This is a genomic window from Thiocapsa bogorovii, from assembly GCF_021228795.1.
Taxonomy (GTDB): domain Bacteria; phylum Pseudomonadota; class Gammaproteobacteria; order Chromatiales; family Chromatiaceae; genus Thiocapsa; species Thiocapsa bogorovii.
The window spans coordinates 403,700-460,829 of the sequence record NZ_CP089309.1; the positions used below are offsets into that span (position 1 = coordinate 403,700).

Genomic DNA, 57,130 nt, shown 5'->3' on the forward strand with positions numbered 1-57,130 from the left:
GGGAGATCGCCAACACACCGAAGAAGGTCGAGAAGCTCATCGGCCAGCTGAGCGAGCACTATGATGGCGGGTTGCTGTTGTTTTGCTACGAGGCCGGGCCGTGCGGCTACGGGCTCTACCGCCAACTCATCGGCAGCGGTCACGACTGCCAGGTGATTGCGCCGTCGCAGATCCCGAAGAAGGCGGGCGATCGTATCAAGACCGACCGGCGGGATGCGCTGAAGCTCGCGCGGTTGCTGCGCAGCGGCGATCTCACCGCGGTGTGGGTGCCCGACCGGGAACAAGAGCGCATGCGCGATCTGAGCCGTGCTCGCGATGATCTCAAGGCACAGGAGTGCAAGGCGCGCCAGCAGCTCAACGCCTTCCTGCTGCGTCACGGCCAGCACTGGCCCAAGGGCAAGAGCCGCTGGACACCGGCACACGAGAACTGGCTGGCGGGGTTGAAGATGGACGACCCTTGGGAGCAGATCGTGTTGCAGACCTATATCGACGCCGAGCGTGCCGCCGGCGAGCGTGTTGCCCAGCTCACCGATCAGCTCATGCGCGCGCTGCCCGAGTGGTCGCTGGCGCCGGTGGTCGGCTCCCTGGTGGCGCTGCGCGGCATCGACAAGCTCGCCGCCATCGTGCTGCTGGCCGAGCTCGGCGACATCAGCCGCTTTGAGTCGCCCAAGCAGCTGATGGCCTTCCTCGGGCTGGTGCCCAGCGAGCATTCCTCGGGCGGGCGGCGACGCCAAGGTGCGATCACGCTCACCGGCAACAACCATGCCCGGCGCATGCTGGTGGAGTCGGCCTGGAGCTATCGTTTCCCCGCGCGCCAGACCAAGCATCTCAAGTCCAAAGCGGTGAATGCCTCGCCGCAGGCCAAAGGCATCGCCTGGAAGGCCCAGGTGCGCCTGTGCGGGCGCTATCGCAGCATGACGCGCGCCGGCAAGAACACCAAACTGGTGTGCGTGGCCATCGCCCGCGAACTCGTCGGCTTCCTCTGGGACATCGTGCGCGGGGAGATGCCTCGGCTGACCCAAGTGCAGGCGGCGGGGATGAACGCATGAGGGGTTGTGCTTCTTGGACCGCCTCGCGTAGCGGTGATGACCCCCAACCGATCGGGCGATGAGACCGACAACAGACACATTGACTCAGGGCATCCGCGGCCGGTGTGGAGAACCCTTGTTCCGGCTATACCGGTGGCGCACGGGAGAATCCCTGCACGGGCATTCCGCGCGCCGATCCCTGCTTTTAGAGAAAGGCCAGCTCCGCGACGCAGTGAAGTCCGGTGGTACCCAATCCACGTATATCAGCATGATCCACCGTCGCAGTCTGCCGCCGGGTGTCCTGAGCCAATGTGTTTGCACCGACGATACCGTCGGCCTATGGATATGTGGACGAGTCCGCATCCCTGCGGACCGGCCCGAGCTAAAGCCGTATGGACAACCCATGGACCGCGCCGAGGCCTCGGCGCAAGACGCCAGCATCGCGCAGGCGCGGCCCACAGGTTGCCCACACTCTCGGGCCTCTCGCCCACATACCCACAGGCCCTGCAACAGATTGCTGAACAGTAGAAAGAAGAGGTGCACTACGAGAAACCAGTGCCGATAGTTGACAGGTCAAAACATATGAGCTGGTTGATTTTGGATAAGGTGCAAACTGCCACGTGAAAGGCGAAGGTTGCGAGGATCGCCGTATGCGGGTGATCGACTCCGGTCGCCCGCCAGCACACGGGAAGCGCGATGGCTCGAACTTTTGCGTGTCGAGTCGCCGCTAAAGCACCTTTTTAGAGCCTTGGCCTCGATCCACGGACGATCCGCTCTTCGCTGCCCGCCTTTCACCTTATTTCCGACAAAGAATTCAGGAGTAGACGCATGAAAGTCATGGTGACCGGCAGCGCCGGTTTTATCGGCTCGGCCCTGTCCCTACGCCTCCTCGACCGCGGCGACGCGGTGATCGGAATCGATAATCTGAACGACTACTACGACGTCGCGCTGAAGGAGGCACGACTTGCCCGCACGCTCTCCTTCGAAGGCTTCCGCGACGAGCGCGTCGACATCGAGGACGGTGCACGCATGCGCGAGCTCTTTGCCATGCACCGCCCGAACCGGGTCGTGCACCTCGCCGCGCAGGCCGGCGTGCGCTACTCCATCGAAAACCCGATGGCCTACGTCAACACCAACCTGGTCGGCTTCGGGCACATCCTGGAAGGCTGTCGAGATGTCGGCGTCGAGCATCTGGTCTATGCCTCGAGCAGCTCGGTCTACGGCGCCAACACCTCCATGCCCTTCTCGATCCATCACAACGTCGATCACCCCTTGAGCCTCTATGCCGCCAGCAAGAAGGCCAACGAGCTCATGGCCCACACCTACAGCCACCTGTATCGGATCCCCACCACCGGCCTGCGCTTCTTCACCGTCTATGGTCCCTGGGGACGGCCCGACATGGCGCTCTTCAAGTTCACCCGCGCCATCCTCGCCGGCGAGCCGATCGACGTCTTCAACTACGGCAAACACCGTCGTGACTTCACCTTCGTCGACGACATCGTGGAAGGGGTCATCCGCGTCCTGGACCGAGTGCCGAGCGGCGATCCGAGCTGGTCCGGCGCACAGCCCGATCCCGCCACGAGTCAGGCGCCCTATCGCATTTACAACATCGGCAACAACAAGCCGGTTGAGCTGATGGACTACATCGGCTTCCTCGAGGAGGCACTCGGCCGCAAGGCCCAGCTCAACCTGCTGCCCCTGCAACCCGGCGATGTTCCCGACACCTATGCCGACGTGACGGATCTGGTGCACGACACCGGCTATTGCCCGGATACGCCGGTCGCGGAGGGCGTGGCGCGGTTCGTGGAGTGGTATCGGGGGTTCTACCGGATCTAAACCGCGTCCAGAGCGAGATGCTCACTTTCGCGTGAATTCGACGTTGGGTGCATCCACGGCTCTTAGCGGAGACGCGGTTTAGAATTTTATATTTTTTAATACCTTGAACCGCGCCGACTCCGACACTTATCGGAGCCGGCGCGGCCAAGCCAATTCAACACACTACGCAAACCGCGCTGGGCGCGGTTTACGTGATTCTTTTTTGTTCGGGCACGGCGCCGGGAAGGCCGCCTGGCGTCACCCTGGATTCTACGAGAGAAGACAGCCACGCAGGACCTCCGCAGACACTGCCGCGCCGACAGGCTCGATTCGAGGATCCAACCCATGCCCCGTGTGCCCAAGATCGACATGGCCGAGGTCACCCGCCTCACCCGTGAAGGGCGGCTTCAAGAGGCGATGGGGTTGCTGCGCGGTGCAACGCTCGATGCGCCCGGATCGGACGGCGGGCGCACAGGCTCGGCGCCCGATTCCGATCGCGACCCGAGCGCCGAAGAGCATTCGGCCGAGCATCGGAGTATCCCCGGAATGCCGGAGATCCCGCCGGCGCTGCGCGGACTGCTGGATCGAATGAAGCAACGTGTCGGCGAGCACATCCCCGGGCGGATCGCCCGACCGCCGATCGCACCCGAGCCGGCGGCTCTTCCGGAGGGGGCCCGATTCGAGGAGCATCTCTATTCCGACGCGGCGGGCACGCTCGTCTACAAGCTCTACATCCCGAGCGGCTACCACAAGCAACCGTTGCCTTTGGTGGTGATGCTGCACGGATGCAACCAGTCGCCCGACGACTTTGCCGCGGGAACCCGCATGAACAGCCTGGCCGAGCAGGAGTTGTTCCTGGTCGCCTATCCGGCGCAATCACTCTCGACCAGCGCAACCAAATGCTGGAGCTGGTTCAACCCCGAAGACCAGCAGCGCGGTCGCGGCGAGCCTGCGCTGATCGCGGGCATCACCCGCGAGATCATGCGCGATTACGCTGTGGATCCCGATCGCGTCTACATCGCCGGACTCTCCGCAGGGGGTGCTGCCGCATCGATCATGGGGGCCACTTACCCGGACCTCTACGCCGCCATCGGAGTGCACTCAGGACTGGCTTACGGCGCGGCCGACGACATGGCATCGGCACTCGCGGCGATGCATCAGGGCGGAATGCCCACATCCTTCGCGGATCAGCGATACCGCGGATCCGACGGCACGGCGCCCTTGGTCCCGACCATCGTCTTCCACGGTGATTCCGACAGCACGGTCAACCCGGTCAACGCCGATCAGGTCATCGCCGCTTCTCCGGGGGTCGCGCAGTTACGTGAATCGCGCATTCCGGGTGAATCGGCCGGGGGAATCCGCTACACCCGCAGCCTCTACACCGACGAGAACGGTCGCGCGCCGCTGGAGCAGTGGATCCTGCACGGCGCAGGCCATGCTTGGTCGGGGGGCAGCCCCGACGGCTCCTATACCGAGCCCCGAGGATCAGACGCAAGCCGGGAAATGCTGCGGTTCTTCATGCAGCACGCCCGCAGCGCCGCAGCCTGAGCGCAACCGCGCTCAGGCTGCGGCGCTGCGGGCGATTGGAATAGACCTTTTGCGGCACGAACCGGACCAGCTTATGCCGCCGGTGATCAGCGGTCGGTTTTCGGCGATCGGAAGGAACGAATTCCCTTGCCCCGGACTGTGCTTCTGCCGAGCCGTGCGAGGCACAAAGTGCTCTTCCTAAACCGCGTTCCCGCTGAGCGCCGTGGATGCACCAAACGTCGAACTCACGCCAAAGTGAGCATCTGGCTCTGGACGCGGTTTAGGTTCACTCGACCCACGGCGGCGGCTCCGCCGACGAAGGTGCGCTCACCGCGGGCGCCGTTTCGGTCTGCGGAACCGGAGCCGGCGTGCCCCCTGCATCCTCGTCGCCGACGAGGCCGAAGATCGCGTCCAGCCGTGCGATCAACTCGCGCAGTTGCAGTGAGAGGATGGCGAGCTCGGCGTCCATGCGCGCCGCGGGCTCGAGGTCGCCGTCGTCGAGCTCGTTGAGCAGGGCATCGCCCACGCGCAGGCGTTTCAGCGACATGTCCTCGGCCAAGACGAAATCGAGCCGCTCGTCCCAGCTCAGAGCCAGCTTCAGCACCTGCTTGCCGACACGCAGATGGGCGAGGATCTCTTCGCTGCCGAGATCCTGTCCGCGACAGCGGATCAGGCTCGCCGTGTCGCTGACGTCGCGTAGCTCGCAGGCATCCCCGATCTGAAAATCACTCGGCGCATCGCCGTTCAGCAACCAACCGGTCATCACCTTAGGCGGCTCCATCCGAGGAGCAGGGGGACGGGCCGGAAGGGTCTCGATGGTCTCGCGCAACAGCGAGATCACCTCCTCGGCCTGCCGATCGCTCCCGGAGTCCACCACGAGCCAACCCGCCTCGGTGTCGACATAAAGTAGCGTGCGGCGTGAGCGTGTAAAGGCCCGCGGGAGCATTTCGGCCATGATCTGCTCGCGCAATCGACGTCGTTCGGCACGGCCCACGTCGCGAGCCTCCGCCGTCTCGAGATCGTTCACACGCTCCTCGAGGGCCTCGGCGACCGCGGCCGAGGGGAGCAGGCGCTCCTGCTTGCGCGCGCAGATCAGGAAACAGCCCGAGACCGCATGAACCAAGGCCGTCGAGCCATCGCCGAGCGGCGCAGACCAGCCCATCGTCGCAGTCTCGAGGGGACCGCAGGGCCGAAAACGACGCTCGTCGAGACGGGTCTCGAGTGCGTCGGCATCCAGACCGAACGGGCGTCCCAGTCGATACAGTCGTACATTCTTGAACATTTTCAGCCCCGGTCAAAAAGGCCGGGATTATGACCGAGCCTCGCCGAACTGCAAGCGCCGGGGCGTGCTGTCGGCGCAACGGGTCGCCAATCCGCGCAAGCGACCGGGATGGCGATGGAGGTCGGAATGCGGGTGCACACCGACCCGAAAACACGGATTCACAACGCGCCCGGCATGCCGTGTTGAAGCCGGTATACTGTGTCCCAGATCGACCCATCGCCAAGCTCGGAATCCAAGGTGGATGAACTCTCGTTACCCGGCCTGTTTCTCGCGTTGCTCCTGTTGCTCATGCTCTCGGGCTTCTTCTCCGGATCGGAGACGGCCCTGCTCACCATCAACCGCTACAAGCTCAAACACCTGGCGGACGGCGGTCACCGGGGCGCCCGCATGGCGCGCGCGCTGTTGGAGAGACCCGACCGCTTGATCGGGCTCATCCTGCTCGGGAACAACTTCGTCAACATCATGGCATCCTCCCTGGCGACCATCATCGCCTTGCGTCTCGGTGGCGAGGCAGCGATCGGAATCGCCGCCGGGCTCTTGACCCTGGTCATCCTGATCTTCGCCGAGGTCGCGCCCAAGACCTATGCCACGCTGCATCCGGAGCGCCTCGCCTTTCCGGCGGCCTACGTCTACAAGCCGCTCCTCAAGCTGCTCTATCCGATCGTCTGGTTCGTCAATCTCTTCACCAACGGTCTGCTCCGGCTGATGGGGATCACGCCGGAAGGCGCACCGGGCACGGCGCTGAGCCGCGAGGAGCTACGGACCGTGGTCAGCGAAGCCGGTGCCATGATCCCCGAGCGCAGCCGCTCCATGCTGCTCGGCATCTTGGATCTCGAGCGCGCCACGGTCGAGGACATCATGATCCCGCGCAACGAGGTGGAAGGGATCGACATCCAGGACAGCGAAGACGAGATCCTGCACGCCATCGGCAACTCCAGCTACACGCGGATGCCGCTCTTCGACGGCAGCATCGACAATGTGATCGGCGTCTTCCACGCCAAGCATGCCCTGCATGCACTCCTCGAGCAGGGCCTGGGCAAGGAGCATCTGCGTGCGATCGCGCGCGAGCCCTACTATGTCCCCGAAGGCACGCCGCTCTACCAGCAGCTACTCAATTTCCAGCGCGGGAAGCGGCGCGTCGGTCTGGTGGTCGACGAATACGGCGATTTTCTCGGACTCATCACACTGACCGATCTGCTCGAAGAGATCGTCGGGGAGTTCACGACCGACCCGGCGGACAGCATCCCGGAGATCCATCGCGCCGAAGACGGCAGCCTCTTGGTCGACGGCAGCATCACCGTGCGCGATCTCAACCGGGCGCTGCGCTGGACACTTCCCACCGACGGCCCCCGAACGTTGAACGGGCTGATCCTCGAATACCTCGAGACCATCCCCGAGCCCGGTACCAGTCTCAAGCTGCACGATCACCCGATCGAGATCCTGCAAACGGCGGACAACGGGGTGAAGACCGTGAAGGTCGTCACCCGTCCGGCCCGCAAGGCGCGGACGCTCGTTTAAACCGCGTCCAGAGCGAGATGCTCACTGTCGAGTGAGCTCAAGTTACGGTGCATCCACTGCCCTTAGCGGGGACGCGGTTTAATCGCCTCAGACCCCGTCGAGGGCCTCGGCGAGGGTCTTCACGGCCGTGATCTCCAACCCATCCACACCCTCTTTGGGAACATTCCCGACCGGTACGATGGCCCGACGCACACCGTGCTTGGCTGCCTCGCGTAACCGATCCGGACCATTCGGGACCGGACGCACCTCGCCCGAGAGGCCGACCTCGCCGAAGACCGCGAGGTCCAACGGAAGCGGCCGGTCCCGATAGCTCGACAGCACCGCCATCACGAGCGGCAGATCGACGGCGGTCTCGGTGATCCGCACCCCGCCGACCACGTTGACGAAGACATCCTGGTTGAACATGGCCACCCCGCCGTGACGGTGCAGCACCGCCAGCAGCATCGACAGGCGGTTGCCGTCGAGCCCCAAGGCCACCCGTCGCGGATTGGCGAGCGGGCTCTCGTCCACCAGCGCCTGCACCTCGACCAAGAGCGGGCGCGTCCCCTCGCGGGTCACCATGACCAGACTGCCCGGGACCGCCTCGTCGTGGCGAGAAAGAAAGATCGCGGAGGGGTTCTTCACCTCGCGCAGGCCGCGGTCGCCCATCGCGAAGACCCCGAGCTCATGCACCGCGCCGAAGCGATTCTTCACCGAGCGCACCAGGCGAAAGGCGCCGCCGGGCTCGCCCTCGAAATAGAGCACGGTGTCGACCATGTGCTCCAACACTCGCGGTCCGGCGAGCGTGCCGTCCTTGGTCACATGGCCGACGAGGAAGACCACCGTATCCCGCTGCTTGGCGAATCGGACCAGCTGCGCCGCCGCCTCGCGCACCTGCGAGACAGAGCCGGGGGCAGACTGCAGCGCATCGGTATAGAGGGTCTGGATGGAATCGACGACCAGCACCCGCGGCCGTTCCTGCGACGCGGCCGCGAGGATCGACTCGACGTTGGTCTCGGCAAGCAGACGGATGCCCTCGCCCGCCAGTCCGAGCCGATGGGCGCGTAGCCCGATCTGCTGGGGCGACTCCTCGCCGCTGACATAGAGCACCGGCAGGTGGCGTGCAAGCGAGGCACTCGCCTGCAGCAAGAGGGTCGACTTGCCGATCCCCGGATCCCCGCCGATCAAGACCACCGAGCCCGTCACCAGGCCGCCGCCCAACACGCGATCGAGCTCGCCGATCCCGCTCTGGATGCGCACCCGATCTTCGGGGCTGACCTCGGCCAAGCTCTCCACGCGCGGTGACTCGGCCGCGCCCGCGTAGCCGCCGCGCACGGCGGGACGTGCGATCTCCGCGGTCTCCACCATGCTGTTCCAGGCCCCGCAGTCCGGGCACTGACCCGCCCACTTCGGCTGACGCGCACCGCAGGCGTTGCAGACATAGCTGCTGCGGGTCTTTCGGTTGCTCATCTGAGAGGTCCGTTCGGATCAATGCACACGCGCCATTGTAGGCCGATTCGGCTCGGCGAAGCCGTAGACGGGTTGACCGTCCGGCGCGCTCGGGGTGAAACGGCCCCGAGCCGATCTCACCTCCGCGCGCTGCGCCGTTCGGAAGCGCTCTTCGCGATCCTGTTCGCCCGGCACGACCCTTGACCGAAACCCTCCCGAACACTACTTTTTTCCACGTAAAGACTTTGAATTCCCCGTCCTTTACACGTCGGCGGCAACGCCCGACCAAGCGCGAGGATATGCAACATGAAGTCTGACAAGAACCCATTATCGAACGGCGCCGCATCGGTCGATCGGGGCACATGGACAGACACCGACAGCGTATGGCCGATAGAGACCTGGCTGTTCAATCGATTCATGCAGCTCATCGGGGAACCCGCCATCAGCGTCGTCTTCTGGGATGACCGGGAGCACTACCGGTGTCCTCGGGCCAACCCGGTCGCACGCATGCGCTTCGCCGACCGATCCACCTTTTGGCGACTCTTCGCCAATCCGAACCTGGAGTTCGGGGACGGCTACAGCTCGGGGCGCATACGCATCGAGGGGGACTTGGTCGCCTTCATCGAAGCGCTCTACGAGGCCAAGATCAAGCGGACCCGGCCCGGCATCCTCCAGCAGTTCGTCAAGCGGGGATTCGTCCGAGCGCGACGCAACAGCCTCACGGATTCGCGAGACAACATCCAACATCACTACGATCTGGGAAACGACTTCTATCGACTCTGGCTCGACGAAGAGATGGCCTACACCTGCGCCTATTTCGCCGATCCGAGCGTCACCCTCGAGCAGGCCCAGGCCGCGAAGCTCGACCATATCGCGCGCAAGTTACAGCTGCGACCCGGCGAGGAGGTGGTCGAGGCCGGCTGCGGTTGGGGCGGCCTTGCACGGCACTTTGCGCGTCGTTACGGCGTTAGAGTCCGGGCCTACAACATCTCGCCCTCGCAGATCGCCTATGCGCGCGAACGGGCGAAGGCCGAGGGGCTGGCCGACCGGATCGACTATATCGAGGACGACTACCGCAATATCCAAGGGACCTACGATGCCTTCGTCTCGGTCGGCATGCTCGAGCATGTCGGTGCCGAGCACTACGCGACCTTGGGCCAGGTTGTCGATCGCGTCCTCAAGGACGACGGACGCGGCCTGATCCATTCGATCGGCCAAATCCGCCCCGAGCCGCCCAGCGCCTGGAACGAACGGCGTATCTTCCCCGGGGCCAACCCTCCGACGCTGCGCCGGATGATGGACATCTTCGAGGGTCCGGGTCTCTCGGTGGTCGACGTGGAGAACATCCGACTCCACTACGCCAAGACGATCGAGCATTGGCTGGCCCGTTACGAGGCCCATGAGGCGGAGGTCCGCGAGATGTTCGACGACTTCTTCGTCCGGGCGTGGCGGCTCTATCTGGCAGCGTCGATAGCCAGCTTCCGCGCCGGCGCTTTGGAGCTCTATCAGGTTCTATTCTCTCGCCCGGGAAAGAACGACATGGCCTGGACACGTGCTCACCTCTATCGGGATTAAACCGCGTCCAGAGCGGCACGCGTCGTTTTCGCTGTGCGTTTGGCTTCGGAGATATTCTCGATCCCTGTGAGACGCGGTTTAAAATTTCAGATTTTGAATGCCTTAAACCGCGCCAACTCCGAGAGCCGTCGGAGCCGGTCCGGCCAAATCACTCCAACAAACGACGCATATCGCAATGGGCGCGGTTTAAGCGTCCGCGCATCCGGCAGGCGGCGACCGACCCGACAGAGGAGATCCTCGCGAGGACGGCTCATGATCAAGACGAACGTCATCATCGTCGGCGGCGGGCCCGCGGGCTCGTCGTGTGCCTGGCAGCTGCGCCGGCGCGGTCTCGATAGCCTGATCCTCGACAAGGCGGTCTTCCCGCGACCCAAGCTCTGCGCCGGTTGGATCACGCCGGAGGTCGTCGCGGATCTGGAGATGGACATCGCGGCCTATCCGCATCGCCTCCTGACCTTCGAGGTGACCCGTGCACACCTGTTCGGCATCGGTCTGACGATGCGATCGCCGCAACACTCGATTCGCCGCGTCGAGTTCGACCACTGGCTGCTCGAGCGTTCGGGGGCCGAGGTCATCAGGCACCAGGTCAAGCACGTCGAGCGCACGCCGAACGGCTACCGTATCGATGACCGCTTCGAATGCGTGGCACTCGTCGGGGCCGGCGGCACGGCATGCCCGGTGTATCGATCGCTGTTTCGCGAGATCAATCCGCGGGCAAGGGGGCTGCAAGTCGCCGCGCTGGAGCAGGAGCTGCCCTACACCTGGCAGGATCGCGACTGTCATCTGTGGTTCTTCGAGAAGGGCCTGCCGGGCTACAGTTGGTATGTCCCCAAACAGGACGGCTATCTGAATCTCGGCGTCGGGGGCATGACGCAGCGTATGCAGGATACAGGCGCGAGCATTCACCGACATTGGGAACACTTCGTCACCTCCTTGCGCCGGCGCAAGCTGATCGACGAGGGGTTGGCGCTCGAACCCTGGGGCTATTCCTATTACCTGCGCGACGGGGTACAGAAAATCCGGCACGAAAACGCCTTCCTGGTCGGCGATGCCGCCGGGCTCGCCACCCGCGACATGGCCGAAGGTATCGGTCCGGCGATCCGCAGCGGGATCCTGGCGGCCAACGCCATCGCCGACGGCGGCGAATACAGCCTGGAATCGGTCTCGCCCTACAGCTTGGGTGCAGGTCTGCCGCGCCGTGCGTTGGAATACGGGCTGTCGAGGCGGTGGGCCGCGAGTCCGGCCGCCAAGGTGCATGATCCAGGTTAGAATTCCCTCACCTCAACCCAAGCGACGAGATCCCATGGCCGGGGCCAGCCTGCTGACACTGCTCGACGATATCGCAACCGTCCTCGACGACATCTCGGTAATGACCAAGGTCGCCGCGCGCAAGACCGCGGGCGTGCTCGGCGACGATCTGGCGCTAAACGCCCAGCAGGTCCTCGGGATACGCGCCGAGCGCGAGCTGCCGGTGGTCTGGGCAGTGGCCCTCGGCTCGCTCAAAAACAAGCTGATCCTGATTCCGGCGGCGCTCCTCATCAGCGCCGTGGCACCCTGGGCCATCACGCCGCTCCTAATGCTCGGCGGGGCCTTTCTCTGCTACGAGGGCTTCGAGAAGCTGGCCCACGCCTTTCTGCATGCCGAAGAGGAGGATGACCGTCATGCGGAGCTGACGCGGACCCTCCTCGACCCGACCGTCGACATGGCGGCCTTCGAGAAAGACAGGATCCGTGGGGCAATCCGCACCGATTTCGTGCTCTCGGCCGAGATCATCGTCATTACGCTCGGGATCGTCGCCGGCGCCTCGTTCGGCGTGCAGGTCGCGGTCTTGACCGGCGTCGGTTTCCTGATGACCGTCGGCGTTTACGGCCTAGTCGCGGGCATCGTCAAGATGGACGACGCAGGGTTCTACCTGCAGCAACGCATGGGCGAGGATATCGGGACGCGAATCGCGCGTCGGTTCGGTGGTCTGCTTCTTGCCGCTGCACCGCGCCTGATGCGCATCCTTGCGGTCGTCGGGACCGCAGCCATGTTCCTCGTCGGAGGCGGGATCCTGGTCCACGGGACCCCGGGAACCCACGACATCCTGCATCTCTTGAGCCATGGCGCTGCCGCTGTTCCGGCGATCGGCCCATTCCTGGAGGTCCTGGCCGCACCGCTGTTCAATGCGCTGGTCGGCGTGCTTGCAGGCGCCGTCATCCTCGGAGGCATCACCGCGGGCTCACGCGTCGTCGGTGCTTTCCGAACCTGAGTCGGCGACCGTCCCATTCGGAGAACGCAGAGAGAAACCCGCGATGCTGTCGACACCCCTGATGCGCACTCGGCTTTTCGGATACCGCAGCCGCTGTCTCCTGTTTGCGGTCCTTTGGGGGATCCTCGGCTCGGCGGCGACCGCAGCGCAGGATGTGAAGGACGTGGATCTTGCCGCACACATGCGGAACGGCGGTGCGGTTCTGCTGCTGCGCCACGCCTCCGCGCCGGGGACGGGTGATCCGGAAGGATTTCGTCTTGACGACTGCGCGACCCAGCGCAACCTCAGCGACGCCGGGCGCGAGCAGGCAAGATCCATCGGGGCTTGGCTGCGCGCGCGCGGGATCGAGCAAGCGCGGGTCTACTCAAGCGAATGGTGCCGGTGTTTGGAGACCGCCGAACTGTTGGGGCTCGGGCCGGTCACGCGGCTACCGGCCCTCAACTCCTTCTTCGCGCGCCAAAAGGATCGCGAGCCAAATCTGGTCGCACTCGAGGCATTCCTCGAAGACCAACCCCCGAACGGCGAACCCATCGTGCTGGTGACGCATCAGGTGACGGTCACGGCGCTTACCGGCATCTATCCCGCCTCGGGAGAAGCGGTGCTGATGCGGCTGTCCGATCAGGATCCGGGCAAGCTCAAGACGCTCGGACGGATGAGCTTCGGTCCCTGACCCCGACACAACACGACCAGGGGCCAGTATTCATAAGAGCGGCCCGTCGGAATAAGCGCCCGGGGTGGACGAACGGTGTAGGGTGGACAAGCGCAGCGCAGTCCACCAGCGTCGGTGCAGGACCGCGTGGACTTCGCTCCCGCTCTTCCACCCTACGGGCGCTCGCCCACCCTAAACCGCGCGAGTCAGGCCGCAGCCGCCAGCCCGTCCGGACCCAGGCGCGCCTTCAGCTCCTTGATCCGCCTCGGGACGGACTCGGGGTGGCTCTGCGCGCCCTTGAGCTGCTCGGCGAAGAGCTCGGTCTCCGCCCGGCCAACCTGCGTGAGCAGTCGACCGAAGATCACGTTGACCTCGCCGGCCTCCAGCTCGTTCGTCACCTTGAATGCCTCTTCCAAGTTCATCTCGGGGACGCGGTGCTCGACCTCGCGCAACGCGTTCAGTGATTCGCGCATCTCTTGGTCGCGCACACTGGGCACGAACTCCACCTCGCGGTTCACGGCGACCTGGTGGAGACAGGCGAGCATCAGCCGCCCGTGCTCCATCTCCTCGTCACGCAGATCCAGGAAGAAACGGTGCACGTCGGGATTGGATTTGAAGCGCTCGGCCATGGCCGCGTAGATATGCGCCACTCGGAACTCGAAGAGTGCCGAAAGCTTGTAGGCGTTGCCGACGGCACCGGGCATGGGCACGCGCCGCGCCTGGTACTTCTCGGCGATACGCTGCAGCAGCGTCTTGTCCTTGCTCAACAGCATCCCGACGAAGACATCGAGTCCGAACAGTTGAATGATCTTGACGGGGTGTTTGAGGCAGAAGCCTCGGTCGATCACGGCTTGCATCTGGGATCTCCGGTCTCGGTTCCGATTCGCCCGTTCGGCGCGGTCTGTCCGGACGAGTCGACGGGCGGACAGCCGTCCGTGTCGGATTGGGTTGTCCTCGAATCAGGATAGCCGATTCGCGCAAGGCGCATGAGCCGAATCATTCCCGGCCGCCGGCCCGGTCGCCATCGAGCCGCAGCGGTGCCGGCAAGCCCTCCGCTCGATAGCGGCGATAATCCGCCAGCACCAGGGCGTGGTCGAAAGCCAAGACCGGGGGAAGCGCATCCGGTGAAAAGATCTGCAGGGCACGCGCATCGTCCAGCGCCCGCGGCTCGCCCCGCGCCTCGGCCACATAGACCGCGGTGACCGTATGGCTGCGCGGATCACGCGCCGGATCCGAATAGAGCCCGAGCAAGGCACGCAGGGTCACCGCGAGCCCGGTCTCTTCGGCGGCCTCTCGGATCGCCGCCGCCTCCATGCGCTCGCCGACATCCACGAAACCACCGGGTATGGCCCATCCGAAAGGCGGATTGAGACGCTCGATCAGCACGACGGGGCGGCCGGGTCGGTCGATCAGCTCGATGATGGCGTCGGCGGCAAGCAAGGGGGTGACGGGAGCAGACATCGGGGCTTTCCTGGCAATCGGGTCAATCGTGATGCGGCCACTGTAACGCGTGCCGCGACATCGTCCAACGACTGTGCCTGTCGGGGCGAGTCCGGTTTCTCCCCATTGAATACCCCACGCATCGTCACCCCTCTGCACCCGGGGCTTCCAACCCGAAGCCGGCCGCATCCACACCGGTCAAGGTTCGACCACCGCCGAGATCGGCTCCGCTCACCCGCGGCTTAGCCGATGCCCGCACAGCTTATCCACATGGGCAGACACAGGCCCCGGGGACAATCGGTGAAGGGTCCGATGCCGCTGCGTCTCGATACAACTGACACGGATCAATGCCGGAAGGCCCCGCAGCGGCTAGGGTCCGATCCCCGACACCTTGCGGAGATCCCGGTGAGCAACCCCTTCGACCTCGACGACGATCATGCCTATCAGCGCTGGAAAGAGCGCAAGCTCGCCGCCGCCCCGACCGCACTGAAGGACCTCGTTGTCGAGATCGGTGATCCGCGCGCGCTGAGCGACGCCGAGCATGCAGCCATTCTCGAGCGCTGTCGCCGAGCCAACATGGCCATCTACATCGGCACCACCGGCGACGACCCGGACAAGGCGATCCCGATCACGCTCGGCGCACGCTTCGGCTTGCACCGGCTCGACCACAACCGCGGGGCCGACGAGGATGCCGTCACCTCGCTCACCGTGCAGACCGACGCCGCGCACCGCAACTACATCCCCTACTCCAATCGCCCCATCGCCTGGCACACCGACGGCTACTACAACAGCCCGGAGCGGCAGATCTACGGCCTGCTCCTGCACTGCGTCCAACCCGCCGAGACGGGCGGCGAGAACGCCCTGCTCGACCACGAGATCGCCTATATCCTCATGCGTGATCGCAACCCGGAGCATCTCCGCACCCTGATGCACCCGGCCTGTATGACCATCCCCGCCAATGTCGTCGACGGTGTCGAGCTCCGTGCTCAGCAGACAGGACCCGTCTTCTCGATCCGCCCGGACGGACGTCTGCACATGCGCTACACGGACCGCAGCCGCAACATCTCCTGGCGTGACGATCCTGCGACCGGAGCTGCCGTGACCTGCCTCAAGGAGATCCTGCGGACGCAGTCGCCCTGGCACCTCGAAGGTCGACTCGAGTCCGGCTGGGGTCTGATCTCGAACAACGTTCTCCACACCCGCACCGGCTTCACCGACGGTCGGACGCCACGCCTGTTGTATCGCGCTCGCTATTACGACCGTCTCGCCGAGACGTGACGAACGCGCATAGCGGCAGAGTCGACTCCCGTTGACGCCTAGGCCGCGATGCGGCACCCTCGCCTATCCCCCGATAGGACGCCGTAACGGGGCCATAAAAAAACCTTGGGGTAATTACAATGGCGCAATCGGATCAGTCGCTCGATGGCCTGAACAGCGAGGAGCGCAAAAAGGTCCAGGAGTTGATGCAGAAGGATGCAAAGGCGGAGCGACGGGTCCGCGGACCCTGGCTCTGGCTGACATCGCTGTTGGGTGCGGCGATGGTGTTGATCTATTTCTACGGCGCCGGGTTTCAGGCGCTCGACACCCAATATCACTTGGGCGTCTATGTCCTCATCACCTTTGTCCTGGTGTTCCTGCTTTATCCTGCGGGCGGACGCTTTGCCGTCGGGACCATGTCCGTCTGGACCGCCGCGATGCTGGCGGTCTTGGTCAGCTGTTTCTGGGTCTTCGACTCCCCCACCGCCTTCTACGACCAAATCACCCTCTTTCGCGAGACCTGGGAATACGACGGCTTCGCGAAGGCGTGGGCCGATGACTTCGGCGCACTGCGGACCTCGCTGATCCTGGTCCTGCCGTTCGCCGTCGTCCTGTTGCCGCTCGATCAATGGCTGGCCCGACGCTTCCGGCAAAGCCCCACCGCGAGCGATGTCCTGATGGCGGCGATCGTCGCCGGCACCGTGGTCTATTGGATCAGCCAGTTCGAGGCGCTGAACTACCGTGCCGGTGCCGAGAATCAGGTCGACATGCTGGTGAGCATCATCGGGTTGATCTTATCGCTGGAGGTCTGCAGACGGGTGCTCGGTTGGTCGATCACCTTGATCGGCATCGCCATGATCGCCTTTGCACTGTTCGGACCTTACCTGCCCGAGCTCTTCGCGCATCGCGGCTTCCGTTTCGAACGACTGGCGACCTCGCTCTTTCTCACCACCAACGGGGTCTTCGGGGTGATGGCGAGCGTGCTCGCCACCTATGTGATCCTCTTCATCTTCTTCGGCGCCTTTCTGCAGAAGTCCGGAGCCGGCAAGTTCTTCATCGATCTGCCATTGGCGCTGACCGGACGCTCGACCGGCGGACCCGCAAAGGTCGCGGTCGTCTCCTCGGCGCTGTTCGGCTCGGTCTCCGGCAGTGCGATCGCGAACACCGTCTCCTCGGGCTCCTTCACGATCCCCATGATGAAGCGCGCGGGATTCAAGCCGCATGTCGCGGGGGCGATCGAGCCGGCTGCTTCCATCGGCGGCATGTTCCTGCCTCCGATCATGGGTGCGGGCGGCTTCCTGATGGCGGAGCTGACCGGGATGCCCTACTCGCAGATCATGCTCCTGTCGGTCGGCCCGGCCATCCTGTATTTCCTTTCGGTCTTCTTCATGGTCCATTTCGAGGCCAAGAAGCAGGGTCTGGTCGGTATCCCGGGCGAAACGATCCCGGACTGGAGGCCGGTGCTCAAGAGCGGCTGGTTCTACGCGCTGCCGTTGGTGATCATCACCGCCTTGATGCTGATGGGCCGCTCGCCCGGCAATGCCGCCTTCTGGGCCACACTGTCCTGCATCCTGGTGAGCTGGGTACACCCGAGCACGCGGATGGGGCCACGCGCGATCTGGGAGGCCATCCAGCTGGGTGCGCGCAACACGCTGATCATCGGTGCAACGCTGGGCGTGATCGGCATCATCGTCGGCGTCATCTCCCTGACGGGGATGGGGCTGAAGTTCTCGGATCTTGTGATCTCGATGGCCGGCGACAGCCTGTTCCTGGCCCTGGTGCTGATCGCGATCGCCTCCTTGGTGCTCGGCATGGGCGTGCCGGTGACCGCCGCCTACCTGATCGTCGCGGTGCTCGCGGTGCCGGCACTCGGGCATTTCGGCGTGGCGGCCATCGCGGCGCACATGATCGTCTACTGGCTGTCTCAGGACTCCAACATCACCCCTCCCGTGTGTGTCGCGGCCTATGCGGGGGCGGCCATTGCGGGGGCCGACCCCTGGAAAACCGGCTGGACGGCCTTCCGATTCGCCAAGATGCTCTACGTCATGCCGCTGTTGTTCGCCTACGTGCCAGCCATTCTCCTGGACGGAACGACCTGGGAGATCGTCAGTGCCTTCTTCTCGGCGACCTTGGGAACAATCGCGTTCGGTGCCTTCGCCATGGGCTTCCTGCGCCGCAGTACCACGCTCGTCGAATGGGTGGTGTTGGGGATCGCAACCTTCTTGCTCTATTGGCCGGGATTCGTCACGGACGCCGCCGGGTTGGCGCTGGTTGCACTGGTCTGGTGGCTGCAACGCGATGCCGCTTCAACACCTTTGAGCCCCGCCGTAAGGACCTAGATGAGCGGGAGAACTGCGCGCAAGACCAGAACACGGGGTCCTTCGCCGCGGAGGTCTTCGCCGGCATCGGCGGAGACACGTCGCGTTCCGAAGACCCGATCCGTTTTCTCCAACCGCAGGTGAATCCCGATGGCCGAGATCAAGACCCTACTCTTCGCAACCGATTTCTCGAAAGGCTCCGCCCGCGCATGCGATCTCGCACGCTCCTTGGCGGATACCTGCGGGGCGTCCCTGACGCTCCTGCATGTGATCAACGAGTTTTCCGATCGTAATGCACGCAAGGTCTCCGCCGAGGTCTACGAAAAGCTCGCGGCGGAAATCGAGAAACATGCCGTCGAGGACATGCAGGAGTTTCGTGACCGCTATTTCAAGGACATGCCGGTCACCACCGCGATCGCGGTCGGCAAGAGCCACGAGGAGATCATCCGACAGGCCAAGAAGATCGGCGCCGACTTGATCCTGATGGGAACCCAGGGCCGCGCGGGAATCGAGAAGATGCTGATGGGCTCGACGGCCGAGAGGGTAGTTCGCAGCTCGCCTATTCCGGTATTGACGGTCCGGGAATAAGATTGAGCGGCAGCACGAGTATCAATTCACACCAATGAGGAAGCGACGAATGAAAGAGACCAGAACCCAAACACGCAAGCTCAAGGCCTTCACGGGTGTCGCCGTCGCCGCAATGGCCGTCGTCATCGCAACCGCGCCGATCGCGCAGGCGACGGTTCAACGCCTGGCCTTCTCGGGCGGCCCTGACGGGGGCACCTTCCAATTCTTCTCCAACGGGATCGCGACGCTGCTGTCGCGCAACGTCGAGGGCGTCGACGTCTCCAATATGGCCTCGGCAGGCTCGGTCGAGAATCTGCGACGCGTCAACTCGCGCGATGCAGACTTCGGAATCGTCTACTCGGGCGACCTCTATCTCGGCCTGAAGGGTGAATTGACCAACGACACGACGAAATACCGCAACGCACGTGCGGTCTCCTTCCTCTACGGCGCCCCGGCCCATCTCATCGTTCTCGAGAGCTCGGGGATCACCGACGTCGCCCAACTCGAAGGCAAACAGGTCGCCGTCGGACCGGCCGGTTCGGGCGCCGCGGCATCCGCTCAGCGCTTCTTCGAGAGCCTGGGCCTTTGGGACAAAATCCGTCCGCAGTTCATCGGATACAACCAAGGCGCATCCGCCTTGGGCGACCGCCAAATCGACGCGCTCTGGGTCTTCGCCGGCTTTCCGAACGCCTCCGTCATTCAAGCGGCGACCAGCAACAAGATCCGCCTGCTTCAGGTCTGGGAGGCCGCCCAACAAGGCAGTCTGCCGCAGGATCATCCCTACTACGTAAAGGTCACCATTCCGGCCGAGACCTATTCGGGCGTGGACTACGACGTCGAAACCATCTCCGACGGTGCGCTCTGGGTCGCCGGCCGCCATGTCCCCGACGAGCTCGTGTACGAGGCGCTTGGCGAGGTTTACTCCGAGGACGGTCTCGCCTTCATGCACAGCGTCTCCAAGGCCGCGACCGCCATGACCCTAGAGAGCGGCTTGGAGGGCGTGGCCACACCCGTGCACGCCGGTGCGCAAAAATTCTGGACCGAGAAAGGCAAAACCCTGACCATCGCCCAGAAGTAAGCCGCACTGCTCGGTGCGCTGCCGCCTCAAGCGCGCACCGAGCAGGAGGTCTCGAGGACGGGTCATCCGAAGGGTTTCGCGCAAACCCTGCAAAGTGTATGGTTACGCCGCGTGACGACGTCACGACAGTGTCGAGTCGGTTCGCCCTCAAGCACCCAGGCGATCGGAGGGCGCATCGACATCGAATCCTCACAGACCATCACTGCAAGAGGTGCCTCGCATGGAATTAACCAAAAACATCGGTGAGAAAGACCGTAAGATTCGACTTGCCGCCGGCGTCCTGATCATGCTCTGGGGCGTGTTCGCCGGCACCTGGCTCGGCCTCCTCGGGCTGGTCCTGATGGGAACCGCATTCGTGCGGTCCTGCCCGGCCTACAGCATCATGACGATGAGCACCGTCGAGAAGCAATAGATCGCTCTCGTCTCGCGCGTCGCTTTCCCGCGGCGCCGCGCAGGGCCCGACTCCGCTCATCCGCCCGCCAATCCGAGCCAGTCCAATACAGAAGGCAGCAGCGCGGCAGTCAAAAAGGCCGACAGCGCCATCGCCAGACCCGAGAAGGCACCCATCGTCGGGCTGACCTGGAACGCCCGTGCGGTCCCGATACCGTGCGAGGCGACGCCCATGGCGACCCCTTTGACCGCATCGTCGCGAATCCGCAGCAGTCTCAGCACGCCGGTGCCGAAGACCGCGCCCACGATGCCGGTACTCACCACGAGAACCGCCGTGAGCGACGGGATCCCGCCGAGCTTCTCCGAGATGCCCATCGCCACCGGTGCCGTGACGGATTTGGGTGCCAGAGAGATCTGAGTGGCGGTGTCGGCACCGAGCCAGGCTGCAAGCCCGATTGCACTCAAGCTCGCGGTCAGCACCCCGACCAGCAGGGCCGCACCGATCGGCACGGCCAGGGCACCGAGCCGCTCGCGCTGTCGATACAGCGGGATGGCCAGCGAGACCGTCGCCGGACCGAGCAGGAAGTGGACGAATTGCGCGCCGTCGAAATAGACCGCGTAGGGCGTCCCGGTCAGCGTCAGGATCCCGATCAAGAGCGCGACCGCCACCGCAACCGGATTCAGGAGCGGATTGCTGCGCCCGAGCCGATACAGCCGGTCGGCCGCCAGATAGCAGACCAATGTCGCCGACAACCACAGCAGCGGCGAGGCCGCAAGATAGACCCAAATCTCGGTGAAGGGAGCGTCAGTCACCGACGGCACCGCGACGACGTCGGCTGACCGTCGCCAGGAGCCGCTGCGTGCCAGCCATCGTCAAGGCCGTGACGGCGAGCGTGACGAGTGTGCCGAGCAGCAGCGCCGCTGCGATTGCGGGCCACTGACCCTGAATACGCTCCCAGTGCAACATCACGCCAACCCCGGCGGGGACGAACAAGAGCGAGAAATGCGCGAGCAATGCATCGGCCGTGCGCCCGACCTCCTCCGAGACCCCGCCGCGCAGGAACAGCCACACCAGCAGAAGCAACATCCCGAGCACAGGCCCCGGGACGGGCAAACCGGTCAGCAGCACGACGGTCTCACCGGCGAGCTGGCAGAGTAGGATCAGGGTCAGGGCCTGCAGCATCGTCCTATCCGCGTCTCGACCGATCCGCGTCTCAACCGGGCTGAATCGGAAAGCCCGTGCGCGGACCCATCTCGAAGCGATCGCGGTTGAAGAGCGGCGGACCCTGCATATAGACGCTCACGAGCCGAGCGAGCGACTCCAGCGCATCGAAGTGGATGCGCTCGTACCCGTGCGAGGCATCGATACCGAAGGTCACGAGCGCGGTTCGCACGTCGTTGCCGGCGGTGAGGGCTGCGGCACTGTCGGAGCGATAGTATTTAAAGACGTCGCGCTGATGCGGAATCGCGAACTCCTGGCAGAGCTGGATGATGCGATGAGTCAGGTGATAATCGAAAGGGCCGACCTCGTCTGCCATGGCGATGGTCACGCCGAATTCGCTCGAATTCTGCCCCGGAGCCGTCGTACCGTTGTCGATGGTCAGCATCTCGGCCACGTCCTGCTGGAGCGCGGCCGACGCCCCGGACCCCACCTCCTCTGAGATGGTGAAGAGCGGATGACAGTCGACCGGGAGCTCAAGCCCCTCGCGCCGCACCGCCTCGATCGCCGCGAGCAGGACCGCGGTGCCGGCCTTGTCGTCGAGATGGCGTGAGTTGATGAAGCCGGTGTCGGTGATCTCGGGATTGGTGTCGATCGCCAGGAAATCGCCGACATGCACGCCCAGACGCAGGAGGTCGTCGATATTGCGCACCCGCGCATCGATGCGAAACTCCACGAAATCCCAGCCGCCGGGCTGATTGTCGATCTCGGGGGCGAAGGTGTGGCCCGACGCTTTGAGCGGCAGGATGGTCCCGCGCCACTGGCAGTTGTCGGTGAAGAGCGTTGCACGCGCGCCCTCGGCAAAGCGCGCATTCCAGTGCCCGACCGGCACCAGTTGCAGACGGCCGTTCTCCTTGAGCGACTTCACCATGGCGCCGAGCGTGTCGATATGGGCCACGATGGCGCGGTCGGGCTGGGAGACGTCGCCGCGCAGGGTCGCGCGGATGGCGCCCCGGCGGGTCAGCTCGAAGGGGACCTCCAAGCGCTCGAGCTCCTCGCACACCAGATGAACCACGCGGTCCGTATAGCCGGCGGGACTCGGCGTATGCAGTAGCTTGAGCAGGATCTCGACCAGGTATCGCGTATCGATGGCGGGCAACTTCAAGACTTTCACTCCCGGGCGGCGGTCTGAGGGAACAGTAGGTCGACGAAGCGCTCGGCGGTCGGTTGGGGCTCGTGATTGGCCAAGCCGGGCCGCTCGTTCGCTTCGATGATCACATAATCGGTCCCGCGCACCGAAGGCACAAGGAAGTCGAGACCCGTGACCGGGATCGCCAGCGCCCGGGCCGCGGCAACGGCGGCCTTGCCGAGAACGGGGTTGAGTTGTGCGGTGACGTCGTGGATGGTCCCGCCGGTGTGAAGATTCGCGGTCTTACGCACCGCCAGCACCTCGCCCTTCGGCAGGATCGCCTCCAGGTCGTAGCCGGCGGAGACGACGCATCGCTTGGTCTCGTCGTCCAGCGGGATGTTGCTCTCCCCGCCCGTTGCCGCGCGACGGCGTCGGCTTTGGGCCTGAATGAGGTCGCGTACGCTATGCTGACCGGTTCCGGTCACCTGCGCCGGTCGACGGATCGCGGCGGCAACGACCTTGTTGTCGATGACAACGATGCGCAGGTCGTCGCCCGCGACATATTCCTCCAGGATGACCTGATCACAGACCCGCCGCGCCGCGGCGATCGCACGCTCGAGGGTCTCGGGATCGCGCACGTCGACGCTGATCCCGGCACCCTGCTCGCCGCGCACGGGCTTGACCACCACGCGGCCGAGCTTGGAGAGAAACGCCTCGGCCTGATCCAACGCCTCGAAACGCGTCTGCTCCGGGACCCGCAGACCGGCGTTGCGCAACAGCCGATGGGTGACCGCCTTATCGTCGCAGCGACTCATGGCCACCGCGCTGGTCAGCTCGCTGAGACTCTCGCGACACACGATGCGGCGTCCACCGAGCACAAGGGCGAAATAGCCGCCCTCGGCATCCAGCACCTCGACCGCGATCCCCCGCCGTCGCGCCTCGTTGACGATGATGGTGGCGTAAGGATTGAGCTTGGTCTCCGGCTGCTGACCCATAAAGAGCGGCTCGTTGTATGCATTCTTGTTCTTCAACGCAAAGGCCGGAATCCGCTCGAAGCCGAGCTTGCGGTAGAGCCGGATCGCCCGGGTATTGTCGTGAATGACCGAAAGGTCCAGGAAGCCGCGACCGCGCGCCTGATAGTACTCGATCACTTGTCGCACCAAGGCGTCGCCCACGCCCGGGTATGGCGACTGCGCATCGACGGCAAGTGCCCAAAGGCTTGCACCGTTCTCCGGATCGGAAAAAGCCGCCACGTGATCGACGCCGTTCACCGCGCCCAGGATCCGGCCGTCTTGCTCATCCTCCGCCACCCAGTAGCTGAGGATCTTCGAGGTGCGTTCCGACCAAATGAAGTCCGCACTCGGCGACACCATGCGACGCATGATGTAGAGCCGATGAATCGCCTCGGCATCTTCACGGTGATTGAGCAACCGGACATGAAACCCTTTAGGCCGACGCGGCGAGCACTGATAGCGCTCGAACCAGAGCCGAAAGGTATGTGACGGATCGAGAAACAGGTCTTGAGGCGCGTAGGAGAGCACCACGTGCGGATCGCTCAAATAGAGCGCGACGTCGCGTTTGCCGCGATGCTCCTCCTGAAGCGCCTCAGCGATGGCCTTGGGGTCAGTGAAGGTCTGACCGAAGAGCAGACGCCCCCATCCGCAGTCGACGATTGCGGGCTGACCGAGCGCCTGATCCGCGCGCGGCCGGCGGTCCCAATTCTTGAGCGACGGAGCACGACTGCGCTCGAATCGATGACGCATCCGATCTCTGCTCATGAGTGTCAGACCCCTTGTTCCTGCAGCCACATCTCCAACAGCGCGACCTGCCACAACTTGGAGCCGCGCAGCGGGGTTAGATGATCGTCCGGCGCCGCCAACAGCTCCTCGATATAGGCCGGTTGGAAGAGACCGCGCTCGCGGGCGCGCGGGGAATGCAGCAGATCGCGCACGGTCTCCAAGACCTCACCGCGCAAGTACTTGAGCGCCGGCACCGGGAAATAGCCCTTGGGCCGGTCGATGACCGACGTCGGAATCAGACGTCGACCGATGGCCTTGAGCACGCCTTTGCCCTCGTCGCAGAGCTTGTGCTGATCGGGCATGCGCGCAGCCAGCTCGACCAGCTCATGGTCCAGGAAGGGCACACGGGCCTCCAGCCCCCACGCCATCGTCATGTTGTCGACACGCTTGACCGGGTCGTCGACCAACATGATCTGCTGGTCGATCCGCAGCGCCTTGTCGACCGGCGCATCCGCACCGGCGCAGGCGAAATGCGCGGCAATGAAGGCGCGGCTCGCGTCCTCGCCGTGAAAGCGCGGATCGACCGCGCGCCGATAGTCCTCATGCGTGCGATCGCAAAAGGCCTGCGCATAGTCGGCGACCGGATCCGTGCTGCCGAGCATCGGCGGATACCAGTGATAACCGGCGAAGACCTCGTCCGCACCCTGCCCGCTCTGCACCACCTTCACATGCTTGGCAACCTCTTGGGAGAGCAGATAGAAGCCGATGACGTCGTGGCTGACCATAGGCTCTGCCATGGCACGCACGCAGTTGGGCAGCTCGGGCAGGAGACGCGAGGCCGAGTCGACCCGGATCTTGTGGTGACGGGTCGCGAAGGTGTCGGCGATGATGTCCGAGTACTGGAACTCGTCGCCCACCTCGGAGCCGACGGTCTCGAAGCCGACCGAGAAGGTGTTGATGCCGCGCTGGCCTTGCTCGGCCAATAGGGCCACGATGAGGCTGGAATCCAACCCGCCGGAGAGCAACACGCCGACATCGACATCCGCCACCAGACGGCGCGCCACCGCGGTGCGCAGCGCCGACAGAGTGAGCTCTTGCCAATCCTCGAAGGACAGATCGCGTTCTTCGGGGCGCGGCACGAAGTGGATATCCCAGTAGCAACGGTCACGTTGGCGCCCGTCCCGCTCGATGGTCCGAATCGTCGCAGGCGCGAGCTTGCGCACGCCGCTCAGGATGGTATGCGGCGCCGGAACCACGGCGTGGAAATGCATGTAATGATGCAGGGCGACCGGGTCGATCTCGGTGGAGACGCCCCCGCCCGCAAGCACCGCCGGCAAGGTCGATGCAAAGCGCAGCCCGCCCGGCACCTCGGCGTAATAGAGCGGCTTGATCCCGAGGCGGTCGCGGACCAGGGTCAGTCGTCCGGAGTCCCGCTCGGCGACGGCGAAGGCGAACATGCCGTGGAAGCGATCCACGCAGGCATCGCCCCAGGCATGAAACGCCTTCAGGACCACCTCCGTGTCGCCATGCGAGAAGAACCGATAGCCTTTGCCTTCCAGCTCGGCACGCAGCTCTTTATAGTTGTAGATGCAGCCGTTGAAGGCGACCGAGAGCCCCAGCTCGCTGTCGACCATGGGTTGCGCCGCATGGTTGCTGAGGTCGATGATCGAGAGCCGGCGATGCGCAAGCGCGACCCGTCCCTGCTGCCAGAGGCCGTTGCCGTCCGGACCGCGCGGGATGATGGCCGCACTCATGGCGCTCAAGGCGCCGAGGTCGATCGGGTTGTCGTCAAAGCGGATCTCACCGCAAAGTCCACACATGAGGCTCTCCTGAAGGTCCGGAGTACAGGAGGCCATCGGCTGGAAGACGCGGGAGCACGCGGACGTGCGTCGGCGTCGCCCTGGCTCGGTCGCTGCACTCGGATGGCACGAAATCGATTCGGGTGGGGCGGTTTATGGGCGAGAGGCGCTTAGGGATCGAACCCGACGCAGGGATCGGAGACACAGGACCGGCGCCGTTTGAAGGCGATACTGAAGCGGGGTGGAAAGACCTGCGGAATCGGCATCGTCGTTTGTCCGCTGATCTGGAAATTCACGATGAACACGCATAGATGATACCGAATGCGGGCGCTTCTGGCCACCGCGCGACCACCAGGGAAGCGCCGGAACACCCGCCGAACGAACGCGGCGGATCGCCTCGTGCAGCACGGCAGATGTGCGGAGACCATTCGTAGTCGTTGTCGTCATCGTGGTCGCACCGATGGTCGATGACGACAGCGAGAATGACAATGATCTTGGACGGTCTCGGAGTCTCTTCACTGCTCCACGCGTTCCATTTGTCCGGCGCGGCCCCACCCTCTTGTCCAGAATCTGTTCAAGTCGACATCCGGCGAGCGCCGAGTCACATCACCAGGACCATTTAGGCAACACCATGGCAGAGAAACCCAAGCTCACTCAGGTTTTCACCAACAGCCATTACGCCGGAAGCTTCGAGGCGGAATCCGACGAGGAGGTCTACGACGCCCGCAAAGAGTCGCTCGTGAAAAGCATGCTCGGCGAGATCGGCGAAGACCCGAACCGCGAGGGTCTGCGCCGCACCCCCTTGAGGGTCGCCAAAGCCATGGACTTCCTCACCAGCGGCTACTCCATGTCCGCCGAGGAGATCATCAAGAAGGCCCTCTTCGAGGAAGACGTCAGGGAGATGGTGGTCGTGCGCGATATCGAGTTCTACTCGATGTGCGAGCACCACATGCTGCCGTTCTTCGGACACGCACATGTCGGCTATCTGCCCAACGGCAAGGTCGTCGGTCTGAGCAAGATCGCCCGCGTGGTCGACGTCTTCGCGCGACGGCTGCAGGTCCAAGAACGCCTGACCAGCCAGGTCGCCGATGCCCTCATGGAGCACCTCGAGGCGCACGGTGTCGCCGTCGTCATGGAAGCCAGTCACACCTGCATGATGATGCGCGGGGTACAGAAACAACGCAGTTCGACCGTCTCCAGTGCCATGCGCGGAACCTTCGAGACCGATCCGCGCACCCGCTCCGAGTTTATGTCGTTCATCAAGGGCTGATTGCGGTGCGTCGGACCTGAGTCCGACCCGGCCGGCGGCTGTCCTCGGCGACCCTTGTCGGGCTGAAGCCCGACCCACAGGCGGTTGCGGGGCAATCCCTGAGCCGGGGGATGCTCGAACCGATCGGGTGAATCGCGTAGCGTTCAGATCATGCGGCGCGACAAAACGGCGTCGGGCAGCGCTGCGTGCGCGTCGCGGATCATCCGCTCGGTCGTCGCCCAGTCGACACAGGCGTCGGTCACCGAGCAGCCGTATCGCAGCTGATCGAGATCCGGCGGGATCGACTGCTGCCCGGCCTCGATGAAGCTCTCCACCATCAGACCGACAATCGAGCGGTTTCCGCCGTAAATCTGATTCACGCAATCGTGCATCACCAGCGGCTGAAGCTCCGGTTGCTTGAAGCTGTTGGCATGAGAACAGTCGATCACGATGTTCGCGGGTAGACCCGCCTTGCTCAACGCCTGCTCGGCCATCGCGACACTGACGGTGTCGTAGTTGGGGCGATTGCCCCCGCCGCGCAGCACCAGATGTCCGTAGCGGTTGCCGCGGGTCCTGACGACGCTGGTCAAGCCTTGCGCATTGATGCCGAGAAAGCTGTGTGGCTGTGCCGCCGAGAGGATCGCGTTGATCGCGGTGTCGACCGAGCCATCGGTCCCGTTCTTGAATCCGACCGGCGTCGACAGCCCGGAGGACATCTCCCGATGGGTCTGCGACTCCGAGGTCCGCGCACCGATCGCCGTCCAACAGATCAGGTCCCACAGATATTGCGGGGCGATGGAATCGAGCGCCTCGGTCGCGGTGGGCAGACCAAGCTCGGTGACCTCGAGCAGGAATTGCCGCGCCTTTTCCATGCCCTCGGCGATGCTGAAGGTATCGTTCAGGTTCGGATCGTTGATGTAGCCCTTCCATCCCGTGGTCGTGCGCGGCTTCTGGAAATAGACCCGCATCACCAACACCAAACGGTCCGAGACCGCATCGGCCAAGGCCTTGAGCCGCCGCGCGTAATCCAGACCGGCGACCGGGTCATGGATCGAACAAGGCCCGACGACGACAAAGATCCGAGGATCACGCCGACCCAGGATCGCCTGCAGGGTCTCGCGACCTGCAAGCACGGTCGCCGATGCTGCATCGGAGATCGGCACGGCACGATGGATCTCCAGCGGAGAAGGCATCGGATCGAAGCCGCTGACGTTGAGATTTTCCGTTTTCTGCACGGGCATTCACCTTGGAATTCAAACGAAGGGCCGGGGTCTCGTCGACCCAACGGCCGGGCACGAGGATTCTCCGCGGTAGCGCGGATCCCTGTCCATGAGAAAACCGGCCTTTGACCCTCAAGCGCCGGGGCATTGCGCAATCCACCTCTCTGGCGGATCCTGATCGCCGCCGGAAAATGGCTATAAAGCCTCTTTCAGGGCCTCGCTCATTCAACCGAGCCCAGTACGGTATACGTCATGCGTTGGACGGGTTTGGCCGCGCCAGCTTCAGCAGGATGACCACCCAATCGTTCTCGCGCTGTAATCCTGTGTCGATCAATACGCGATCGGCTGAAAATCCGCCGGAACATCGAGCTCGAAAACCTGATCATGGATGCGGGCCACATAGAAGCCTTCGCGCAGCGCCCGCTCGCGCAGCTCGGCCGAAAGATCGACGGCGGCGAGGATGCCGTAGAGCCGTTTGTCGCCATGCTCGGGGAAAAATTGCCGAAAACGCGTCAGCAACGCCTTCATTTGGGCGATCGACTCCTCGCGCGCGTGGCTCTTCACCTCCACCACGTAAGCCGCATTGATCGGACCGTTGGCATAAGAAAGCACATCGATTTCAAGGTGCCGGCCGTCTTTGGTGACGCGCACGCTGGGGCTGACCACCTCCATGCCGAAGCGCGTGCGCAGGATGTTTTCCATCGAGGGCAAGGCCAGACCTTCGGTGGAGCTGCCGAATTTCTCGCCTAAGCCGCCAATCTGCTTGCCGAGCTCTCTGATCTGATGATCGGTGTCTTTCATGCGGCGATCGGTCTCCTGCTGCGATTGAGTCAACTCCCGCAACAAGCTCCAAACCTCCTCTGGCGTCGTCGCCATGATCAGTGCCCTCGCGTCGATGCGGCGATGAAAACTCGGAACTGCGCTCCGCGGACCTCGCCGCTTGGGGCGGCGCGGGAGGCGCGGGAGGCGCGGGAGGCGCGGCCCCGAGACCGCAACCCGCTGCGATCGTGGTCAAGACGAGTGCTCGAGCTCGCTTTCCGACTCCCGTCCATTGATATAGCCTAGCAGGATCAAACAAAGATCCCGATGCTCGCCGAACCCACGACGCAAATTAGCCAGGAATAAGGTGTTGTCGTCCTTGGCCATCAACAGCAGCAGTAAGTCCAGCATCGCGAGATCCTCTTCGGCGTCGATCCAAGCCCAAGCGCGCTCGGTCAGGGTGATGCCGGCACCATTGATCATCTCGATGAGCCTACGATGACGTTTTTGCACATCGGACTGCATCGCGTCATCCAACTGAGCACGCCATGACGCCCAGGTTGACGCAATCGCCGTCCCAAGTTGACTCAACATCGCCTCCTGCACGGTCGAGAGCACATCACCGGGCCGATATCGCACGAAGGACTCTCCGTCGCCGGTTTCCACGTCCCGCTCTGAAGCCCGGGTGGTCCGTTCGGCCCATTGCCCGAGTCCTCGCAGATCCTGCGCCAGTGCAGCAGTCTCACGGTCGATGACCTGCGCACAGGTTTCGGCATCATCGGGAAAGTGCTGCCGCAAACAGGCGATCACGGCATCCGCGCCCAAGCGGTATCGACAGTTGCGCGCACTCAGGCCGGCCATGTCCAGGAAGGCGTTCCCGAACTGCGAATAGACGCTGGACGAAACGGAGTCAGGCAGGTCCAGTCGATCGAGTCCGTCGATCGGTTCCGGCTCCCGCGTAAGACCCGTCGCCACCAAAGCGGATGCGAGTTGAGCGGGCGTCCACCGCGGCCCGGCATCATGGAGACAGGCCGCCTGGATCAATCCGTCGAGATCCTGCGTGCTGTCGATCCAGATTCTGAAGGTTCTTATCACGCCAAGCGTGACATTGCCGTCATACGCAGCGGCCTCACGCGCCAGCCATTCCACGAGGATGTCCAGTGCGAGCCGCTTGTGCAACACCCTCAGGGCATCCTCGGTGTCGATCACGGTGCCGAGGTAACGCCCGATCGACTCGACGCTTGGCTCCGGCTCGACCACGGCCGAGCAGAGGCGCTCCGCATCGAACAACAGGGGAAGCGAAGGTCGTATCCCGCAGTGCTCGGCCAGCATTGCGATGGACTCGACGCATTGGGCTGCGTTGATATCCCCGTTAACCAGGGCCCGTTCCGGGAATCGCCACTCGCACTTCACGCCCATGATGAAGCCGATGGTGAAGGTCGAGGCGGCCGTGCGGGCGCGCGGTGAAACGCTCGCCGCGTTTGCGAGCCGCATCGGTGTTCGAAGTCAGGACATCAACAACTGGAAGACACGCGGCATTCCCCGAACCAAGCAAAAGCGGGTCGCGGACGCGCTAGGCTGGACATTGGACGACCTCCTGTCCGAGGACGACACCCTGGTGCTCGAGCCGAGATCGTCGGCGAGTCCCACTCGCCACCCCGAGATCCGCGAAACCGCAACGGGCTATCCGGCGCCAGGCGGTCGATGGCTCCGTTTGCCGCAACGTCGGATGACCGTCGATCCGGAAACCGGATCGCTGTCGCTCGATGACACAAGCGCAGGGCCGACCTGTTCGGAGCCATGGGTCGCACGAGCAAAGGTGTGCACCGAGAATCTCGCGTTGCTCGAAGCCCACGGCGACACCATGGCGCCCCTGATCCGGGATGGCGATCTGCTCGTCGTCGATTTGAACGATCGCGAGATCGCAGAGGGCGCCGTCTTCGTCGTTCGTTATGGGGGAGCCTTACGATCTCGGCGGATTGACCTGCGCTACGACGGCTCGCTCATCCTGCGCTGCGAAGATCAGGCCCGCTATCCGGACGAGCTGGTCCCCCGCGCCGATCGCGACCGCCACGTTCAGGTCATCGGCCGTGTTCTGTGGCGCGCCGGCGCCATCTGAGCGCGAACGGCCAAACAAGTGTCGAATCCGTTAGAACCGCCGCCTTGCCGGCACGTACACCCGGTGGCATAGTCATGGCAAGCGGATCAACAAAATCATCCCATGAGCTCAAGTGTCGCCCTCTATGACGCCCTGACCAGCGCACCCGACGATCGCGCCCGCGCGCGCGTCATCGCCGAGGCGTTCGAACGTCTCGAAGAGCGTTATCCCCATCTCCCGGACCTCGCCACGCAGGGACATGTGCGCGAGTCTGAGTTGCGGCTGCAGAAGGAAATCGAGCAAGTGCGGGCCGGGCTACGCGAGACCGAGCTCCGCCTAAAGAAAGACATCGAGCAAGTACGCGCCGAACTCAAGGCGGACATCGAGCAAGTACGCGCCGAGCTCAAGGCGGACATCGAGCAAATCCGTGCCGATCTACAAACTACCGAGTTGCGTCTGCTCAAGGAGATCGAGCAGGTCCGTGGCGAAATCACCCGCACCAAGCTCGATCTGCTCAAGTGGATCGTGCCACTGATGCTTGCCCAGGTCGCGGCCATCGCCGCGCTCGTGAAATTACTCTGATCCGCGCCAAGGACGCGGGTCTCGCCGAGATCACGTACCTGAGAAGCCGGCTCAGGCCAGCGGTCAAAGCCAGTATCGCTGACCGAAACGCTCCCCGGCCCGGTGGTCGAGGTACAGATCCATCCTTGCTTTTCTTCTGGACAGGCCGCTTTTGGACCCGACCGAGACTCGGCGATCGCGATCCGATCGCCCGCGTCCCGGTCAGACACAATGTCGATGCTCGCGCAGCAGATCGCGGTCGCCACCCCCGTCGTGATCCTGCTCCGAAAGGCATCCCCTCGCGCCACCGATCGGCGGCGTCACGGCTCTTCCGATGTAGGGTGCGCCGAGGGAACCGCACCGATGTCCGGTCCGATCGTCGCACGGTGCGGTTCGTCCCTCGGCGCACCCTATGCGCTGATCTCGATCGCACCAGACCAGGCCCCGGCCGCGATTGGCGCTTGCGTCGGCTACCGAACCGGCGATACCTACCCTGAGACTCCGCACCCGTCGATCGGGCTGACCGGAAGAAACGCGACAACCGCCGGCGGTGCGTTGTGACCCGCACGAATCGGCGCGCCCTCCGGCTCTGAGGCAGTTGCCGGCTCGCGTCGAAGCCCGCAGCGCATCCTCTATACCCGGGCCGACATCTACAGCCAGCAACTGCACTGCGGCCAGGGCCTCGCCCGTAAGACCGGCCACCCGAAACATCATGCGCTCGTGACACCCGCTCTGCGGTGTCACGCATGCCCTTGGCGCTCTGCGCCACGTGCCACGATGGCACCGTCACAGGCATGCGGGACGATGCCGAGACCGGTCGGAGTGATGTCCGACCCCCGACCACATGGGGTGGACGCGTGGCTTGCCCGTGCTCAACCTCGCGGATTGCAAGACCGGATGGCGTCGGGAGCCTGCGTGATTAGAGCCTGGCGCCTTTTCTCACATGGCCTTTTTCCTCCGGTCCCAAGCGGATCGCTCGGCAGCTCGCGAGGCCGATTCGTCGCCGATCGCGATGACCGTGGTAGGAGAGTAAGCCATGAGCACCTTGACCGCCTTCTCCGAGAAAGACCGCGCCTATCACGCCTACCGGGCGCGTCAAGAATTCCTGCGCCAGCAGCTCTCCATCCAACAGGCGCTGGAGGAAGAACGGGCCGCCGAGGAGGCAGAACGCCAAGCCAAAGAGGCAGCACTTCAAGCCAAGGAGGCCGAGCGCCAAGCCAAGGAAGCCGCGCTCGCCGAGGTCGCGCGCCTGCAGGCGCTCCTGGACCAATCGCGCGACGCCTGACTGCCTGCGATCACGACGTCTGAAATGGGTCGGGCTTAGGTTGAGCGTTCTTTGAACCAGACCCCTTATCCCCGGCCGAACTTCGTCGGGACACCAGCATGCTATGCTTGTATAGCGCTTTAACTTAGGAGACTGATCATGCTGGCCATCCGACTCCCCGCCGACGTGGAGCAGCGGCTCGAAGCCTTGGCACGGGCCACGGGGCGCACCAAGACCTTCTATGCCCGCGAAGCCATCCTTGAGCATCTGGACGACCTTGAGGACGTGTACTTGGCCGAGCAGCGGCTGATCGACATTCGCGCGGGCAAGACTCAAACCGTGCCGCTGGATGAATTGATGACGCGCTATGGCCTGGACGATTGAGTTCGATCCGGCCGCCGAACGCGAGCTTGGCAAGCTCGATCCGCCCATCGCCCGCCGCATTCTGGCGTTTCTGCATGGGCGTGTCGCGCCGCTCGATGACCCGCGCCATCTCGGAGAAGCCCTCAAGGGGTCGAGATTGGGGGATTTATGGAAGTACCGGGTCGGTGATTATCGCCTTATCGTGAGTATCGAGGATGACACGGTGCGCCTCCTCGTGGTCCGCCTCGGTCACCGCCGGGACGTGTATCGGCGGTCAGTCACGCCACGCGCCTGGCAAATAAATCTTTCCCCTTTTGGCGCAAACCCCTGTGATGAGGCAAGCCATGAACACGGCATTTGATCGAATCACCATCAACCCCGGCTCGATGAACGGACAGCCCTGTAGCCGCGGTATGAGACTGACCGTTCGCCGCGTGGTTAAAGCCGTGGCCGCTTATCCGGACCGCGACGAGCTGAAACAGGACTATCCTGAAATCGACGACGAGGACATTCGACAAGCGTTGGAATTTGCGGCCATCAGCCTTGACGATCAAATCCTCACCTACCGCTGCAGCCCGTGAAGTCCAATCTCTGAGCCTGCAAATATCCGCACCCTGACCGCCTTCTCCGAGAAAGACCGCGCCTATCACGCCTACCAAGCGCGTCAAGAGTTCCTTCGCCAGCAGCGCTCCATCCAACAGGAGCTGGAGAACGAGCGCGCTGCCAAAGAAGCCGAGCGACAAGCCAAGGAGGAAGCACTTCAAGCCAAGGAGGCGGAGCGACTAGACAAAGAGGCAGAACGCCAAGCCAAGGAAGCCGCGCTCGCCGAAGTCGCGCGATTGCAGGCACTCCTGAACCAATCGCGCGACGCCTGACTGCCGGCGATCACGACGTCTGAAATGGGTCGGGCTTCAGCCCGACAACTCCGCCTCAGGCCATCCGGCGCTCGGCGTCGAGCGCAACACCCGCGCTGCGAGATGACGCCGAGAGCAGGTCGGACTGAATTCCGACCCACGGGGGCCGACCTTACGTTGAACGTTCTTCGAACCGGACCCCTTTTCCCCCACAGCGGTCTAGCTGTCACCCCGAAGGTGCTTAAAATAGGCACAGGGCACAAGTCATGACCTGACACCGATGTCTGCGAGGCTGTCGCAAAGGTTCTGCACGACGCAGCCTGAGCCGGCAACCGACTCGGATCGATGTTCTCGCGACACCCGCGCCGCGTTGTCACGCATGCCCCCGGCGCTCCGTGCCGGCCCGGCTTAGAGTGACGAACAGGGCCGACGTCGCCCTCGATGCGACATTCGACCTACTGATACTCCGCACCTATCGGATGGGCTCTCGGCATTGCCCACGTTGCTCGACGACCGTACACTCTTCGCATGCAACACAGCATCAATCCGAAAGTCGACTGTGTCTTCAAGGCCGTGCTGGGCTCGGAGGAGAACCGCGCGCTGCTCATCGACTTTCTAAACGCGATGCTGACCGAGACGCTCCCCAGTCCGGTGGTCGAGGTGCAGATCCTCAATCCCTACAACCCGCAGGAAACACTCAACGACAAGCTCACCATCGTCGACGTGAAAGCACGCGATGCCGCCGGTCAGGTCTTTCAGATCGAGATCCAGTTGTTGGTCTATGCGGAGCTGCGCGCGCGCATCCTCTACGGCTGGGCAGATCTGTACCGCCGGCAACTGCGCAGCGGTGAGGCCTACAGCGCACTCAAACCGACCTATGCGATCTGGCTGCTCGATCAAACCCTGCGCCACGACACACCGGCCTATGCACACCGCTACCGAATGCGCGATGATCGGGGACAGGACCTGATCGACCACGGCGGCATCTGGATCTTCGAGCTGAACAAAGCCGCCGTTCAGCAGGTCATAACCGAGCAAGACCGCTGGTTGAAATTCTTCAACGAGGCCGAGACCCTCGATGACGAGACACTCCCCGAGTGGATGCAAACCCCTGTCATGAGGCAAGCCATGAGCACCTTGACCGCCTTCTCCGAGAAAGACCGCGCCTATCACGCCTACCGGGCGCGTCAAGAATTCCTGCGCCAGCAGCTCTCCATCCAACAGGCGCTGGAGGAAGAACGGGCCGCCAAGGAGGCAGAACGCCAGGCCAAGGAGGTAGAACGCCAAGCCAAGGAGGCAGAACGCCAAGCCAAGGAGGCAGCACTTCAAGACAAGGAGGCAGCACTTCAAGCCAAGGAGGCAGAGCGCCAAGCCAAGGAAGCCGCGCTCGCCGAGGTCGCGCGCCTGCAGGCACTCCTGAATCAATCGCGCGACGCCTGACCGCCTGCGACAAACCGGCCCACCGCGGCACCTCACTCCCGAGACCGGCAAAGACGCGTCAAGCGCGAGCCCGAAATCGTCGAGTTGAACCCGACCCGCTGGCCGTCGGGCCAGAGTCGGATGGCGACTGCAAGTCGCCGATCCCAGGGCGAGACGCTCCTGCTCCCGATCATCCCATGGCGAACCCGTCGGTTGCGCTCACGATGGGAAGCGCAACACCCGCCGACGGTTCGTTACGCCTCCCAACGCTTGGAACAAGATACGGGGCACCGGATCCGCATCGCGGATGCAATCCGCAACCCGGCGATCGCGATCCGGTCGCACCGCCTCCCGGTCACGGCGCACACCAAACGTCGATACGCGCACACCGAATCGCGGCCACCACCGCCGCCCTCATCGTGCGCCGAAAGATATCTCCTCACGCCGACGCTCCGCGGTGTTACGGCTCCTTACATTCTCGGTGATGATCGCCTTATCGTGAGCATCGAGGATAAAACGGTGCGCTACCTCGGTCACCGCCGAGACGTGTATCGGCGGTAAGGCGCACCACGTGACTGGAGAATGAATCCCTCCCCTCGCGACGCCTCCCAGGCGCCTCCGGCGAACCGATGCGTGGATCTCCCTGGTGACCGAGTACTCGTCGCTGCTTCAGGCTCCCTTCTGATGGAGTTCGCTCCGAATGGCTTCGCGCACGACATCCGCGAGCGTCTGCCCTTCAACGAACTGGCGCAGTGCATCGTTCATCAGCGTTTGATAATTGCTGCCCATCATCTCGGCGCGCGCCTTGAACGCGGCCAAGATCCTGTTGTCCACCCGCATCGTGACCTGGGACTGGCTTCCTAGCTCGGCCTGCAGACGGGACAACGCCGGCACCTCGGAGACGGGCTTGGCATCGGTAAAATCAAGGTCGGCATAGTCGTCGAAAAGTGGATCAGAACTGTTGCTCATAACGTCGCCGTTGGGATTAGTTAGCTTTCCAGGCGGAAATCAAACGAACGCGATTCCCACGAAGCGTCCACACCGCCACGAGGACACGTCCCTATCCACCCATGCCGAGGGTTACGAACCGCTGTTCGCCGCTTGCGTCTACGTCCTCGCGTGTCAGCGCGAAGGGATCAAGCAGCACATGGCGTGCTTCATCGAAAGTCACACCGTCGTGGTTGACCGGATTGGCGGCGGCTTTGTCCGGGTCGAATTCGATCTCCATGGGGCGACGTGAGGCATGTCTGCACGGAATTTCAAGTCGTGGCGCCGAGATAGGGCCAATTTGTCACTTCTCACCTTCATTTTTCCGATCGTGATCCTAACCGAGACGCTCCCCGGTCCGGTGGTCGAGGTGCAGATCCTCGATCCGTATCACCCGCAGGAAACCCTCGACGACAAACTCACCATCGTCGACGTGAACGCCCGCGATGCCGCGGGCCAGGTTTTTAAGATCGAGATCCAGCGCGACGATTGGACCAGACATCGGTGCGGTTCGTACCTCACCGCACCAGACGCGCCTACACAGTCTCGGAGCTTGGGAGCGAATACCGGGGCTCCCGCGTGAGCGAGTCCACCGCTCCCCGGTCGCGCGCCCGGCACGACTGTGCGTCGGCGCCGGAATCGCATCAAGGATGCGCCGGCCCCAAGCGGTTCGCTCGGCAGCGCGCGGGGCCGATTCCTAGCCGATCGCGATGACCGTGGGACGTCCCCGGATTCTGCACTATGTCGACCTGATGGTCGATGTCGATGAACTGGGGTTCAAGAACGGAGGCGGGGCAGGTGATGCGGGCCAACCCGCTTACGATCCGGCCAACCTGCTCAAGCTCGACCTCTACGGCGATGAAATCGTCGGTGCATGCTAGGGTCCAATCAAGGCGCACAACATTCGGTAACCTCATGACTGACTACACTGAAAACTTGGTCCTGACCATCCTGAAGGATCTCCATTCTCGGATGAAACGGTTGGATGATCGCATCGCCAACCTTGAGCTGCGGATGACCGCCCAGGAGCAACACCTCGGCGCGCGTGTTCTCTGTCGCTGCCGTCGATCCACGACCTCCTCGATGTGTTGATCAGACGCGTGGAGCGTGTGAAGAGCCGATTGGAGTTCAAAAACGCGGACCCCAGCGGCGAGCTGGAGGTCGGTCTATTCCCCGACAACCCTCTCGAAGCGCTGTCTGGCGATCGTACTGGCCAGTATTCGGTTCGCATCAATGACCAATGGCGGATCTGTTTTCATTGGACTGACCAAGTTCCAAAAGATGTCGAGATGATCGACGACCACTGATGAAGCGCAACACTCGCCGGCGGTGCGTGATGCCTCGCACCGATCAAAACATCACGCGCTCGTGACACCCGCTCTGCGGTGTCACGCATGCCCCTGGCGCTCTGCGCCACGTGCCACGACGGACGGAGTATGCTCATCGGTATTCTCTGCGTGACGACCAGGGGCGCCGGCTCGTCGACCACGGCGCCATCCGGCTCTTCGGGTCGAGCACATTCCAGATCGCGCGGGTGGAAACAGGCGCCGAACGTTGGCCAAAAGTCCTCGAGGACGGTGAACATCTCGATCCCGAGCATCTCCCCGAGTGGATGCAGCATCCCATCATGACGCAGGCCATGAGCATCTTGAGCCGCTTTTACGAGAACGAGCGCGACGATCATCGCGAACGTTCCCGACAGGAGGCGCTGCGCGTGCATTGCACCATCCAGCGCTCGCTGGACCAAACATGCGTCGCCACGGAAACCGCACGCGCGAACGAACAAGCTGCACGCGCGGCCGCGGGCACCGAGCACATGGCTAGGGACGAGGCACGCGCGACCATGGAAGCCGAGCGCCGAGCCAAGGAAACCGCCTTCCAAGACAAAGAATCCGCGCTCGCCGAGGTCCTACGCATCAAGGCGTTCCTACAGCAGCACACCGACCGCTGAGCCCCTCTCAGATCCAGGCCGCCCCCTCATGGGGGTCGGGCTTCAGCCCGTCAAGCCCGCCGCGAACAACCGTACGGCCGAGCCGGACTCCAGTCCGACCCACAGCACGATCCGCAACCCGGCCGTCTTCATCCAATCCCCCGACCCGCCCGAGCGACAAGAACGGCCACCTCGAACCTGCCCCGTTTCGTCACCTTTTGACACAGCGGGTCCCAACCGAAGGCCCTGTCCCCGCGTCCGGCCGATTCGACGAGCCGTGTCGGGCGAATCTCGCACGACCCTTACCCTGCGGACTAACGGTTGTCGCGCGCCGGGGCCTTGGGTAAAGATTTGCGAAAAACCTTGCTACGGCAGGAAATTCAGGATCTTGGCTCGAGGCTCCGATCCGCTAAAGCGTGATGGCCGTCACGGCGTTCGACGGGGACTTCCTTTAGTCCCGTGCGCGGCGTCTCAGCGCATAAACCGAAAGGTCACTGTAGCCCGGCGATTGGCCCGAAAGGTGCTGGATCAACGTCGGGACACCCAGGGCCGCGACGCTAGAACACTGGCAGTACCCAACCGCCGGGATCGCCCGGACCATCACACAGCAACGAGAGTACAAACATGAAAAAGCAGCAATCCGGTTTTACACTTATCGAGCTGATGATCGTCGTGGCGATCATTGGTATCTTGGCGGCGATTGCGTTGCCGGCTTATCAGGACTATACGAATCGTGCTAAGGTATCGGAAATTGTGCTAGCTGCTAGCTCGGCGCGGACCTGCGTAACCGAGATCGTCCAATCCAACGGCTTCACGAACGGCAACCTTGTGAGCTGTGGCAGCGGCTTCGTACAGACGCAGTATGTCAGCGACTTGGATATTGCAGCCGGCACAGGAGTGATCACAGCCGACGGTAAAGGCTTCTCAGAAGCTGTAGAGATCATACTGACCCCCACGACTGCAACAGAGAACAGCATCGGCGGTTGGATTTGCACCGGCTCACCGCAAAAGTGGATGCCGGGTTCTTGCCGCTAAACTCTCAGGCAGTTGTTTAAATCGCCAGAATAGCCCCGCATGCGGGGCTATTCATTTGCTCTCGCTACGAAGCCGAGCACCCTCCGGACACACAGCTAAAAAACTCAGCAAACTCTCACGAGCCCCACCCTTCATCTTCAGTCCCTCACACTGGCACACCGTCCAGGGGAAACCTAGAGACCGCAACATCCCAAAAACCAAGAACAACTAATCTCCCTAAGCTTGCACCTATACCCGTCGACACCGTGACTACCCTGAGCGGATTTCTTCTCCGACACAAACTCCCTTTAGCATCCCTTTGCCTAGAATAACCAAACCCTAGCTTCAGTTCCGCTTTAGACTATCTGCACCCGCATCTAACAATCGTTTTCTTTAACTTACAATACTTTGCAAACCATTAGAACTCTAATCCGATTCCTGCGGACTCGTCGCAAAGCGGTCGAACGATCCTTTCTCATCCATTATAACTCGAAAGCTTTGTTAAAGCCGCAGAATATACCTGCGCCGAACCCAGGCCGGCACCTACAAGGCAATCTGTTAATGACTACTCACCAACGCCTTGCCTTCCTCTCGTCTACCCTGCTTGCACTTGTAGCGATCTTCGCGCTTTATCTACCGGGTACTTATGGAGCGCTTTACTACGACGACTACAACGCTTTGAATGGAATGTCTGCCGTCGAAAACTTCGACGATGCCAAACGTTTCATACTTGAGGGTACAGCTGGCCCGCTGGGCCGGCCGATTTCCCTCCTCACCTTTCTGGCGCATTCCAAAAAGTGGCCCGAGAATCGTCATGCCATTCTCAGAGTCAACGTAATTATTCATATCGCCAACGCCTTTCTACTTGGGGCTATCGCTGCGATGATCCTCCGGCTGCGCGGAGTCACGCCGATTAGGGCCTATTGGACCGCCTTCGGCGCAGCGACGCTCTGGGCGACGATGCCAATCCTTGCCTCATCTAGTCTTATCGCCATTCAACGCATGACAACACTTGCCGCCTTTTTCGGACTTCTTGGAATCGCTGGATTCGTGGTCGGATACTGGCTACGACTGAAACGACCGCATTTTGCGTTTGCACTGCAATTCGGCTCATTAGGCCTAGGTACATTATTAGGATTGTACAGCAAAGAAAGTGCGGCACTTATACCGGTTTTCGTCCTGTTGATCGATACGCTGCTCTTGGGAAATCGGCGTTTCCACGGCCATCTGCATTTCGCATCACGCACCCTGCTCTTTTCTGCACTCGCGCTTCTATTATGGTATCTTTCCCCATTACGACTTGACTGGTTCACAATCGTTGAACTCCGCGGTTGGTCGCCCTGGGAACGGCTTCAGTACCAAGTGGTTATGTTATGGGAATACCTTCGCCTAGCGATCGCACCATTGCCCACTGCGTTCGGACCATTCCACGACCACCGCAATGTCATTGATTTCTCGGCCCTCCAGTGCCTGATCGCCGCCACTGCTTGGGCGATCGTCACTGCGCTATCTGCTTGGATTTATGTTCGGTTGAAAAATCCGTGGCCGCTATTTGCACTCTTGTGGTTCTTCACAGGGCATCTTCTCGAATCCACCGTCTTGAGCCTCGAACTTGTATTCGAGCACCGTAACTATCTGGCCGTTTTCGGAATCGCGTTTGCATTATCAATCGCCACCACTCACGCACCTGGAAAACTCGCGCGCGTCGCGCCCATGTTATTCGTCTCATTACTTGCAATCAACGCGGCCTCCCTATTTGCAATGACAACTCTTTGGGGCGACCAGAGGCATGCCGCGGCGCAATGGGCCAACCGAAACCCTGAGTCGCCTCGCGCTGCCTTGCACGCAGCATTTATCGAGACGGGTGTATCTGACACTGGGATTGCCGACGCGAATAACAGGTTTATTCATGACGAGCGGAAACGCTATGCGATACAGATTCTCGACAGGACCTCACAAATGTGTGCAGATTGTGCAGATGTACGAATCCAAGCTCTGCTGCACGCATGCAAAGTCGAGGATGAAAGAGCGATTCGTGAGCGCTTCGAGAATTTACGCATCTCGCTAGAGAACACGGGTGAAGTAAATATATCGGTCGTAGATGGCGTTTTCGTGCTTGAGTCATTACTCGAACATCGTGCGTGCCCTCCGCTGCAGACCGACGACCTTCTGAAACTAATTGAGGCGATCAACTATCGAGAGGATCATATAGACACCAACTCTCAGACGCGCATGCTCTTCGTAGCGGCAAAAATATGCTACGCCAACAACCGACATATGGATGCTTTGGACATCCTTTCGCAAGCGGAGCGGATCGCGCCGCATGCGCTGCCGGTCCTGCAGTTTCAAGTTCACATTTATGATCTCCTCGGCGATACAAACTCTGCTCAAGCCTCGATTGCTCGGCGCCGGACAATTAACCGCTCAAATACGGCGATGACCGATCTCACGCTCGACATCCTGGAGCGCAAGGTGCAGGATAAAGGATTAAATCATTCTGAGACGGACAAAGAAATCTTTTCTACACCATAGCCCAGAGTCACCCAGATAATTAAAGAGCATTGAAGAAATGAACGCCCGCCCATCTCTCAGCACTGCGTCATTCTTTGAAAGCCTACCTTTTTTTTCCATCCTTTTATTTCTTATCCTAATACTGGGATTGATTGTCCGTCTTCTGTCCTGGCCGACATGGCCGTCTCTCGACGCTGGCTCGTTATTGACTTTGCGTCCCCTTCCCGGAAACGCGGATGGATATTTCTATCTTGGACTTGCCCGTGATCTGGTCGAGGGAATTTATCACAATACAGATTCCCTAAGGGTGTTCCCGGAGCGTCCTCCGCGCCCGAATCCGATTCCGATGCTGTCCTTGATGACAGCCTCGCTGGCACGCTTTACTGGTCTGCCGCTCGAACTCATCGCCGGTATTCTCCCGACCGTTTTAGGGACGCTTGTCGCACTACCTGCTGCCATCATAGGGCGAGAGCTTGGGGGCCGCTTGGTTGGGGTCGCTGCAGCGGCTTTTGCGGTGCTGATGCCCTACTTTGTGCAACGAAGTTCACTGGGTTGGTACGATACCGATACATTAAATGTAATTCCCCCTCTTTGCCTGGCAGCCGTCGCAACAGTGTTTTTGAATAAGACACTCCGTGCGCGCGCCGTCGTGTTTGGTTTCTTGATCTACTCTGGCTCGGTCGTAATGTTGTTTCACTGGTGGGACCAGGCGCCGAATGTAGTGGTACTGCTTTCCGTATACCCTGCCTTGCTCATGGTCGGATTTCGTTGGCCTAGTCGTCCTGTTCGCTATGCAAGCTTTGGCATACTGTTGCTCATTTTCGCAGTCATGCCCATTAGTTTCTCTGACATCTTCTCCAAAAGCCTTGGAAGCATTCGCTATGTGAACGATCAAGGTGGAGGCGTATTTTCACCGACTGCTATCGCAATTGGGGAGCAACAGGATCTCGGGTTTTTTCAGTCCGCAAGCTTAGTCGCAGGCAGTTGGCTGATGCTCGTATTGGCTTTTGTTGGATTAACATACATCGGGCGCAAGCGCCCGGCGCTAATTCTTCCGCTGGTGCCTTTAATTTTCATTGGCGGATTTGGACTCTTTCAAGCCGAGCGCTTCATAATCTTTCTAAACCCCACTGTCGCTATTGGTCTAGCTGGACTCCTCGCGCTGGCCCGTGGACAATTGTCGCGCACATCTGCATTCGTGATCATGACGTCTATGTCCTTCGCCTTCGTCCTTGTACTCTTCATGGCACGAGACTATAGGGCCGCAGCGCCAATTGTACCTATGGATGTGGTAAAGCACATGATGCAAATACCAATGAAACTACCGGCGGATGCTGTCCTGTGGAATTTATGTGACTACGGTTACGCTCTAGGTTATTGGGGGCGGCGGGCCACAGTATGTGACGGGTCATCCCATTCGAGCGCACTAAGGACGTTCACCGCGGCACCGTTATATGCCGATACACCGCTCCAGTCCGCCCGAATTGTGCATTTTTTTCTCGCGCATGGACAATCGGGGATGCAAAGGCTTCTGGATCGCAACGACCATGACTGGATGCGTAGCCAAGCTTTCTTGAACGAGATATATAGTATGACCCCGAAGGTTGCCCGCACTTGGCTTACGGAGCAATGGAGAGATTTACCCATCGAGACTCTCGACGGGTGGATCACGTTTTTGTTTCCATCAGAAACGTGCCCCGCCTACTTAGTACTCGACCGGCAAACGATGCGCAACACTCACTGGTGGTTTTGGTTTTCCAGCTGGAACGCCGAACGCGGCGCTGGCATCCACCCTAACTACATTTTGTTTCCTAAGATGCCGCTGGCGGGAGAACACGGAGGAATCGTCGATCCCGATGGTCTGTTCACTATCGATATGAACGAAGGGGTCGTTCAGTTTCAGGGCAATACGGTTATGCTAAAACGCCTTAATCTAATCAGCGAACGAAGTGAAGACGCCATCGATTTCGCACACGAAGGACACTGGATCATGGACATCAATACCACAGATCACTATGGAGTACTTCATGATCCATTCACCCACAACAAAGTGGGAAATCAACTCTACATGCAAACGATGCATGATCCATTGTTCGAGCGTGTTTATATTGCCGGCGCGGAATTCCAGCTCTGGCGCGTACATCATCCTGACGACATCGCAACTCACGCACCTTTTTCCGAGTAAAGGACCCGACCCGCACGGTTGAGGCGCTTCGGCACAACCAGGTGTCGGAGTTCCAGTGCATCGGGTAGAGTAGAGAGCAGTAAGCGTCCGGCGAAATACATCTACCCCGCGCACTGCGCGATCTGCAAGATGCCGCCATGTTCCACGCACGGAGGGGAAGAGCATGGCAGAGAAGCGGCGCAGTCGCGAGCAGTGGCGGGAGTTGGTCCGGGGCTGGCCGGGCAGTGGTCTGACGCAGGCACAGTACTGCGAACGTCACGGCATTTCGACCGGTAGCCTGTCGCGGTGGCGGGCCGTCTTCGGCCGGGAGCACCAAGAGTGCGGCGGGCCGGCGTGATCCCGCGCCGAGACGCCATTACGGTTGCTGCCGGTGCAGTTCGGGGGCATCGCGGTCAGGTCTTGACTTTTGACACTCCCCGTCAGTTGCCCATTGCAAACGTCTCGCGCAACTCTGGCCGTCGCGGCGACTTACCATGCGGCACCGACCGAGGCCTCGGCCTATGCTGCACCATGACAACACAAAGTCCACAGAACGGAAGACATCGGCGAGGCGATCTTGAGCAACTCTCTCTCTCCGGAATACCCGGCAGCCACCACGACACCCCTGTCGGTCATCCTACCGGCCAAGAACGAGGCCAAATCGCTCAAGGGCCTGCTGACTCGCTTGCGCGCGACGCTGCCTCAAGCCGAACTGATTCTGCTCGACGACGGCTCGACCGACCAAACGGCCGAGGTCGCCCGCGCTCACGGCGCCCACGTCGTCTCGCACCCCTACAGCCTCGGCAACGGCGCCGCCGTCAAATCCGGGGCGCGCGCGGCGAGCGGCGACGTCCTGATTTTTATGGATGCCGACGGCCAACACGATCCGGCAGACATCCCGCGCCTGCTCGCCAAGCTAGACGAGGGCTACGATATGGTGGTCGGCGCGCGCGGCGTCGGCTCCCAAGCCAGCGTCGGCCGATCGCTTGCCAACAGCTTCTACAATGGGTTCGCGACCCTGATCACGGGTCACACGATCCTCGACCTGACCTCCGGGTTCCGTGCCGTCCGCGCAGAGCGGTTCAAGCGCTTTCTATATCTGTTGCCGAACGGATTCTCTTACCCCACCACCATCACGATGGCGTTCTTTCGGTCCGGTTATCCGGTCGGCTATGTCCCCATCCATGCCGCCAAGCGCCAAGGCACCAGCCACTTACGCCCGTTTCGGGACGGCGTGCGCTTCCTGCTGATCATGTTCAAGGTTGCGACGCTCTACTCACCCCTGAAGGTCTTTTTTCCGGTCAGCGCGGCCTTCTTCGCGACCGGTATCGGCTACTATCTCTATACCTTTGTAACCCTAGGTCGCTTCACCAACATGAGCGCATTACTGCTCACCGCCGCGATCCTGGTCTTCATGATGGGTCTGATCTCGGAACAGATAACTGCGTTGAACTACCGAGAGGGAGATTGATGAACGCGGAGTCCAGGACGTCCGATGCCGATGCGCAGACAACGCGAAGGTCGACCAGCGATATGAATGGCTGCCCGCGATGCCCAGACCTAAGCCGCGCCTGCTGGTTCTGACATCGACCTTTCCGCGCTGGCGCGACGACGTCGAACCGCCGTTCGTCTTCGAGCTGAGCCGGCGCCTGACCGACGCCTTCGACATCACCGTGCTGACGCCGCGCTCGCCCGGCAGCTTGGAGCGCGAGACCCTGGACGGGCTGCGCGTCGTCCGCTTCCCTTACTTTCTCCGGAGCCGGGAGAACCTCGCCAGCCATGGGGGCGGTATCCTCAACCGCCTGCGCGCCAACCCGCTCAACTACCTGCTGGTGCCACCCTTCCTGATCGGCCAGTTGTGGGCGCTAGTCCGAGTGCTGCGAGATGACGAGTGGGATCTGATCCATGCCCATTGGCTGATCCCCCAGGGCCTGGTGGCACTGCTCGCACGCAAGTTGGCCCGTCGCCCGGTCGCGCTGGTCTGCACGTCGCATGGCGGGGATCTGTTCGCCTTGCGCGGCTCGGTATTTCGCGCCATAAAGCGTGCCGTTCTGCACGAAAGCACGCGAGTGAGCGTGGTGAGCGAGGCCATGCGCGACGCAGTGATCGCCCTCGGCATTGCTCCCGAGAAGATCGCGGTCATCCCCATGGGCGTCGATCTGCGCGAACGCTTCACCCCTGACCCGCGCATCCCTCGCGAGAAAAACCAGTTGCTGTTCGTGGGACGACTGGTCGAAAAGAAGGGTATGGGTTTACTGTTTACTGCTCTACCACGGGTGTTGCGCGCGTTTCCCGACACCCGACTCACTATCGCCGGCGGCGGTCCGCTGGAGTCCGAGCTGCGACAGCTTGCAGCGTCGCTGCGCATCAGCGACCACGTCGACTTTAAGGGTATGGTGCCGCAGTCCGATCTGCCCGCCCTCTACCGCCGCGCGATCCTCTTCGTCGCCCCTTTCCTGGTTGCAGACAGCGGCGATCAAGAGGGCTTCGGTCTCGTTCTGGTCGAAGCGATGGGTTGCGGTTGCCCGGTGATCTGCGGCGACGTGCCGGCAGTTCGGGATATTGTTCTGGATGAGAACACCGGGTTTCTGGTCAATCCCCGAAACCCCGTGGAGCTGGCCGACGCCATCGTGGAACTGCTCGCCGATCCGATCCGACGCGATCGCTACGCCGTAAATGCACGCGACCACTGCGCCGAGGCCTTCGATTGGGGGACAATCGCTCTGCGGTATGGCGTGTTATTGTCGGAACCGCTCAACGAAGATCCCGAAAAGACCTGACTTAGAAACAACACCGATCGATCCAACCCATGCGGCTGACCACCGACCAAGTTGAGACCATCCACGAGGCCGCCGAGAACGCATTCGGTCGGGGAACCCGCGTGGCCCTGTTCGGCTCCCGCGTCGACGACAAGAAGCGCGGAGGCGATATCGACCTTCTGATCACACCCGCAGCGGGCGATGATACTCTGCGCCGAAAGATCCGCTTTCTGGTGCTGTTGGAGCGCAGGCTCGGCGAACGACGGATCGATGTGCTGATCGCCCAGCCTGACGATCCGCGCGACATTGTCCGGATCGCCCGCGAAACGGGGGTTCTTCTATGTGCCTGGAAGCCGAGCGCCTGGCGTTGCAGCAGGCCCTGACGCTATGCCAGGCCCATCGCGCCGAACTCTCCGATGCGCTGGCAGACCTGGCGAAACGGCCGCTCCAGATTCAGGACCTCGCCAACATCGGCAAAGAGGACCGGCGCATCCTCGATCAATTCGCCTACCGCAATACGCGACTCCAGGACGATATGGGCGCGCGACTTTTCCCGGCAGCGTTGCGGGCGCTTGGCGAGGACATTCACCCGATGTCGGTCTTGGATCGACTGAATCGCCTGGAGCAACTGGAATGGCTAGCCTCCGCCGAGGAGTGGATCGAACTACGGCGAATTCGCAATGAATTCACCCACGACTATCCCGAATTGGCCGTGGAACGCTTCGACCGACTGCGGCTCGCGATCCGATCTGCTTGGCGATTGCTAGACATTCTGAATACCTTCGAGCAGTCCACGAGCGACTACCGCTTAAACCTCGATTCACATGACGACGCTGCGGCAGATCCATAACACGATCAGAGCGAATACGCGGCACGGATCCACGCCGAGCGCAACGGCGGATTGGCGACACTGAGGCCAAAATTGGTTTACATAAGTGCCATCGACACTGGCATCCGTACTGATCATCAGCTTGTCTCGGAACCTGCGGGACGCAAGCCTAAACTTGCAGATATCGGATGCCGGGTGTACCCGATCCGCGCGTGAGACCAAGCTCATGAAAAATCGATCCAATCAACGATCCAGCCATGCGTCCTGCGATCAGCCTCATCGCCTACTCAAGGCTGAGAAGATTATCCGCATCCTGGAAATTTTGCGTCCCCTGGCGGGCCAACACGTTCTGGAGATCGGCACCGGCTCCGGCGTCATCGCTGCAGCCCTTGCAGAACAGGTTGGACAAGATGGGGCAGTCACATCCGTCGACGTCGCTGATCAACGAATAGTTCAGGCCGGGTTCCAATTTCTGAGAATCGACGATGCCCATTTACCCCTGTCGACAGCATCCTTCGATCTCGTCATCTCCAATCAGGTCATCGAACACGTCGGAGACCGAACCGCACAACTGACCCATCTGCGGGAGATTCATCGTGTGTTGAGAGTTAACGGCATCGGTTACCTCGCTGCTCCCAACCGCTGGGCCATCCTGGAGCCGCATTACCGGCTTCCGTTCCTGAGCTGGCTACCGCAACTGCTGGCCGACACCTACGTGAGAGCCGCTAGGAAAGGATCCTTATACGATTGTTACCCGCCCGGCCCACTAGAACTCCGCCGCATGCTGCGAGCCGCCGATCTCAGGTGGGAGACGATGGCTGGTCAGGCGGTCAAGATCATGGCGGCGATTGACGACGGGCCATGGCTGAACCGGGTTGCGGCACAAATGCCAGCGGTCGTGATTGATTCGCTGTCCGGCCTACTGCCAACAACGATTTTGATTCTAAGAACAGCGCAACCAACCTCATCATGACCAACAAAACACCTCCGTCACCAGCTATTTGGTTTCCTGCTGTCCGCACCGGCACTGGAACGGACGTCTTCACGATCCGCCTGGGGGAAGCATTGAACCGACGGGGCATCCGCTCCGAAATCGCTTGGCTACCCCGTCGCGCAGAGTACATGCCTTTGACAGTTAAATCGCCGAAGCCACCGACCTGGGCAAACATTACACACGTCAATTCATGGCTTCATCCGCGCTTTCTTACTAAAACTTTACCGTTAGTCGTCACCGTTCATCATTCAGTGCACGATCTCGCTTTAACTCCATATAAGAATCTCCCGCGTCGGCTATACCATCGCATCTGGGTCATGGCATGCGAAACCTCTAGCATCGCGAAGGCCAACGCCGTTACCACTGTAAGCCAATACACAGCCAACCAGGTTGTGCGGACATTTGGACGATCCGACACCGTTGTCATTCATAACTGGATCGACCTGGAACACTTCGCACCTGACCAGCGACAGACTCCTCACCACCCGTTTCGCCTTCTCTTTATCGGTACAGTGAGCCGTCGAAAAGGGGCTGATCTGTTGCCGGAAATCATGCGTAGGCTTGGTGGTGATTTTGAGCTGCTCTATAACGCCAAACCCGCGGATTTCGGTGCTGGTGCCAATCTCCCGATCAATATGATCGGTCTCGGGCGTCTTGATGGAGATAAAGCGCTCATCGATGCCTACCGCAATTGCGATGCCCTTTTGTTCCCGACCCGCATTGAGGGATTCGGTCTGGTCGCGCTGGAAGCCCAGGCTTGCCAGCGCCCGGTTATTGCAACCGATGGCTCTGCGTTACCGGAAGTTGTCGAACAAGGCCGAACGGGTATCCTTTGCCCCATCGATGATGTCGGCGCCTTTGTTGCCGCGGCGAGACGACTCTGTGAGCAGATTACCGATTGGCAGCAGATGTCAGAAGCCGCGAGGGAGAGAGCAGTCCTAAACTTTGGGGAGGAAAGAGCGATTGATGCCTATATCAGTATGTATCGTCGACTGATCCAGACAGCCTGAATGCTTGTCATGAAAAAGATCAGGCGTTACGCGAGGCGTCATTTTAATGGGTACGTTCTCCGGCTTGTCATACGATAGTCAGCAACCGCGGCGTGCGTCCGTGGGAGGCAAGACGTTACCGTTCCGCCAGCAATCGAAATTTATCGACTGGGACCTACTACCCATGCCCTCTGAGGCCGTCATAAATATTACCTATGCACAGACCCAACGTTACATGCTGCGAGTTGGGTTTGCACTTGAAGTGATGAAAGCGAAACAAGCGATCAACGACTTCGGGATTTTGGAGCAGGTGTGAACTATTTTTTGGCGAACATGCTACGCTGGCGACCAGGCGCCTATCTTCGATCTAGCAGCGAACTCTTCGGCTGGCTCCTGCTCCGCGCAGCCGCGCAGATCACGAGTGTAGTGCTCCTCGCGAAGACACTTGGGGCAGAAGATTACGGGCTGTTCGTCACCGTGCTCGCCCTCGCCTCATTCTTCCCGCCGCTGGTTATCCTGGGCACGCCTGGTGAGCACGGCCACCTTCCCTGATGGTTATTTCCCCTTAAATCGTCATCTTTCATGAGGGCGAGCGGTGGGCCTCCCTCGGGGTGCTTGAACAACAGCACCCGTCGGGAGAGTCTCTTGTTTGCGAAGACAAAGAGACGCCATCAGTGTGCCACGCCGTCCTTGAAAGCCCCACGTTTTTCGCCTTGTTGCTGCACATCGACGAGGATCTCGCCGAGGCCGCCCGAGAGGCCGGTTGTCCCGCCTGCGGCGGCACGCTGCATCAGGCCGACTACCCCCGTAAACCGCGCGGCTGTCCGGAGCCATGGCGCGAGGCGTTCGCCACGCGTCGCAGCTTTTGCTGTGCGCAGTGTCGGCGACGCCTGACGCCGCGCTCGGTGCGGTTCTTGGGCCGGCGGGTCTATCTCGGCCTCATCGTCGTGGTGGCCTGCGTGCGCCATAGCGGACATCACCCCAAAGCGGACGCCTTGGCCGCGACGTTGGCGGTCCCGATCCGCACCCTGCGGCGCTGGCAGACCTGGTGGCGGGAGCAGTTGGCGCAGACCCCGCTGTGGTGCAGCGCGCAGGGGGCTTTGTCCCGCCGGTGGATCTGCAGCAGGCGCCGGGGAGTCTGCTCGAGCGCTTCCTCGGCGATGCCGCGGACGCCCTGGTGGCGTTGCTGCGCTTTTTGAGTCCCTTGACGAGTCGTTCGTGCAGGCTGCACGAGGGCGGCTGACGCCACGCAGAGGATGCAGCTCGAAGGCGCCGGGGCACCCGGCTAGGCTGGTCGCGAAGGTGTCGGAACCCCCGGCGCCGTGGCCGGGAGACCCCTATGCCGACCCCCGTGGAGGTTCCGCAACGCGAGCGTTGGGCCCGCGTGCGCTTTGCGATCATCGGACCCTTGCTCGCCGCCCCGCCGTCGGACGGCGAGTTGCAGGCGGCACTCGCCGCCTTGGCCGCCAAGACCTGGCGCCATCCCGTCACCGGCCTGGATGTTCGGTTCGGTGTGTCGACCCTCGAGCGCTGGTACTACGCCGCGCGCGCCGCGCCCGATCCGGTGGCGGTGCTGCGCAATCGCGTGCGCGCCGATCGCGGGGCCTTCCCGAGCGTGCTGCCCGCCGCCCGCGAGGCCCTGCAGGCGCAGTACCGCGATCATCCCGGCTGGACCGCCCAGCTGCATCGCGACAACCTGGCCGCGACCCTCGCCGGCACCGCCACCCCGGTGCCGTCCTATCCGAGCGTGCGGCGCTACTTGAAGGCCCACGGGATGGTGCGCCGCGCCACCCCCAAGCGCGACACCGCCGGCGCGCTGGCCGCGCGCGATCGCCTGGAGCAGCGCGAGGTGCGCAGCTTCGAGGTCGAGCACGTCTCGGCGCTCTGGCACCTGGATTTCCATCACGGCTCGCGCAAGGTGCTCACGGCGGCCGGAACCTGGCTCACGCCGTTGCTGTTCGGGGTCATCGACGATCGCTCGCGCTTGGTCTGTCACCTGCAGTGGTACACCAACGAGACCGCCGAGGTGCTGGTGCACGGGCTGTCGCAGGCGTTCATGAAGCGCGGCCTGCCGCGCGCCCTGATGACCGACAACGGCGCGGCGATGCTGGCCGAGGAGACGACCGCCGGATTGGCCCGTCTGGGCGTCCTGCATCAGACCACCTTGCCCTATTCGCCCTATCAGAACGCCAAGCAGGAGGCCTTTTGGGGCCGCGTGGAAGGCCGCCTGATGGCGATGCTCGAAGGCGAGTCCGGGCTCACGCTGCAGGCCCTCAACCACGCCACCCAGGCCTGGGTCGAGCAGGAGTATCACCGCAGCACCCATTCGGAATTGGCCACTACGCCGCTGGCGCGCTATCTGGAGGGCCCGACCGTGGCGCGCCCCTGCCCGGACGCCGCCGCCTTGCGCGCGGCCTTCCGCATCGAGGTCGCACGACGCCAACGCCGGGCCGACGGCACCGTCAGCCTGGCCGGCATCCGCCTGGAAATCCCCGCACGCTACCGCGCCCTGGAGACGGTGCATCTGCGTTACGCGCGCTGGGATCTGGCCCATGTCGATCTGGTGGATCCGCACAGCGGTGCGATCTTGAGCCCCCTGCGTCCGCTGGATAAGGCCGCCAATGCCGGGGAGGCCCGCCGTGCGCTGGTGCCCGGCGCACCGGTGCCGCAACCGAGCACACCGAGCGGGATGGCGCCGCTGCTGCGCCAGCTCCTCGAGACCCATGCCGCGACCGGCTTGCCGCCGGCCTATCTGCCCCTGAACACCGCCGAGGACACCCGATGAATGCGCGACTGCTCGCCCTCTACGGCCTGAAATGGCATCCCTTCTCCTCGGAGCTGCCGATCGAGGCGCTCTACATCCCCCCGCGCGTGGAACACTTCCTGTGGCGCATCGAACAGGCGCAGATCCGCGAAGGCGGGTTTGCGATGATCCACGGCGAACCGGGCACCGGCAAAAGCGTCGTGCTGCGTCTGCTCGCCGAGCGTCTCGCCCGGCTCCCGGATCTGAGCGTCGGCGCCATCGATCATCCGCAAAGCAGCCTCGGGGATTTCTACCGCGAGCTCGGCGAGCTGTTCGCCGTGCCGCTGCGTCCGCACAACCGCTGGGGCGGTTTCAAGGCGCTGCGTGCCACCTGGCTCGGCCATCTGCAGACCACCCGCCGGCGCGCCGTGCTGCTCGTGGACGAGGCCCAGGAGATGAGCCCCGCCGTGCTCAACGAGCTGCGCCTGCTCGCCAGCGCCCGCTTCGACTCCCAACCGCTGCTGTGCGTCGTCCTCGCCGGGGATACCCGCCTCACCGATCACCTGCGCCGCGAGGAGCTGCTGCCCCTGGGCTCGCGCATCCGCACCCGTCTGGCCACCGAGCATGCGCGCCGCGAGGAGCTGCTCGCCTGCCTGCAACACCTGTGCGCCAGCGCCGGCAACGCCGCCCTCATGAGCGAGCCCCTGCAACACACCCTCTGCGACCACGCCGCCGGCAACTACCGCATCCTCACCACCCTGGCCGCCGAGTTGCTCGCCGTCGCCGCCCAAACCGAGCGCCCCCACCTCGACGAGGCGCTCTTCCTCGAGGTCTTCACCCCGCCCACCACCGCCACCCCGCGGCGGGCCGCCCTGCCACGTTGACCGACTCGGAGCACCACCATGCCGCAGCCCGACACCACCCTGCAGCCATTCTTCTGGCCACCCCTGTCCGATGACGCGGTCCTCGCCATCCGGGAGGTCCTCTTCCGACTGACCGATCAGTTCGAGACCCGCTACGCCTCCCAAATCCGCGATGCCGAACGCGACGACAACCGGCCTCGCGACCACCAACCGGACCTGTTCGACGGACCGGATTTCGACGATCCCCTGTTGTTCTGAGTCCCGTCACCGCGCTTGATCCACCTCGCGCCGCCGGCCCATACCCCGGCCGCGCGAGACCGCGGGAGCGCTTCGCCGACCCCCATCACGCAACTTGATCACGCCACCATCAAAATCGCTGACCGCACTCACCTGGCATCGTCCTGCGTGACGGTGCCCGACTGCCCGAGGCTCTGCCTGCACTCCTTCATGCATCGGTTGACGTGTGGAGGCATACCCTGCTCCTCTTCACCCCGCTTGCCCTCGGAATCGTCTGGCTGGCCCTGCCGCAGACGGCACACTTCCCCGCCATCGCGGCCTTGGTTACTGCTGAAATAGCGAGCGGCTCACTGACAGAGCTAGTCGGCCGCGCAGAACAGGCCCGGCATCACACCCGAAATTTCGGTCTTATCAGCGCCGGGCTAATTCTGACTCGGCTCGCCGCCCTAGGCGTCTACCTAATGCTGGCCACGCCATCCCCACAAGGCTGGATGCTCACCTACGCAGCAGCGAGTCTCCTTTTCACTGCGGTGCTTTGGGGGTGGATGAAGCGCCACTACCCTGCATCCGACCGCGAGAGGCTATATTCCCCTTTGACACTCATACGAGACGGCCTGCCCTTCCTCACGGGGGCTCTATCATTTCGCCTGCAGGCTGAATTCAACAAGCCGGTGTTGGCCCAACTAGGCTATGCTCAGGCCGGGCAGTTTGGCTTGGCGCAACGTGCCATTGATTTGGCGAGCCTTCCGCTCGTCGCCCTGCAGGAAGCCTTGTGGCCGCGGGTGTTCGTCAGTTCTAATCCTAAGCGACGTTTGCTCGTTACCGGAGCGGCACTGGTTGCTATCGCTCTCTGCGGAGGCGCGATACTGGTTCTGCTCGCACCGTGGTTACCGCGGTTTTTAGGCGACGACTTTGCGCCCGCGGCAGAGATTCTGATGTGGATGGCTGGCCTGCCGGCGCTGCAGGTAGTGCGCAGCTTAAGTCATGTTTATCTCTTGACTAACGAATGCCATATTGCACTGACAGCTAGCCTAATCGCTGGCACCTTGGCCAGCATTTTCATGACAGCGTGGTTAATCGGCTCACATGGTTTGCCTGGCGCCGTTATTGCTTTTTATGGTACGGAGATCGCCTTATGCTTGACCGCTTGGCTATTTCCTCGTCTTCCCAAGAAAATTTGAGGTTCCATGAACGATACGTCGAAAGAATTATTTCAACAGTATGCTCGCCACTACAAAAAAATGGCATTTCGTGAACGCCTACCTGACGATCTCGAACGCATAAAAAGGGATCGCCTACCGCGCTGGATTGACACAATCCCCCACGAAGCACGAATCCTCGATGCGGGATGCGCCCAGGGCCATCTATTGACAGCGCTTTCCCGCGTCGGCTTTAGAGATTTGACGGGCGTGGAGATCTCCAATCAATTGCTCGAAATAGCAACGATTCGACTGCAAGACCGGGCGAAGCTAATTCACGCTGACTTGATAGATTTTCTAGCCGATGCTCCACCAAAATCTTTCGATATCGTATTTTTTCACGACGTATTAGAGCACATTCCAAGAGACCGGACTGTAGAAACGCTGCGCCGTTTTTATCGGCTTCTTGCACCGCTTGGCCGCCTAAGTATACGCACACCTAACCTTGCTTGTATCGTCGGCCCATTCGATGCTTCCCTCGATTTCACTCACGCCACTAACTTTACGGAATTTTCTTTAATACAGGTATTAGAAGCAGCCGGCTTTAATCCTGACAACATCGTCCTAGAATCCCAGGCACCACGTCTCTTTTGGTCGTCTAGAAAACCCCACCGAGCGTTGCTTCGCTTGCTCAATCGGGGACGCTGGCATTTGAACAATGCATCCCATCGTGGTATTTATTTTCTGAACGATTTCCCTTCCCCTACGGTATTCGACCCAAACCTTTTGGCAGTTGTCTGTAACTCGACTTTGGCCATTTCCGGGCCCCGGCGGAAGCGCCGCGAGGCGCCGGGAGCGACGGTGACAGACCCGATTGATGTGGCGGCAGAGGGCCGCGGACGGTATCGTCCGATGTCGACCAAAACCTCGGACCTGCCTGCGGATGTTCCCTCTGCCTGCCGCGATTGTATCTGTTCTGCAGCCCTTTGCCTGCCTGTTCACCGCGCCGACCCTGGCGCATCTGCACGTCTTGCTGACGGGAACGCTGCTGGCGCAAGGGCCGCGCACGGTGACGGCGGCGCTGCGGGCGATGGGGCTGAGCGCGGAGCGGCGCTTCGAGCGTTACCACCGGGTGCTGAATCGGGCACGCTGGTCGTCGCGCCAAGGGGCGCGGATTCTGCTGGGGCTGTTGCTCGGGATGTTGCCGGCGCAGGTGCCGATCGTGGTGGCGGTCGACGAGACACTGGAACGGCGCAAGGGCGCGCGCATTCGAGCGAAGGGGATGTATCGCGATGCGGTGCGCTCCTCGCGCAGCAAGGTGGTGACCTGTTTGGGGCTGGAGTGGATCTGTATGGCGTTGTTGGTGCCCGTGCCGTGGAGCACGCGGCCTTGGGCGCTGCCCTTTCTCACCCGCTTGGCGCCGTCGAAACGGGCCGACGAGGCGGCCGCGCGGCACCATCGCACGGTCGTGGAGCTCACCATCGGGATGGTCTGGCTGGTCTCGCGCTGGCTGCAGCAACGCCGCTGGATCCTGCTCGGCGACGGCAGCTACTCCTGCATTCAGCTGGGGTGGGAAGTGCTGGCCGCGCAAGCGACCCTGGTCACGCGCCTGCGCCTGGACGCACGCCTGTTCGCCTGTCCCGAGCCGGTGCCCGCCGGGCGGCGCGGCCCCAAGCCGAAGAAAGGCGGCGTACTGGCCAAGCTCGCCACACGCGAAGAAGCGGCGCGCACCCGAGGCGAGGAGGTCGCGATTCAATGGTACGGACAGCCCAAAACGCTGCGCCTGCTCAGCGAGGTGTGTCTGTGGCACACCGCGGGATGGCCGCCGTTGCCGATTCGCTGGGTGCTCGTGGTCGATCCCGAAGGCCGGCTGCCGACGCAAGCCTTCTTTACCACCGACCTGAACATGGCGCCGGCCCGCGTCGTGGAGCTGTTTGTTCAGCGCTGGTCGCTCGAGGTCACCTTCGAGGAAGTCCGTCGCCACCTCGGCGTCGAGACCCAGCGCCAGTGGAACGATCTGGCGATCGCACGCACCACGCCGATGCTGATGGCGCTGTTCTCGCTCGTCTGTCTCATGGTCTACCGGTGGCGCGAGCGCTGGGACGCCCTGCCGCGCTCCACGGCCTGGTATCTGAAGTCCCACGCCACCTTCTCCGATTGCCTGGCCCTGGTGCGGCGCACCATCTGGGCCGAGGAGAATTACGCCTACTCACGGTCCGAGGGGGAGATGGTCCT

At 62.5% G+C, this 57,130-nt stretch carries 56 protein-coding genes and 2 pseudogenes (2 of these 58 cut by a window edge); 44 read left to right on the plus strand and 14 right to left on the minus strand.

What is annotated here, in order from left to right:
* The 3 genes from LT988_RS01870 to LT988_RS01880 form a co-directional block, all read left to right on the plus strand.
* A protein-coding gene (locus tag LT988_RS01870) for an IS110 family RNA-guided transposase (protein ID WP_232408580.1) crosses the window boundary here: on the plus strand, positions 1 to 1,049 show its 3' portion. The gene continues 181 nt to the left of window position 1, outside the view; 1,049 of the gene's 1,230 nt are visible here — the last part of the coding sequence; the start codon falls outside the window, past its left edge; its stop codon occupies positions 1,047 to 1,049.
* 807 nt (positions 1,050 to 1,856) lie between these two features.
* Positions 1,857 to 2,864 carry an NAD-dependent epimerase gene (locus LT988_RS01875; RefSeq protein ID WP_232408581.1) on the plus strand — a complete coding sequence of 336 codons (1,008 nt, stop codon included), beginning with the start codon at positions 1,857 to 1,859 and terminating at the stop codon, positions 2,862 to 2,864.
* Between the two features lie 324 nt (positions 2,865 to 3,188).
* A complete protein-coding gene (locus tag LT988_RS01880) occupies positions 3,189 to 4,391 on the plus strand; it encodes an extracellular catalytic domain type 1 short-chain-length polyhydroxyalkanoate depolymerase (RefSeq protein ID WP_232408582.1) in 1,203 nt (400 codons plus the stop codon).
* A gap of 265 nt (positions 4,392 to 4,656) precedes the next feature.
* Here LT988_RS01880 and LT988_RS01885 read toward each other — a convergent pair whose 3' ends face one another.
* A complete protein-coding gene (locus LT988_RS01885; protein ID WP_232408583.1) occupies positions 4,657 to 5,652 on the minus strand; it encodes a recombination-associated protein RdgC in 996 nt (331 codons plus the stop codon).
* Between the two features lie 237 nt (positions 5,653 to 5,889).
* Here LT988_RS01885 and LT988_RS01890 point away from each other — a divergent pair, with 237 nt between their 5' ends.
* Positions 5,890 to 7,170, plus strand: a complete 1,281-nt coding sequence (locus LT988_RS01890; RefSeq protein WP_232408584.1) for an HlyC/CorC family transporter — start codon at positions 5,890 to 5,892, stop codon at positions 7,168 to 7,170.
* A gap of 87 nt (positions 7,171 to 7,257) precedes the next feature.
* Here the strand turns inward: LT988_RS01890 and radA are convergent, their stop codons facing one another.
* Positions 7,258 to 8,619 carry a DNA repair protein RadA gene (gene radA / locus LT988_RS01895; RefSeq protein WP_232408585.1) on the minus strand — a complete coding sequence of 454 codons (1,362 nt, stop codon included), beginning with the start codon at positions 8,617 to 8,619 and terminating at the stop codon, positions 7,258 to 7,260.
* A gap of 285 nt (positions 8,620 to 8,904) precedes the next feature.
* Here radA and LT988_RS01900 point away from each other — a divergent pair, with 285 nt between their 5' ends.
* The 4 genes from LT988_RS01900 to LT988_RS01915 all read left to right on the plus strand — a co-directional run bounded on the left by LT988_RS01900 (position 8,905) and on the right by LT988_RS01915 (position 13,094).
* Positions 8,905 to 10,173: an SAM-dependent methyltransferase gene (locus tag LT988_RS01900; protein ID WP_232408586.1), complete on the plus strand. Its 1,269-nt coding sequence runs from the start codon at positions 8,905 to 8,907 to the stop codon at positions 10,171 to 10,173.
* A gap of 252 nt (positions 10,174 to 10,425) precedes the next feature.
* A complete protein-coding gene (locus LT988_RS01905) occupies positions 10,426 to 11,442 on the plus strand; it encodes an NAD(P)/FAD-dependent oxidoreductase (RefSeq protein WP_232408587.1) in 1,017 nt (338 codons plus the stop codon).
* 34 nt (positions 11,443 to 11,476) lie between these two features.
* Positions 11,477 to 12,424 carry a DUF808 domain-containing protein gene (locus LT988_RS01910; protein ID WP_232408588.1) on the plus strand — a complete coding sequence of 316 codons (948 nt, stop codon included), beginning with the start codon at positions 11,477 to 11,479 and terminating at the stop codon, positions 12,422 to 12,424.
* A 43-nt stretch (positions 12,425 to 12,467) separates the two neighbouring features.
* On the plus strand, positions 12,468 to 13,094 hold the full coding sequence (locus tag LT988_RS01915) for a histidine phosphatase family protein (protein WP_232408589.1): 627 nt from the start codon (positions 12,468 to 12,470) through the stop codon (positions 13,092 to 13,094).
* Between the two features lie 185 nt (positions 13,095 to 13,279).
* Here the strand turns inward: LT988_RS01915 and LT988_RS01920 are convergent, their stop codons facing one another.
* Together LT988_RS01920 and LT988_RS01925 are read right to left on the minus strand one after the other, a co-directional pair.
* On the minus strand, positions 13,280 to 13,930 hold the full coding sequence (locus LT988_RS01920) for a ferritin family protein (protein WP_232408590.1): 651 nt from the start codon (positions 13,928 to 13,930) through the stop codon (positions 13,280 to 13,282).
* Positions 13,931 to 14,069: 139 nt separating this feature from the next.
* Positions 14,070 to 14,534: an NUDIX domain-containing protein gene (locus tag LT988_RS01925; RefSeq protein WP_232408591.1), complete on the minus strand. Its 465-nt coding sequence runs from the start codon at positions 14,532 to 14,534 to the stop codon at positions 14,070 to 14,072.
* 384 nt (positions 14,535 to 14,918) lie between these two features.
* Here LT988_RS01925 and LT988_RS01930 point away from each other — a divergent pair, with 384 nt between their 5' ends.
* The 5 genes from LT988_RS01930 (at position 14,919) to LT988_RS01950 (ending at position 20,145) form a co-directional block, all read left to right on the plus strand.
* Positions 14,919 to 15,791, plus strand: coding sequence for a TauD/TfdA family dioxygenase (locus LT988_RS01930; RefSeq protein WP_232408592.1), 873 nt, complete (start codon positions 14,919 to 14,921; stop codon positions 15,789 to 15,791).
* A gap of 119 nt (positions 15,792 to 15,910) precedes the next feature.
* On the plus strand, positions 15,911 to 18,109 hold the full coding sequence (locus LT988_RS01935) for a TRAP transporter permease (protein WP_232408593.1): 2,199 nt from the start codon (positions 15,911 to 15,913) through the stop codon (positions 18,107 to 18,109).
* Positions 18,110 to 18,238: 129 nt separating this feature from the next.
* Positions 18,239 to 18,676, plus strand: a complete 438-nt coding sequence (locus tag LT988_RS01940) for a universal stress protein (protein ID WP_007194312.1) — start codon at positions 18,239 to 18,241, stop codon at positions 18,674 to 18,676.
* A 49-nt stretch (positions 18,677 to 18,725) separates the two neighbouring features.
* A complete protein-coding gene (locus LT988_RS01945; RefSeq protein ID WP_232408594.1) occupies positions 18,726 to 19,733 on the plus strand; it encodes a TAXI family TRAP transporter solute-binding subunit in 1,008 nt (335 codons plus the stop codon).
* A gap of 220 nt (positions 19,734 to 19,953) precedes the next feature.
* Positions 19,954 to 20,145 (plus strand): YgaP family membrane protein, encoded by a 192-nt coding sequence (locus LT988_RS01950; protein ID WP_232408595.1) that lies wholly within the window; start codon positions 19,954 to 19,956, stop codon positions 20,143 to 20,145.
* A 56-nt stretch (positions 20,146 to 20,201) separates the two neighbouring features.
* Here the strand turns inward: LT988_RS01950 and LT988_RS01955 are convergent, their stop codons facing one another.
* The 5 genes from LT988_RS01955 to LT988_RS01975 are packed head-to-tail and all read right to left on the minus strand — an operon-like array spanning position 20,202 to position 25,970.
* On the minus strand, positions 20,202 to 20,936 hold the full coding sequence (locus LT988_RS01955) for an LrgB family protein (RefSeq protein WP_232408596.1): 735 nt from the start codon (positions 20,934 to 20,936) through the stop codon (positions 20,202 to 20,204).
* Positions 20,929 to 21,306, minus strand: coding sequence for a CidA/LrgA family protein (locus LT988_RS01960; RefSeq protein ID WP_232408597.1), 378 nt, complete (start codon positions 21,304 to 21,306; stop codon positions 20,929 to 20,931). The genes LT988_RS01955 and LT988_RS01960 overlap by 8 nt, the downstream gene beginning before the upstream one ends.
* A gap of 31 nt (positions 21,307 to 21,337) precedes the next feature.
* Entirely contained in the window at positions 21,338 to 22,447 is a 1,110-nt protein-coding gene (locus LT988_RS01965; protein WP_232408598.1) for an osmoprotectant NAGGN system M42 family peptidase, read from the minus strand.
* Positions 22,448 to 22,452: 5 nt separating this feature from the next.
* A complete protein-coding gene (gene ngg, locus LT988_RS01970; RefSeq protein WP_232408599.1) occupies positions 22,453 to 24,174 on the minus strand; it encodes an N-acetylglutaminylglutamine synthetase in 1,722 nt (573 codons plus the stop codon).
* A 20-nt stretch (positions 24,175 to 24,194) separates the two neighbouring features.
* On the minus strand, positions 24,195 to 25,970 hold the full coding sequence (locus tag LT988_RS01975; protein WP_232408600.1) for an N-acetylglutaminylglutamine amidotransferase: 1,776 nt from the start codon (positions 25,968 to 25,970) through the stop codon (positions 24,195 to 24,197).
* A 610-nt stretch (positions 25,971 to 26,580) separates the two neighbouring features.
* Here LT988_RS01975 and folE point away from each other — a divergent pair.
* A complete protein-coding gene (gene folE, locus LT988_RS01980) occupies positions 26,581 to 27,219 on the plus strand; it encodes a GTP cyclohydrolase I FolE (RefSeq protein WP_232408601.1) in 639 nt (212 codons plus the stop codon).
* 143 nt (positions 27,220 to 27,362) lie between these two features.
* Here the strand turns inward: folE and LT988_RS01985 are convergent, their stop codons facing one another.
* From LT988_RS01985 to LT988_RS01995, 3 genes are all read right to left on the minus strand, one after another.
* Entirely contained in the window at positions 27,363 to 28,439 is a 1,077-nt protein-coding gene (locus LT988_RS01985; RefSeq protein ID WP_232408602.1) for a 3-deoxy-7-phosphoheptulonate synthase, read from the minus strand.
* 309 nt (positions 28,440 to 28,748) lie between these two features.
* Positions 28,749 to 29,294 (minus strand): DUF3782 domain-containing protein, encoded by a 546-nt coding sequence (locus tag LT988_RS01990; protein WP_232408603.1) that lies wholly within the window; start codon positions 29,292 to 29,294, stop codon positions 28,749 to 28,751.
* Between the two features lie 135 nt (positions 29,295 to 29,429).
* Positions 29,430 to 30,509 (minus strand): hypothetical protein, encoded by a 1,080-nt coding sequence (locus LT988_RS01995; RefSeq protein ID WP_232408604.1) that lies wholly within the window; start codon positions 30,507 to 30,509, stop codon positions 29,430 to 29,432.
* 85 nt (positions 30,510 to 30,594) lie between these two features.
* Between LT988_RS01995 and LT988_RS02000 the strand changes: the two genes are divergently transcribed.
* The 7 genes from LT988_RS02000 (at position 30,595) to LT988_RS02030 (ending at position 35,757) form a co-directional block, all read left to right on the plus strand.
* Positions 30,595 to 31,296 (plus strand): S24 family peptidase, encoded by a 702-nt coding sequence (locus LT988_RS02000; protein ID WP_232408605.1) that lies wholly within the window; start codon positions 30,595 to 30,597, stop codon positions 31,294 to 31,296.
* A gap of 102 nt (positions 31,297 to 31,398) precedes the next feature.
* The gene (locus LT988_RS02005) at positions 31,399 to 31,857 is read left to right on the plus strand and encodes a coiled-coil domain-containing protein (protein WP_232408606.1); all 459 of its coding nucleotides are present in this window, start codon (positions 31,399 to 31,401) and stop codon (positions 31,855 to 31,857) included.
* 1,015 nt (positions 31,858 to 32,872) lie between these two features.
* Positions 32,873 to 33,121, plus strand: coding sequence for a hypothetical protein (locus tag LT988_RS02010; protein WP_232408607.1), 249 nt, complete (start codon positions 32,873 to 32,875; stop codon positions 33,119 to 33,121).
* A gap of 138 nt (positions 33,122 to 33,259) precedes the next feature.
* Positions 33,260 to 33,484 (plus strand): type II toxin-antitoxin system RelB family antitoxin, encoded by a 225-nt coding sequence (gene relB, locus LT988_RS02015; protein WP_120798107.1) that lies wholly within the window; start codon positions 33,260 to 33,262, stop codon positions 33,482 to 33,484.
* Positions 33,468 to 33,824, plus strand: coding sequence for a type II toxin-antitoxin system RelE family toxin (locus LT988_RS02020; protein WP_232408608.1), 357 nt, complete (start codon positions 33,468 to 33,470; stop codon positions 33,822 to 33,824). Before relB ends, LT988_RS02020 begins: the two co-directional genes overlap by 17 nt.
* Positions 33,808 to 34,044, plus strand: a complete 237-nt coding sequence (locus LT988_RS02025) for a DUF433 domain-containing protein (protein WP_232408609.1) — start codon at positions 33,808 to 33,810, stop codon at positions 34,042 to 34,044. The genes LT988_RS02020 and LT988_RS02025 overlap by 17 nt, the downstream gene beginning before the upstream one ends.
* A gap of 801 nt (positions 34,045 to 34,845) precedes the next feature.
* Positions 34,846 to 35,757: an Rpn family recombination-promoting nuclease/putative transposase gene (locus LT988_RS02030; protein WP_232408610.1), complete on the plus strand. Its 912-nt coding sequence runs from the start codon at positions 34,846 to 34,848 to the stop codon at positions 35,755 to 35,757.
* A gap of 648 nt (positions 35,758 to 36,405) precedes the next feature.
* Here LT988_RS02030 and LT988_RS02035 read toward each other — a convergent pair.
* Positions 36,406 to 36,705 (minus strand): BrnA antitoxin family protein, encoded by a 300-nt coding sequence (locus tag LT988_RS02035; protein WP_232408611.1) that lies wholly within the window; start codon positions 36,703 to 36,705, stop codon positions 36,406 to 36,408.
* Positions 36,706 to 36,796: 91 nt separating this feature from the next.
* Complete coding sequence (locus LT988_RS02040) at positions 36,797 to 36,964, minus strand: BrnT family toxin (protein WP_232408612.1); 168 nt, start codon at positions 36,962 to 36,964, stop codon at positions 36,797 to 36,799.
* A 15-nt stretch (positions 36,965 to 36,979) separates the two neighbouring features.
* Here LT988_RS02040 and LT988_RS02045 point away from each other — a divergent pair, with 15 nt between their 5' ends.
* From LT988_RS02045 to LT988_RS02150, 23 genes and pseudogenes are all read left to right on the plus strand, one after another.
* Positions 36,980 to 37,306, plus strand: a complete 327-nt coding sequence (locus tag LT988_RS02045) for a PD-(D/E)XK nuclease family transposase (protein WP_232408613.1) — start codon at positions 36,980 to 36,982, stop codon at positions 37,304 to 37,306.
* 133 nt (positions 37,307 to 37,439) lie between these two features.
* Positions 37,440 to 37,604 carry a hypothetical protein gene (locus LT988_RS02050; RefSeq protein WP_232408614.1) on the plus strand — a complete coding sequence of 55 codons (165 nt, stop codon included), beginning with the start codon at positions 37,440 to 37,442 and terminating at the stop codon, positions 37,602 to 37,604.
* A gap of 291 nt (positions 37,605 to 37,895) precedes the next feature.
* A pseudogene (locus tag LT988_RS02055) lies at positions 37,896 to 38,030 on the plus strand (type II toxin-antitoxin system RelE/ParE family toxin); the annotation flags it as partial.
* Positions 38,031 to 38,140: 110 nt separating this feature from the next.
* The gene (locus LT988_RS02060) at positions 38,141 to 38,674 is read left to right on the plus strand and encodes a hypothetical protein (protein ID WP_232408616.1); all 534 of its coding nucleotides are present in this window, start codon (positions 38,141 to 38,143) and stop codon (positions 38,672 to 38,674) included.
* 603 nt (positions 38,675 to 39,277) lie between these two features.
* Entirely contained in the window at positions 39,278 to 39,688 is a 411-nt protein-coding gene (locus LT988_RS02065) for a pilin (RefSeq protein ID WP_232408617.1), read from the plus strand.
* A 540-nt stretch (positions 39,689 to 40,228) separates the two neighbouring features.
* A complete protein-coding gene (locus LT988_RS25680; RefSeq protein ID WP_232408618.1) occupies positions 40,229 to 42,199 on the plus strand; it encodes a hypothetical protein in 1,971 nt (656 codons plus the stop codon).
* Positions 42,200 to 42,236: 37 nt separating this feature from the next.
* Positions 42,237 to 44,363: an STT3 domain-containing protein gene (locus LT988_RS02075; RefSeq protein WP_232408619.1), complete on the plus strand. Its 2,127-nt coding sequence runs from the start codon at positions 42,237 to 42,239 to the stop codon at positions 44,361 to 44,363.
* A 163-nt stretch (positions 44,364 to 44,526) separates the two neighbouring features.
* Positions 44,527 to 44,700: an IS66 family insertion sequence element accessory protein TnpA gene (gene tnpA / locus LT988_RS02080; RefSeq protein WP_232408620.1), complete on the plus strand. Its 174-nt coding sequence runs from the start codon at positions 44,527 to 44,529 to the stop codon at positions 44,698 to 44,700.
* Between the two features lie 219 nt (positions 44,701 to 44,919).
* On the plus strand, positions 44,920 to 45,813 hold the full coding sequence (locus LT988_RS02085) for a glycosyltransferase family 2 protein (RefSeq protein ID WP_232408621.1): 894 nt from the start codon (positions 44,920 to 44,922) through the stop codon (positions 45,811 to 45,813).
* Positions 45,814 to 45,892: 79 nt separating this feature from the next.
* Positions 45,893 to 47,122 carry a glycosyltransferase family 4 protein gene (locus LT988_RS02090; RefSeq protein WP_232408622.1) on the plus strand — a complete coding sequence of 410 codons (1,230 nt, stop codon included), beginning with the start codon at positions 45,893 to 45,895 and terminating at the stop codon, positions 47,120 to 47,122.
* 29 nt (positions 47,123 to 47,151) lie between these two features.
* Complete coding sequence (locus LT988_RS02095; RefSeq protein ID WP_232408623.1) at positions 47,152 to 47,484, plus strand: nucleotidyltransferase domain-containing protein; 333 nt, start codon at positions 47,152 to 47,154, stop codon at positions 47,482 to 47,484.
* Entirely contained in the window at positions 47,442 to 47,951 is a 510-nt protein-coding gene (locus tag LT988_RS02100) for a hypothetical protein (protein ID WP_232408624.1), read from the plus strand. The genes LT988_RS02095 and LT988_RS02100 overlap by 43 nt, the downstream gene beginning before the upstream one ends.
* Before the next feature lie 205 nt (positions 47,952 to 48,156).
* Complete coding sequence (locus tag LT988_RS02105) at positions 48,157 to 48,903, plus strand: class I SAM-dependent methyltransferase (protein WP_232408625.1); 747 nt, start codon at positions 48,157 to 48,159, stop codon at positions 48,901 to 48,903.
* Positions 48,900 to 49,934: a glycosyltransferase family 4 protein gene (locus LT988_RS02110; RefSeq protein ID WP_232408626.1), complete on the plus strand. Its 1,035-nt coding sequence runs from the start codon at positions 48,900 to 48,902 to the stop codon at positions 49,932 to 49,934. The genes LT988_RS02105 and LT988_RS02110 overlap by 4 nt, the downstream gene beginning before the upstream one ends.
* A 46-nt stretch (positions 49,935 to 49,980) precedes the next feature.
* Positions 49,981 to 50,229, plus strand: a complete 249-nt coding sequence (locus LT988_RS02115; protein WP_232408627.1) for a hypothetical protein — start codon at positions 49,981 to 49,983, stop codon at positions 50,227 to 50,229.
* Entirely contained in the window at positions 50,226 to 50,465 is a 240-nt protein-coding gene (locus LT988_RS02120) for a hypothetical protein (RefSeq protein ID WP_232408628.1), read from the plus strand. Before LT988_RS02115 ends, LT988_RS02120 begins: the two co-directional genes overlap by 4 nt.
* A gap of 122 nt (positions 50,466 to 50,587) precedes the next feature.
* On the plus strand, positions 50,588 to 51,112 hold the full coding sequence (locus LT988_RS02125; RefSeq protein ID WP_232407219.1) for a hypothetical protein: 525 nt from the start codon (positions 50,588 to 50,590) through the stop codon (positions 51,110 to 51,112).
* A gap of 140 nt (positions 51,113 to 51,252) precedes the next feature.
* Positions 51,253 to 52,698, plus strand: coding sequence for a DDE-type integrase/transposase/recombinase (locus tag LT988_RS02130; RefSeq protein ID WP_232407220.1), 1,446 nt, complete (start codon positions 51,253 to 51,255; stop codon positions 52,696 to 52,698).
* A complete protein-coding gene (locus LT988_RS02135) occupies positions 52,695 to 53,540 on the plus strand; it encodes an ExeA family protein (protein ID WP_232407221.1) in 846 nt (281 codons plus the stop codon). The genes LT988_RS02130 and LT988_RS02135 overlap by 4 nt, the downstream gene beginning before the upstream one ends.
* Positions 53,541 to 53,558: 18 nt before the next feature.
* Positions 53,559 to 53,777, plus strand: a complete 219-nt coding sequence (locus LT988_RS02140) for a hypothetical protein (RefSeq protein WP_232407222.1) — start codon at positions 53,559 to 53,561, stop codon at positions 53,775 to 53,777.
* 203 nt (positions 53,778 to 53,980) lie between these two features.
* Positions 53,981 to 54,937 carry a lipopolysaccharide biosynthesis protein gene (locus LT988_RS02145; RefSeq protein ID WP_232408629.1) on the plus strand — a complete coding sequence of 319 codons (957 nt, stop codon included), beginning with the start codon at positions 53,981 to 53,983 and terminating at the stop codon, positions 54,935 to 54,937.
* A 60-nt stretch (positions 54,938 to 54,997) separates the two neighbouring features.
* Positions 54,998 to 55,492, plus strand: a pseudogene (locus tag LT988_RS25470) (class I SAM-dependent methyltransferase); the annotation flags it as partial.
* 346 nt (positions 55,493 to 55,838) lie between these two features.
* A protein-coding gene (locus LT988_RS02150) for an IS701 family transposase (RefSeq protein ID WP_232408630.1) crosses the window boundary here: on the plus strand, positions 55,839 to 57,130 show its 5' portion. The gene runs 55 nt beyond the window's last position; the window shows 1,292 of its 1,347 coding nt (coding positions 1–1,292); the start codon lies at positions 55,839 to 55,841; the stop codon falls past the right edge of the window.

Coding starts and splice junctions, on each gene's coding strand:
- LT988_RS01935 (WP_232408593.1), top strand. CDS start 15,911: ATGGCGCAATCGGATCAGTCGCTCGATGGCCTGAACAGCGAGGAGCGC.
- LT988_RS02140 (WP_232407222.1), top strand. CDS start 53,559: ATGCCGCAGCCCGACACCACCCTGCAGCCATTCTTCTGGCCACCCCTG.
- LT988_RS01905 (WP_232408587.1), top strand. CDS start 10,426: ATGATCAAGACGAACGTCATCATCGTCGGCGGCGGGCCCGCGGGCTCG.
- LT988_RS02110 (WP_232408626.1), top strand. CDS start 48,900: ATGACCAACAAAACACCTCCGTCACCAGCTATTTGGTTTCCTGCTGTC.
- LT988_RS01990 (WP_232408603.1), bottom strand. CDS start 29,294: ATGGCGACGACGCCAGAGGAGGTTTGGAGCTTGTTGCGGGAGTTGACT.
- LT988_RS02035 (WP_232408611.1), bottom strand. CDS start 36,705: ATGAGCAACAGTTCTGATCCACTTTTCGACGACTATGCCGACCTTGAT.
- LT988_RS01885 (WP_232408583.1), bottom strand. CDS start 5,652: ATGTTCAAGAATGTACGACTGTATCGACTGGGACGCCCGTTCGGTCTG.
- LT988_RS02020 (WP_232408608.1), top strand. CDS start 33,468: ATGGCCTGGACGATTGAGTTCGATCCGGCCGCCGAACGCGAGCTTGGC.
- LT988_RS02095 (WP_232408623.1), top strand. CDS start 47,152: ATGCGGCTGACCACCGACCAAGTTGAGACCATCCACGAGGCCGCCGAG.
- LT988_RS02130 (WP_232407220.1), top strand. CDS start 51,253: ATGCCGACCCCCGTGGAGGTTCCGCAACGCGAGCGTTGGGCCCGCGTG.
- LT988_RS02010 (WP_232408607.1), top strand. CDS start 32,873: ATGAGCACCTTGACCGCCTTCTCCGAGAAAGACCGCGCCTATCACGCC.
- LT988_RS02100 (WP_232408624.1), top strand. CDS start 47,442: ATGTGCCTGGAAGCCGAGCGCCTGGCGTTGCAGCAGGCCCTGACGCTA.
- LT988_RS02075 (WP_232408619.1), top strand. CDS start 42,237: ATGAACGCCCGCCCATCTCTCAGCACTGCGTCATTCTTTGAAAGCCTA.
- LT988_RS01925 (WP_232408591.1), bottom strand. CDS start 14,534: ATGTCTGCTCCCGTCACCCCCTTGCTTGCCGCCGACGCCATCATCGAG.
- LT988_RS02090 (WP_232408622.1), top strand. CDS start 45,893: ATGCCCAGACCTAAGCCGCGCCTGCTGGTTCTGACATCGACCTTTCCG.
- LT988_RS02005 (WP_232408606.1), top strand. CDS start 31,399: ATGAGCTCAAGTGTCGCCCTCTATGACGCCCTGACCAGCGCACCCGAC.
- LT988_RS01985 (WP_232408602.1), bottom strand. CDS start 28,439: ATGCCCGTGCAGAAAACGGAAAATCTCAACGTCAGCGGCTTCGATCCG.
- ngg (WP_232408599.1), bottom strand. CDS start 24,174: ATGCGTCATCGATTCGAGCGCAGTCGTGCTCCGTCGCTCAAGAATTGG.
- LT988_RS02000 (WP_232408605.1), top strand. CDS start 30,595: ATGATGAAGCCGATGGTGAAGGTCGAGGCGGCCGTGCGGGCGCGCGGT.
- LT988_RS01975 (WP_232408600.1), bottom strand. CDS start 25,970: ATGTGTGGACTTTGCGGTGAGATCCGCTTTGACGACAACCCGATCGAC.
- LT988_RS01995 (WP_232408604.1), bottom strand. CDS start 30,509: ATGCTGGCCGAGCACTGCGGGATACGACCTTCGCTTCCCCTGTTGTTC.
- LT988_RS02135 (WP_232407221.1), top strand. CDS start 52,695: ATGAATGCGCGACTGCTCGCCCTCTACGGCCTGAAATGGCATCCCTTC.
- LT988_RS01915 (WP_232408589.1), top strand. CDS start 12,468: ATGCTGTCGACACCCCTGATGCGCACTCGGCTTTTCGGATACCGCAGC.
- LT988_RS02105 (WP_232408625.1), top strand. CDS start 48,157: ATGAAAAATCGATCCAATCAACGATCCAGCCATGCGTCCTGCGATCAG.
- LT988_RS01875 (WP_232408581.1), top strand. CDS start 1,857: ATGAAAGTCATGGTGACCGGCAGCGCCGGTTTTATCGGCTCGGCCCTG.
- LT988_RS02065 (WP_232408617.1), top strand. CDS start 39,278: ATGAAAAAGCAGCAATCCGGTTTTACACTTATCGAGCTGATGATCGTC.
- LT988_RS01960 (WP_232408597.1), bottom strand. CDS start 21,306: ATGCTGCAGGCCCTGACCCTGATCCTACTCTGCCAGCTCGCCGGTGAG.
- LT988_RS02115 (WP_232408627.1), top strand. CDS start 49,981: ATGGGTACGTTCTCCGGCTTGTCATACGATAGTCAGCAACCGCGGCGT.
- LT988_RS02045 (WP_232408613.1), top strand. CDS start 36,980: ATGTCTGCACGGAATTTCAAGTCGTGGCGCCGAGATAGGGCCAATTTG.
- LT988_RS01945 (WP_232408594.1), top strand. CDS start 18,726: ATGAAAGAGACCAGAACCCAAACACGCAAGCTCAAGGCCTTCACGGGT.
- LT988_RS02040 (WP_232408612.1), bottom strand. CDS start 36,964: ATGGAGATCGAATTCGACCCGGACAAAGCCGCCGCCAATCCGGTCAAC.
- tnpA (WP_232408620.1), top strand. CDS start 44,527: ATGGCAGAGAAGCGGCGCAGTCGCGAGCAGTGGCGGGAGTTGGTCCGG.
- folE (WP_232408601.1), top strand. CDS start 26,581: ATGGCAGAGAAACCCAAGCTCACTCAGGTTTTCACCAACAGCCATTAC.
- LT988_RS01880 (WP_232408582.1), top strand. CDS start 3,189: ATGCCCCGTGTGCCCAAGATCGACATGGCCGAGGTCACCCGCCTCACC.
- LT988_RS25680 (WP_232408618.1), top strand. CDS start 40,229: ATGACTACTCACCAACGCCTTGCCTTCCTCTCGTCTACCCTGCTTGCA.
- LT988_RS02025 (WP_232408609.1), top strand. CDS start 33,808: ATGAACACGGCATTTGATCGAATCACCATCAACCCCGGCTCGATGAAC.
- LT988_RS01900 (WP_232408586.1), top strand. CDS start 8,905: ATGAAGTCTGACAAGAACCCATTATCGAACGGCGCCGCATCGGTCGAT.
- LT988_RS01940 (WP_007194312.1), top strand. CDS start 18,239: ATGGCCGAGATCAAGACCCTACTCTTCGCAACCGATTTCTCGAAAGGC.
- LT988_RS01910 (WP_232408588.1), top strand. CDS start 11,477: ATGGCCGGGGCCAGCCTGCTGACACTGCTCGACGATATCGCAACCGTC.
- LT988_RS01920 (WP_232408590.1), bottom strand. CDS start 13,930: ATGCAAGCCGTGATCGACCGAGGCTTCTGCCTCAAACACCCCGTCAAG.
- LT988_RS01950 (WP_232408595.1), top strand. CDS start 19,954: ATGGAATTAACCAAAAACATCGGTGAGAAAGACCGTAAGATTCGACTT.
- LT988_RS02030 (WP_232408610.1), top strand. CDS start 34,846: ATGCAACACAGCATCAATCCGAAAGTCGACTGTGTCTTCAAGGCCGTG.
- relB (WP_120798107.1), top strand. CDS start 33,260: ATGCTGGCCATCCGACTCCCCGCCGACGTGGAGCAGCGGCTCGAAGCC.
- radA (WP_232408585.1), bottom strand. CDS start 8,619: ATGAGCAACCGAAAGACCCGCAGCAGCTATGTCTGCAACGCCTGCGGT.